A 57,671-nucleotide genomic window follows, 5' to 3' on the forward strand; every position below is an offset into this window, starting at 1 on the left:
CAGCAGTGGTGCGAGGGCCGCCGCCGCGCGCTGCTTGGCCCGGACGATCCGGCGCCGGGGCCGCAGATGGTCCAGCGCGTTGCCGGCGGCCGCGCTGTTGTACACGGCCGCCGCGTGCCGAATCTCGGCGAACTCGGCGACCGCTCCCACCAGCCCCGTCCTGGTCACCGCCGCGATCGCCTCCGCCGCAGCCGCCGCGTCCGCGATCCCGCTGTTCATCCCGCGCGCCCCGAACGGCGGGAACAGATGAGCCGCCTCCCCGACGAGCAGCACCCGCCGGTGCCGGTCGGTGAACGCGTCCGCGACCTTGCGCAGGAAGCGGTACGTCGACACCCACAGGATCTGCGACCCGTACCCGGGTGCCTCCAGGACCGACGGCAGCCAGGCGCGTACGGCCTCCTCCGTGCCGAACGCCTCCTGCGGGTCGTCGTCGCGGCACTGCAGATCGACCTGGAAGCCGCCGGTGAAGGGCACCCGCATCACGCTTCGGCCACCCACGCCCGGGTGTTCGTAGTGGAAGACGCGCTCCAGGGGGAGTTCGGCGCCGGGGATGTCGGCGACGTCCACGACCACGTGGAACCCCTCCGACCGCGTGCCGTCCATGGTGATCCCCAACTCCGCCCGCACCGCCGAGCGGGCGCCGTCGGCGGCCACGACATGCGTGCCGTGCCAGACGCCGCCGTCGGAGTCGGTGAGGGTGACCCCGGTCGGCGAGGACCGGACGCCCGTCACCCGTACGCCCCACGCGAACTCCACGCCGGCGTCCCGGCAGGCGGCGCGCAGCAGGCGCTCGGTGTCCACCTGGCGCAGGCTGGTGAAGGGCGGGGTGGTCGTGGGCGTCTTCGGCTGCTCGGGGAAGGTGCGGGAGTAGACCTCGCGGCCCCGGTACAGCGTGCGCCGGGTGTGCCATGTCCGCCCGTACGACGCGAACTCGGCGGCCAGGCCCGGGCGCATCCCGTCCAGCAGGCGCAGGGTCTCGCGGTGCACGAACAGGGCGCGGCTGCCCGGGCGTTCACGGTCCTCCGGGTCCGCCTCCAGGACGACGACGGGCAGTCCGTGGGCGCGCAGGCCGAGGGCGGCCGAGAGGCCCACGGGACCCGCGCCCACGACCAGTACCTGGCCCGCCACCTGTTCCTGTACCTGGTCCGGTGCCTGTTCCGCTCCCTGCCCCGTGGGGGTCATGCGCGTGCGCCCTCGGCGAGCATGCGGGTGATCTCCACCCGTTTCACCTTCCATGTCGCCGTCATCGGCAGCTCCTCGAACCGCCACTGCCGGGGCTCGGCCATCGTCGGCAGATCGGCGGTCGCCTGACGCCAGCGGTCCGGGTCCAGCGGCATCTCGTCCCGTACGCACACCACGGGCACCGGCTCACGGTCGGCGCCCGGCACGATGACGACCTCGCGCAGCTCCTCCAGCCGGTCCATCAGCGTGTCCTCGACCTCCAGGTTGCTGTGCACGGAGTCGATCTGGTCGATCTCGCGGTCGATGAGATACAGCGCGCCGAGCCTGCTCCGGTACCCCATGTCGCCCATCTGCCACCACCCGCCGCCGTCGAGCTGGCGGTCGTACTGCTCGCGCGCGCCGAGGTAGGTGAGGATGCGCCCGCGCGTACGGGCCTCGATGCGACCCGGCTTTCCGGGTGCCGCGGTCCGGCCGTCGTCGTCCGTGACCCGGACCCGGGTGAAGCCGGGTATCCCGATCCCGACCCGGCGGCCGTCCGCCTTCGCGACGCTGCGCCGGGTGAACCACTGGAAGGCGACAGGCCCGGTCTCGCTCTGCCCGTACAGCTGGATCAGCCAGGCGCTACGGCGTTTCGAGGCGCCCAGCAGCCGCCGTACGGTACGCGGGTGGATCGCGTCGAACGTCGACCCGTACGACCGTACGCGCGACAGCGGTTGGCCCGGTGCGTCCGCCAACTCCTCCCACAGGACGAAGGTGTTGGGGTGGGTCTCCACGATCCCCGGGCGATGGCGGGCGAGCAGCGGGCCCACGGCGGCCGGGGTCGGGTCAGTGATCAGGAGCAACGGACTGCCGAAGTGCAGAAGCACGCCGAGGAGATGGTAGAAGCGCGAGTGCACGAACGACATGTGCAGCGCGGCCGTCTCGCCACGGGTTGGCCAGCCCATCGCCTGCTGCGGTACGAGGCGGTTCCACATGGTGTTCGCGCAGTGCACGGCGAGCTTGGGGATGCCGGTGGTTCCCGAACTGTGGGTGATCAGGGCGGGTTCACGGGGGTGGAGGCGGACGGCGGCGACGGGTTCGGCGCCCGCGTACATCGCCAGCGGCTCGGCACCGGGCGCGTCGGCACCGGCGTCGGCATCGACGGAGAGGGTTCGGCGTACGAGCGGGGCGAGGTCCAACTCCGCGAGCGGGCCGGTGAGTTTGGCGCTGTCGGTGAGCAGCCAGGGGCGTTGCAGCCGGGCCAGCAGCTGACCGACGACCGGTCCGGCGAGGCCGGGGGACAGCAGCACCGGGACCGCGCCGATACGGGAGACCGCACAGGTCAGCAGCACGATGTCGACGTTGTCCGTCTTGTGGACGACCACCTGCTCGGACGGTCGCACTCCGGCCGCCCACAGCCGGGCCGACAACTCCTCGACCAGATCGGCCAGTTGGCTGTAGCTGAGGTCGACCCCGAGGTCGGGGCTCACGTCGAGCGGCCGGTCCAGGGTGACGAAGACGGCTCCGTGGCGGTCGGCGGCCCGCCGGAAGACCGGGCCCAGATAGAAACCGCGGTCGGCGAGCAGGGGCTGCGGCTGTGGCATGCGCCCGTTCCCTTCTGAAGTACGGCAGGCAGCCGTGGAGGCTGCGGTGGCTGCGGGTGTCACCAGGCGCCCTGGCGGACCAGATGGCGGCGGAGCTTCCCGGTCGAGGTGCGGGGCAGCGACGGGACGAAGCTGACGCTCCGGGGGACCTTGAAGGCGGCGAGCCGAGCGCGGGCCAGCTCGATGAGTTCGGTCTCCAGGCCCGCCCGGACCGGCCCGGCGGGGACGACGAAGGCCCGCAGTCTGCTGAAGCCCCGCTCGTCGGTGAGAGCGGCCACGGCGACCTCCTTCACCGCCGGGTGGGTGCGCAGTACGGCCTCCACCTCCAGCGGTGAGACGGTGATGCCGCCGACCATCTCCATGTCGTCGGCGCGGCCCAGGTGCCGGTAGGTGCCGTCCGGTTCACGCACCGCCCGGTCCCGGGTCGCCAGCCAGCCGCCGACCAGTGAACGGGCGGTCTCCTCGGGCCGGTTGAGGTAGCCGCTGGTCAACGTCGGCCCGCGCACCCAGAGTTCACCCTCGGCGCCTTCGTCGGCACCGGGTAACGGAAGCCCGGCGCGGTCGCGCAGCTCGACCTCGAAACCGGGGACCGGGCGGCCGACGGTGCCGGGGTGGTTGTGGTCGAGGCTGTTGGCGCAGAAGGCGTGCCCGGCCTCCGTCGAGCCGATCTGCTCCAGCACCGGCGCGCCGAGCAGCTCGCCGACCTGCTGTCCGAGCCCGTCCGGCAGTCCCTCGCCGGCCGACACGGCGGCCCGTACGGAGGCGAAGCAGGCCTGGTGGCCGTTGCCCCGGTCGGCGACCAGGGCCGCGTAGGCGGACGGCACGGAGTACAGCAGCGTCACCCGGTGCCGGGCGACGAGTTCGTCGACGGCGGCCGGGCTCGGACGCCGGTCGACCAGCACGGCCGACGACCCGGAGAAGAGCGGGAAGACGAGGGCGTTGCCGAAGCCGTAGGCGAAGTACAGCTTCGAGACGGAGAGGGTGACGTCGTCCTGGGTGATCCGCAGCAGTCGGCGCCCGATGAGGTCGTGGTAGGTCTTCGGGTCGCCGTGACAGTGCACAACTCCCTTGGGACGCCCGGTGGTTCCGGAGGTGTACTGCACGTACAGGGGCGTGTGCGCGTCCACCGGGTGGGCGGTGGTGGTCGGTTCGGCGGCGGGCGCGAGGGCGGCGAGCTGATCGGCGCCGAGGAGAGGCCGGCCCGCGAACCGCTTCTCCTCCCCCTCGCCCTCCGCCAGCCAGGGTCCGGTCACACACAGCACGGCGTCGGCGTCCTCGGTCATGAACGCGTGGTCGGCGGGCGGGAGTTCGGGATTGACCAGGACGGCCACGGCGCCGAGACGGGCGGTGGCGAGGAAGACGGTCACCCAGGTGATGCCGTCGGGCAGGGCGAGGAGCACCCGGTCGCCGGGCCCCACCCCGTGCCGGGCGAGCACCGTCGCCGTACGGGCGGCCAGCTCGTGCACCTCGCCGTGCGTCCAGGACCGGTGCCCCTGATGGCTCTGGTGGAAGGCGGCCCGGTCGCTCCAGCCGCGCCGTTCGGCGAGGGCGGCGAGATGGGCGGCGAGGTTGCCGGGGGCGTCGGCATCGGCGGGGGAGGGCGCGGGTGCGGCTGCGGGTGCCGGGGGAGCGGTGGTGGACGGGTGGGTCGTCATCGGGCGGCCTCCTCGGCGGCGGCCGACAGGGACGAGGACCGCGGGTACTCCAGGTACTCCCGCTCGCCGTACTCCCGGTCGCCCTGGTACTGCTCCTGGTACTCCTGGTACTCCTGGTAGGCCCGCATCTGCGCGGCGGTCTTCAGCAGCATCTCGTCGTACTCCGCGACCGGGTCCGAGCCGAGGACGATCGCGCCGCCCGCGCCCAACTGCATCTCGCCGTCGGCGATCACGGCGGTCCGGATGACGATGCTGAGGTCCGCGCCGCCGCTGCACCCCAGGTAGCCGAGGGCCCCGGAGTACACGCCCCGGGCCTCGGTCTCCAGCGTGTCGATGATCTCCATGGTGCGGAGCTTCGGCGCGCCGGTCATGGAGCCGCCGGGGAAGCAGGCGCGGACCGCGTCCACCGAGTCGGTGTCCTCGCGCAGCCGTCCCTCGACGTAGGAGACGAGCTGGTGCACGGTCGCGTACGTCTCGGCGACCATGAGCCGGGAGACACGTACCGTGCCGGTGCGGCAGACCTGGCCCAGGTCGTTGCGGAGCAGGTCGACGATCATCAGGTTCTCGGCGCGCGTCTTGTCGTCGGCGGCCAGCGAGTCCCGGAGACGGTCGTCCTCCTCCGGGGCGTCGCCCCGCGGGGCGGTGCCCTTGATGGGCCTGGCCTCGGCCATGCCGTCCCGGGTGATCCGCAGGAACCGCTCGGGGGAGGAACCGGCCACCTCCAGGTCCCCGAACCGCAGGAAGGCCGCGTACGGCGCCGGGTTGACGCGGCGCAGGACCCGGTAGAAGTCGTACGCGTCGGTCGGGGCGGGCATCCGGGCCGCGTTGGTCAGACAGACCTCGTAGCTCGTGCCGGTCGTCAACTCCCGTCGGCAGGCCGCGATGTCGGCGAGATAGGTGGCCCGGTCGCGCACCAGCCACGGTTCCGCCGAGGCGGGGTCCGGCTCGGCGGCCGGTACGGGCACCGGCGGCTGCTGACCCGACACGAAGGAGAGCTGGGCCAGCGCGCTGTCGAGCCAGTCGGCGGCCTCCAGTGTGGCCTGCGGAGTGTCCTCGGCGACACAGACGGCGTACGTGTAGCCGTCCTGGTGGTCCACCGCGATCAGCCGGTCGGCGAACAGCCAGCAGGCGTCCGGGGTTTGGGCCCGGTGCACGTTGGGCGAGGCTCCGCAGTCGGCCTTCGTCTCGTACCCGAAGTAGCCGACATATCCGCCGGTGAAGTCGAAGGGCAGGCCGGTGGCATCCACATGACGGTTCGTCAACTGCCGCTTCAGATAGTCGAAGACGCTCGCCCTGACCTTGCGCGTCGGCCGTCCGGCCCGCTCGATCTCACAGACGCCGCTCGTGACGTCGTACCGCACGAACTCGGCGAGCGGACCGGAATCGTCCCCGAAGAACGAGAACCGTGACCGGCCCTTCTCGACTTGCGCGCTGTCCAGCCAGAACGCGCGCGGCGAGCCGGCGTACATCCGGCCGAAGGCGGCCTCCGTGTCCACGGCGGTGGCGATCCGCCGGGTGTGCAGACGGTGGGTGGGACGCTGCTGCGACGAACGGCGCTGGGCGGGGATGCGGGGGATGACCGTGGGGGAGGGGGGCTTGGGCATCGCCGCCGCGGTGCGGGTGACGTTGGTGTTCTTCGTACGGAGCTTGCGGGCGCGGTCCGCCGTGAGGTTGCGGAAGTTCATGAGCATGCGGCGCCCGTACTCGGTGAGGACCGACTCCGGGTGGAACTGCACTCCCCACAGGGGGCGCGTGCGGTGCCGCAGCCCCATCAGGACGCCGTCCTCGGCCCAGGCGGTGGCCTCAAGTGTGTCGGGCAGCGGCTCGCGCACGGCGAGGGAGTGGTAGCGCACGGCGGTGAAGTTCTGCGGCAGACCCTTGAAGAGGTCCCGCTCGTCGTGCCGGATCGTGGAGAGATGCCCGTGACGGGGCTCGGGGGCGGGCACGATCCCACCGCTCTCGCCGAGCGCGATGCCCTGGTGACCGAGGCAGACGCCGAGTACGGGTATCCGTGACTCGGCGAGTACACGTGCGCTGATCCCGAAGTCGCGGGGGGCGGCGGGGTGCCCGGGTCCGGGGGAGACGACCACGTTCTCGAACTTGTCGAATTGCAGCAGACTGTCGACTCTGCTGGTCAGCGCGTCGTTGCGGATCACCGTCGGCTCTTCGCCGTTGACCTCCGCGATCAGCTGGAACAGGTTGTACGTGTACGAGTCATAATTGTCGATGAGCAGGGTCTTCACCCGCGCCCACCTCCCTTGCATCGTTCATGCCGCCGTTCATGCGGTCCGCCTTTTGTGCCGTCCACGGAGTGCCTGGAGCGGCGGGTAGAGCCATTTCTTGAAGAAACGCTGAAGGCGCGGCATGAGAATCCAGGTGACGAGTGCCGTCACGGCCAGACACAGCAGTAGAGTGCGAATGAGCGCATTTACGCCACCGAGGAACGGAAGAATGGTCAGATTGAATATGAGCACGGGTGGAAAAACCGCGCTCATATTCACGAACCACAGTTTCCACTTGTCCGGCGGGCGCGGTGGGGCGGCCGGTGCCGGGGCGGCGGCCGGTAAGTCCGTCTGGGATTCGAACCACACCTTGGAGCCCCGGACGGTACGGCGCCCGGTCTCCCGGGCGAGCCCTTCCGCCCGGGTCGCCCACTGCGCCCAACTGGCGGAGTTCTCCCAGGCCAGGGCCGTACTCTCACTGTCGAAGCGGTAGACCACATGCCACTCCGCCTCTCCGTCGACAAGCACACCACCACCCAGAAATCCCGGCTCACGCGCCCTCGCACGCAGCACGGCCCACCCCCAGGAGTGGAACTCGGTCTCGCGGCCCGGGATCACTTGATACGCCACCGTGACGGTGACGGGATTCCTGGTCACGCCGTCGTATACGCAGCGGGAACCGATCACACTCAAATGTTCAACGAAGATTTTCGAAATCTCCTCCAGGATGTCCGGAAGGTTACTTTTTATCGGCTTTTAGGGCTTCTTGCTGTGTTCTTTCGAGTGATACTCGGGGTAACTTTTCCGGAATTCAGGAAAGTGCTTGCCCGGGAGAGCGGGGAAGCTGCACGATCGCCATTCGACCGACGCGAGGGAGATTTCATGTCCAGGTACGACTGGGATATGACCCACGAAGGGATCGAGCGGGCCCGGTCCGTGATCGAACCGGTGCGAAAAGAAGTGACCGCCCACCCGATTTACCAGCGGATAAACACCACGGAACGCATGGCGACGTTCATGGAACACCATGTGTTCGCGGTATGGGATTTCATGTCCCTGCTCAAGTCGCTGCAACGGGAACTGACCTGTGTCGACGTCCCCTGGGTGCCGCGCGGGTCGGAGGTGAGCCGGCGCCTCATCAACGACATCGTGCTCGTGGAGGAGAGCGACGAGCTGAACGGCGGCTTCACCAGCCACTTCGAGCTGTACCGGGCCGGCATGTACGAGGCGGCGGCGGACACGTCCCGTATCGACACGTTCGTCGCCCTGGTGGGAGAGGGGCACGATGTGGGCTCGGCGCTGCGGGTCGCCCAAGTCCCCGGCCCCGCGGCCGAGTTCGTCCGCACCACGTTCGAGATCATCAACGACCGGCCGCTGCACTGCCGGGCCGCGGCCTTCGCCTTCTCCCGCGAGGATCTCATCCCGGACATGTTCGACCAGGTCGTCAAGGAGGAGGGCACCGACCGCTTCCCCCTGTTCCTCGACTACCTGTCCCGCCACATCGAGGTCGACGGCGAGGAGCACACGCCCATGGCGATGCAGATGGTCGCCGACCTGTGCGGGACCAGCGACGAGCGCTGGGCGGAGGCCGCGGAGACGGCCACGGACGCGCTGGAGGCGAGGGTGCGGTTGTGGGACGGGGTGGTCGAGGGGATGGGGTGACCGTCTCCGGCCCGCCAGGGGTACCCCCTCCGTGGAAGTTCGAGGACGAACGCGTTCAGCGCGAAGGGGGCCGGGGCGCAGGGAGTTCGGGGCGCAGCCCCGAGAAGGAACGGGTAGGGACGGATAGGGGCGGCGGCGGGGGCGGGACTCAGTCCGGTGCCTCGCCGAACCGGGCCAACGCCAGCGCCCCCACCACGGCGACCCCGAACCCCGCCACGGCCAGCCACCCCAGCCCCTCCCGGGTACGGTCCCCCAGCCACACCACCCCGATCAGCGCCGGCCCGATCGTCTCCCCGATCACCATCCCCGCCGTCGGCACGGTCACGGCCCCCCGCTGCAGCGCCGACGTCAGCGCCAGGAACGCCGCCCCGCCCCCCACCACCAGCGCGTACACCGCCGCGTTCGTCACCAGCGACCCCACCGACACCTTGTCGATGAGCCGCACCGACACCTCGACCACCCCGAACCCGAACCCGGCCCCCAACCCGAGCACCAGCCCCCGGCCGCGCTCCGGCAACCGCCCGCCCAGCAACCCCAGCACCAGCACACCCACCGCGGTCGCGAGCATCGTGTACCTCAGTGCGTCCGACCCGGCCCGCTCCCCCTCCGTCCCCGACGCCAGCCCCAGCATCCCCAGCCCGGCGCACACCACAGCCACCGCTGCCCACTCCACCCCGCTCAGCCGCACCCGCAGCAGCCGGGCGGCGACCACCGCGGTGACGGCGAGACTCGCGGCCAGCGCCGCGCCGACGGCGTAGATCGGAAGGGACCGCAGCGCGGCGATCTGGAAGAGGAAGCCGAGCCCGTCCAGGGCCAGCCCGGCGATGTACCGCCACTGCCGCAACGCCCGCAACAACAACGCCGCGTCGCCGCCCGGACCACCACCGGGACCGCTGCCCGCACCGGCGACATCGGCCGCCGCCCGCGCCGCCATCGCCTGCAACACCGTCGCCGTACCGAAGCAGACCGCCGCGCCGAGCGCGCACACCATTCCAAAGAGCACAAAGCGACTCTAGGCGGGTGGGAGGCGGGCGGAAGGAACAGGGGGCCAGCCGAGCACAGTCCTGGGACGATCTTTATGCTGACCGAACGCCGAACCGGCCCAAACACCAACGGGGAGCACGAACATGGCTGACACGCGCAGACAACCGGGCAGAAAGCTCCGCTCGGGCACCGTCGTACTCGGCGGCATGGGTCTTCTCGCCGCGGTCCTCACCGCCTGCTCCTCCGACGACCCCGACAAGCGCTGTGTCGACCGCGACAGTTACAAGGCCGCCAAGGGCTACAAGGTCGTCGCCGAGAAGAACTGCAAGAGCACCACAACGGTCAACGCCGCCCACTACTACGGCGGCAAGAAGAAGTCCGGCTGGGTGAAGGGCGGCTCCTTCACCAAGTCCGGCAAGGGCAGCGGCAGTTCGAGCAGCGACGACGACAACGGCAAGACCAGGGTCTCCCGCGGCGGGTTCGGCGGCGGCGACACCGGCTCGGGCGGCTGAGGCCCGGCATGCAGCGCCGTACGATCGAGCCCCGCCCCGGCTGGCAGCAGACCGTCGAGGCACAGGGGCTCGTCTACCCGCTCACCCGTCACCCCGACGACTCCCTGCGCCCCTACTGGGACGAGAGCGCGTACTACGTCTTCTCGCTCCCGGAGGTGGAGGCGCTGGAGGAGACCGTCGAGGAACTCCACGGCATGTGTCTCGCCGCCGCGGACCACATCGTCACCACGAACCGTTTCGCCGACCTCGGCATCACCGACCCGCGCATCGCGGCAGCGGTCGCCGAGGCCTGGCACCGCCGTGCCGAACTCCCTTCCGTCTACGGCCGGTTCGACCTCCGCTACGACGGCACGGGCCCCGCGAAACTCATCGAGTACAACGCCGACACCCCCACCTCCCTGGTGGAGGCGGCCTCGCCCCAGTGGTTCTGGATGGAGGACCGTTTTCCCGGCGCCGACCAGTGGAACTCCCTCCACGAACGCCTGATCGCCGCCTGGCAGAAGCAGGCCGCCCTCCTCCCGCCCGGCAGCCCCCTCCACTTCGCGCACTCCGCCGCCGACGAGATCGGGGAGGACCTGATGACCGTCGCGTATCTGAAGGAGACGGCGGAGCAGGCGGGCCTCGACACCGAGTGGATCTCCATGGAGGAGATCGGCTGGGACCCGCTCTCCGGCCGCTTCGTCGACAACCAACTCCGGTTCATCCGCAGCTGCTTCAAGCTGTACCCGTGGGAGTGGCTCACCACCGACGAGTTCGCGGACCACGTCCTCGACACCCTGGACAACGGCGGCGGCACGGGCAGCACCCTGTGGATCGAACCGGCCTGGAAGATGCTCCTCAGCAACAAGGCCCTCCTCGCCGTCCTCTGGGAGCTCTACCCGGACCACCCCAACCTCCTCCCCGCCCATCTCGACGGGCCACGGGAACTGGCGTACACGACCGGTTACGTCGCCAAGCCGCTCCTCGGCCGGGAGGGCGCCGGCGTGACGGTCCACGAGCCGCACCCCACCCCCGCCGCACATGAGTCCGAAGAGCCTTGCTGTTATCAGGAGTTGGCCCCCCTGCCCGCCTTCGACGGCAACCACGTCGTGCTGGGCGCCTGGGTCGTCGAGAACGAGTCGGCGGGGCTCGGCATCCGTGAGTCGGCCGGTCTGATCACGGACGAGTACGCCCGCTTCCTGCCCCATGTGATCCTCTGAAGCCCGGGCGGGGAACGCCCGGCACCCGTGCGGCGGACGTCGCTCGCATGGTGGACAGGGCGGCCCGGCCCTCCGGCCTGCCCGGTAGGCTGACCGGCGGGCCGTGACTGGCGCGCTGGGATGGGACCGACCATCGGGAAGCGGCCCCAGGACCCGCCGCAACCCGTTGTCGGGGTCCCTGAGTGAGTGCCGTGCGCCTGGGCCGAGCCGTGAACGCCGAACGCCACGTCCGGAGGTCCCCATGTCAGCCGAGCCCCTCTCCACCGAGCCGCTCTCCACCGAATCCACCGCCTTCCGCAGCGCCCTCGACGTGATCCGCGCCGTCGAGCCGCGCGTCGCCGACGCCATCGGCCAGGAGGTAGCCGACCAGCGCGAGATGCTCAAGCTGATCGCCTCCGAGAACTACGCCTCCCCGGCCACCCTCCTCGCGATGGGCAACTGGTTCAGCGACAAGTACGCCGAGGGCACGATCGGCCGCCGCTTCTACGCCGGCTGTCGCAACGTCGACACCGTCGAGTCCCTCGCCGCCGAGCACGCCCGCGAACTCTTCGGCGCCCGGCACGCCTACGTCCAGCCGCACTCCGGCATCGACGCCAACCTCGTCGCCTTCTGGTCCGTCCTCGCCGACCGCGTCGAGGTCCCGTTCCTGGAGAAGACCGGCGCCCGCCAGGTCAACGACCTCTCCGACGCGGACTGGGCCGAGCTGCGCCAGGCTTTCGGCAACCAGCGCATGCTCGGTATGTCCCTGGACGCCGGCGGCCACCTCACCCACGGCTTCCGCCCCAACATCTCCGGCAAGATGTTCGACCAGCGCTCGTACGGCACCGACCCGGCGACCGGCCTGATCGACTACGAGGCGCTGCGCACGTCGGCCCGTGACTTCAAGCCGCTGATCATCGTCGCGGGCTACTCCGCGTACCCCCGTCTGGTGAACTTCCGGATCATGCGCGAGATCGCCGACGAGGTCGGTGCGACGCTCATGGTCGACATGGCGCACTTCGCCGGCCTGGTCGCGGGCAAGGTCCTGACCGGCGACTTCGACCCGGTCCCGCACGCCCAGATCGTGACGACCACCACGCACAAGTCGCTGCGCGGCCCGCGCGGCGGCATGGTCCTGTGCGACGACTCCCTCAAGGACCAGGTCGACCGCGGCTGCCCGATGGTCCTCGGCGGCCCCCTCCCGCACGTCATGGCCGCCAAGGCCGTCGCGCTCGCCGAGGCCAGGCAGCCCGCCTTCCAGGACTACGCCCAGCGCATCGTCGACAACGCCCGCGCCCTCGCCGAGGGCCTGATGAGCCGCGGCGCCACCCTCGTCACCGGCGGCACCGACAACCACCTCAACCTGATCGACGTCGCCTCCTCCTACGGCCTCACCGGCCGCCAGGCCGAGACCGCGCTCCTCGACTCGGGCATCGTCACCAACCGCAACGCCATCCCGGCCGACCCGAACGGCGCCTGGTACACGTCGGGCATCCGTATCGGCACCCCGGCCCTGACCACCCGTGGGCTGGGCACGGCGGAGATGGACGAGGTGGCCGGCCTGATCGACCGGGTCCTCACCGCCGCCGAGCCGGGCACCACGAAGTCGGGTGCCCCCTCGAAGGCCTCCCACGTCCTGGACACGAAGATCTCCGACGAGATCTCGCGGAGGGCGACGGACCTGGTGGCGGGCTTCCCCCTGTACCCGGAGATCGACCTCGGCTGAGGCGGACGCGTCCCAGGATGCGTAGCGGTCCTGGAGTCCCGCCGGGGTGCCCTTTCAAGGGCACCCCTCGGGCAGCGCTACAAGTCAATCAACTCCTGACGAGGCCCCGGTCCGCGTCCCTTGCCCCACCCGGTCGGCTGGATCCGCGAGGCGAACGGTCGAAGGACCAGCGCCAGAACCGCGCCGGCCGCCGCGCCCGGTATCGCCCACCACCACTCCGTGGCGTGGGCCGCGCGGGTCGGGGTGGCCGGTGCCGCGGCCGCGGTCGGTGCGGTGGCGTCCTCGGCCCCCGGCTCCTGCGGTGCCGGGGGAACTACTGCTGACCCTTCGGGGGACGCTTTGCCCAGCACTCCGAGCTGCCTGAACAGCGCGCGCAGCTCGGCCGGTCGATCGGCCTTGTGCCAGTAGCCGGTCAAGGACTCCATGTCGTCCGTCGTGTGGATCCAGACGTCCTTGTCGTTGCCCGGCAGCTTCGGATAGACACGGTCGTAGCGCCACGGCGTTATGTCGTGGGCCATCCATGTGACGTTGATCTGCTGCCCGGCCACCTCTTCGAACTTCTTCGGCTTTTCGAGGACGTTGGCGGTCGAGGCGCCCATCAGGCGGACCAACTCGCCGTACTTCTCGTGCGAGTAGTACAGAGCCGCACTCTCCGCGCTCTGCGGTGAGACCACCAGAACGCTGGTCGGCCCGCCCGCCACCGCGGACGGTGCCGCCAGCAGAACCCCGGCCAGAGCCAGCACCAACGCACTTGTCGCCGCGGCCAGTTCACGAATCCCGCGCATCCCAACCCCCTACCAACCAGCAGTCGAGCCGCGTACGAACCGCCCGCACGCCGCCTGTCACTTCTGGTACACCGCTCAACCCGCCGAGGTTCCCACTCCGCACCCACCGATCGACCTCATCGGCCTAGTCGGCGGACTTCGCGATCTCCAGCGCCCGGGCCTGCGAAGCCACGCCCTCCAGTCGGAGCGTCACCGTCACATCCCTGGCGTCTCCCGGGCCACCGGCGTCTCCGGTGTCGCCCGCCGCCCCCTCGTGGGTCCACAGCAGCGTCGGTCCCGCCGTCCGCCGCGAGCGGGTGAAGTGTTCGCCCGTTTCGTCCACCAGCCAGAGGCTCAGCAGGTGCGGGCGGGGGAACCACAGGGCAAGGTCCCGCGGGTTGCCGTCGGACGACACGTCGCCGCTCAGCGACAGCCACGCCGGTTGCTCCCGCACCGTCTTCGTGAACCCGATGTCCAGCCGCGCCGGATACTCGTCGAGCCGGATCGTGCGTCCGTTCTCGTGCCAGCACAGGCTCATCAGGAACCGCCCTTCGGGCTCGCGGGTGACCTCCACGGTGTCCGGAGCACCGAGAGCGTCCGGCACGAGCGGGGCGAATCCGGCGCGCTCCTCGGCCTGGGCGAGCGACACCGACCGTCCGCATCCGGGCGCCTCGGCTCCCGGCGAGGGCGCCGCCGACGGGTCGTACCGCACCTCGACCCCGCCGAAGCCGAACCAGTCGAAGACGGCGGCCCGGACCGGGGGCGTCAGCACGAGCACCGTCAGCAGACCGCACAGGGCGGCTACCAGCGTTCGCCTGCGCACCCGCGCCCAGCGCCGGACCGTCCGCCAGCGCTCGCCGATCCCGGACAGGTCCGCCCCGGATGCTCTGGTCCTCGGCGGCTCGGCCACCGGCACGGGCAGCTGCTCGGCCAGTATCTGTCCGAGCACCCGCTCGACCATGGTCTCGGAACCGGCCTTGCCCGGCGAGCCCAACGACCGCCCAAGCGCCCGCAGTTCCTCGGGCAGCCGGGACACCTCGCCGCGCGCCTCCCCAGCCCCGATCAGCCCCGTCCCACCGCCGGTCCCTCGGAAGCCGGCCCCCCACCACCCACCACGAGAGTTGCCCCGTACACCGGCACCGCCCGACGCCTTCGGTACGCCCGTACCGAAAGCCGCGCCCGAACGAGACGTGTCTTTGTCGCCCGCCCCCTGGCCGACGCCGCCCGGCAGTTCCCTCGCGCCGGCGCCGCGAGCGCCCCTGGAACCGGCCTCCTCCAGGCCGTCCGCCCCGTCCGCCGTGCCGCCCGACTGCCCGGCCACGCCGATACCGCGAGCCCCACTCGAACCGGAACCGGCCCCGGTACCCCCTGGGCTGTCCGCCCCCGGCCCCGCCGCCTCTCCGGACAGCCCGCCCTCGCCGCCGTACACCTCGCGCTCCTCGTGCCCCATGCTCTCGTCACCCACGCTCGCTACCTCCCTCCCCAGCTCCGTCCCGATCCCGAGGCCGGAAATCCGGCAGCAGTCGGCTCAGCTTCCGCAGGGCCCGGTTGAGGCGGGACTTCACCGTGCCGCGGGGCCAGCCCAGGGCCTGAGCCGTTTCGAGTTCGTCCATTTCCAGCAGGTAGCGGTAGGTGACGACCAGGCGGTGTTCCTCGCTCAGCCGTTCCAGGGCGGACTGGAGGGCCGCGTGGCGCTCCGTTTCCAGTGTTGCCAGCGCCGGGTCCGCCGATTCCGGTATCAGCGGCTCTGCGCCCACCAGGCATGCCTCCCGGCCGGCGAGCGTGCGCTGGCGCGCCGCCGTCCGGACTGTGTTCCTCGTCTCATTGGCGACGATCGACAGCAGCCACGGCCTGAACGCCACGCCGTCTCTGAATCGCCCCAGCGCGCAGTACGCCTTGACGAAGGCCTGCTGCACCACGTCCTCCGCGTCCGCACCGGCGCCCAGAGCTGTGGCCGCCCTGAGTGCGAGAGCCGTGTGAGCGCGGACCAGCTCCGCGTACGCCTCCGGCTCTCCGGCGCGTACGCGTGCGATCACCGCAGCCTCATCGACGATGCGGCCCCCCTCCCGCGTCCTCACATCTTTGGTACACCGCTCGACCCGGATCGGTTCCCACCCGCGTCCAAGCAGTTTCCGATCAGTGGTCGACCCGTGTCCGTACCCGTACCGGAGCGGGCCCCGATACCTGAGAGAATGGGGGCATGGCTTCAGACCGTCCCCGCGTGCTCTCCGGAATCCAGCCCACCGCAGGCTCGTTCCACCTCGGCAACTACCTCGGCGCCGTGCGCCAGTGGGTGGCCCTGCAGGAGTCCCACGACGCGTTCTACATGGTCGTCGACCTCCACGCGATCACGGTCCCGCAGGATCCGAAGGAGCTCACGGCCAACACCCGACTGGCCGCCGCCCAGCTCCTCGCGGCCGGGCTCGACCCCGACCGCTGCACGCTGTTCGTCCAGAGCCACGTCCCCGAGCACGCCCAACTCGCCTGGATCATGAACTGCCTCACCGGTTTCGGCGAGGCGTCCCGGATGACCCAGTTCAAGGACAAGTCCGCCAAGCAGGGTGCCGACCGGGCGAGCGTCGGACTGTTCACGTACCCGATCCTCCAGGTCGCCGACATCCTGCTCTACCAGGCGCACGAGGTGCCGGTCGGTGAGGACCAGCGCCAGCACATCGAGCTGACCCGCGACCTCGCCGAGCGCTTCAACGGCCGCTTCGGCGAGACCTTCACGATCCCGAAGCCGTACATCCTGAAGGAGACGGCGAAGATCTACGACCTTCAGGACCCGTCGATCAAGATGAGCAAGTCGGCGTCCACGCCCAAGGGCCTCATCAACCTCCTCGACGACCCGAAGACCACCGCCAAGAAGGTCAGGAGCGCGGTCACGGACACGGACACCGTGATCCGCTTCGACCCCAAGGAGAAGCCCGGCGTCAGCAACCTGCTGGGCATCTACTCGACCCTCACCGGCACGGATATCGCCGAACTTGAGCGGACATACGACGGCAAGGGCTACGGTGCGCTCAAGGTGGACCTCGCCGACGTCGTGGTCGACTTCGTGACGCCGTTCCGGGAGCGCACCCAGCAGTATCTGGACGACCCGGAGACGCTCGACTCGATCCTGGCCAAGGGCGCGGAGAAGGCACGGGCCGTCGCCGCGGAGACGCTCGCCCAGACGTACGGGCGGGTCGGCTTCCTGCCCGCGAAGCACTGAAACGTCGCCGCACGGGTACCAGTACCACCGCACGGCGCACGACGCGGCATCAGAGCGCTGCACATCACTACGGTTGCGCCTGCCCGCAGACCCGCCGTGGCCGTACAGTCGATAGCCGACCGGTACGAGCAACAGCCCATATGAGCAATACGGGCACGAGAACGACGCACGGGTGACACCGCGCACGCACCACCGCACAGGCACCACCGCACGGCCAAAACCGAGACGACGACAGGAGACGACGTGGGGACCGTAACGATCGGTGTGTCGATCTCGGTCCCGGAGCCACACGGCAGCCTGCTCCAGGAGCGGCGTGCGGGCTTCGGCGACGCCGCCGCACACGGTATCCCCACCCATGTCACCCTGTTGCCGCCCACGGAGATCGACTCCGAGGCGCTGCCCGCCATCGAGGCACACCTCGTCGAGGTGGCCGCCGCGGGCCGCCCGTTCCCGATGCGGCTCTCCGGGACGGGCACCTTCCGGCCGGTGTCGCCCGTCGTGTTCGTCAAGATCGTCGAGGGTGCGGAGGCCTGCACCTGGCTGCAGAAGCAGGTCCGTGACGCCTCCGGGCCGGTGGCGCGCGAGCTGCAGTTCCCGTACCACCCGCATGTGACGGTCGCGCACAGCATCGCCGAGGAGGCGATGGACCGCGCCTTCGCGGAACTCGCCGACTACGAGGCCGACTGGCCCTGCACCGGCTTCGCCCTCTACGAGCAGGGGGCCGACGCGGTGTGGCGCAAGCTGCGCGAGTACACCTTCGGCGCGGCCGTGGTGCCGCCGCAGGCCGCTCATGTTGACCGCGGCACCCTTCCCACCAGGTAGAACCGCCGACAGCCGCCACCAACAGGTGTTTCCGGGGTACAAGGTCATCCATGGACTGGCTGAAGAAGCTCCCCGGCGTCGGACCGATCGTCGTCCGCCTCATGACCACGCACGTATGGCGGTCGTACGAGCGTCTCGACCGGGTGAAGTGGTCGCGGCTCGCGGCGGCGATGACCTTCATCAGCTTCGTGGCGCTGTTCCCGCTGCTCACCGTGGCCGCCGCGATCGCCGCGGCCACGCTCAGCACCGGGCGCCAGAACGAGCTCCAGGAGAAGATCGCCGAGCAGGTGCCCGGCATCTCCGAGCAGCTGGACATCGACGGTCTGGTCCAGAACGCGGGCACGATCGGGGTGATCGCCGGCGCCGTGCTGCTGTTCACCGGGATCGGGTGGGTCGGCTCGATGCGGGAGTGTCTGCGGGCGGTGTGGGAGGTGCCCGAGGACGAGGGGAACCCCGTCCTGCGCAAGGTCAAGGACACCGGTGTGCTGGTCGGGCTCGGCGGCGCCGTCCTCGTCACGATCGCCGCGTCCACCGTCGCCTCGGCGGCGGTCGGCTGGACGGCGCGCGGACTCGGCATCGACGAGGCCGGCTGGGGGGCGGTACTGCTTCGCCTCGCCGCGTTCGCCGTAGCGGTTCTCGCCGACTTCCTCCTGCTCCTGTACGTCCTCACCCTGCTGCCCGGCGTGGAGCCGACCCGGCGCCGGCTGTTCGTCGCCGCGCTGATCGGCGCGGCCGGCTTCGAGCTGCTGAAGCTGCTGCTCAGCAGCTATATGCAGGGGGTGGCGGCGAAGAGCATGTACGGGGCGTTCGGTGTCCCCGTGGCCCTGTTGCTGTGGATCAACTTCACGTCGAAACTCGTCCTGTTCTGCGCCTCCTGGACGGCGACGCCGAGCGAGGAGGCGTCCGGCGAGGAGGGTGCGGAGTGATGGGGCGAGACCGGGTTCTCGCCCCCGCCGCCCCTGCCCGTCCCTGGGGGCTGCCGCCCCCAGACCCCCGCTTTCGGCCCTGAAGGGGCCTCGTCCTCGAACGCCGGACGGGCTGACAATCCAGCCCCTCCGGCGTTCGAGGAGCGGGGTCCGGGGCGGCGGGGGCGCAATCCGCTGTCACCGCCGCCGCAGCGGCCACCGCCGGTTGATAAGAAACGCGCCCCCCGCAAGCAGCACCACCACACCACCGGTGATCCCGAGCGCGACGCCCATCCCGCCGCCGTCCGACCCGGACGTGGCCGCCGCCTTCGCGACCGGCGACGCGGAGGAGTCACCCTTGCCGGCCCCGTCACCCGAGCCGCCCCCCGCCTCTCCGGAGTCGGCGGCGTCCGTCGAGCCCGGCTGGGCGCTCGCCTCCGCGCCCTTGGGCGCGACCAACTCGCCCACCGGCTGCACCTTCCCGGCGGCCCGGAAGCCCCAGTCGAGCAGCCGCGCGGTCTCCTTGTAGACCTCGTTGTGCTCGGCCTTCTCCGGGTTCATGACCGTGACCAGCAGCACCTTGCCACCCCGTTCGGCGACCCCCGTGAAGGTCGCGCCCGCGTTGGTGGTGTTGCCGTTCTTCACCCCCGCGATGCCCTGGTACACCGAGATGTCCGGGGCGCCGGCGAGCAGCCGGTTGGTGTTCTGGATCTCGAAGGACCCGCGGACCAGCTTGCCCTTCTTGTTCTTCTTCGTCTCGCCGGGGAACTTGGCCGAAACCGTCGAGCAGTACTCGCGGAAGTCCTTCTTCTGCAGCCCGGAGCGGGCGAACAGCGTCAGGTCGTACGCCGACGACACCTGCCCCCGCTCGTCGTAGCCGTCGGGGCTCACCACGTTGGTGTCGAGCGCCTGGAGCTCCTCCGCGTGCTCGTTCATCTCCTTGACCGTGGCCGCGACGCCACCGTTCATGTGGGAGAGCACGTGCACCGCGTCGTTGCCGGAGCGCAGGAAGACGCCGAGCCACAGGTCGTGGACGGTGTACGTCTCCTTCTCCTTGATGCCGACCATGCTGGAACCGGCGCCGACGTCCGCCAGCTCGTCGGCCGCGACCTTGTGCTTCAGCGTCCTCGGGAACTTCGGCAGCACGGTGTCGGCGAACAGCATCTTCAGCGTGCTCGCCGGGGGCAGCCGCCAGTGCGCGTTGTGGGCGGCGAGCACATCACCGGACTCGGCGTCCGAGACGATCCACGAGCGGGCGCTGAGGTCCTTGGGGATCACCGGCACCCCGTCGGCGAGGTTCACCTGCGTCCCGGCCTGCCCGAGCCGCTCCCCGCCCACGGTCGACATCTTCGCCGGGGGAGTCACCGAAGGCGAGGCGCTCGGTGTCGGCTTGGGAGCCGCGAACGCCGGTACGGGCGCGGTCAGCGCGGCGGACAACAGGGTGGCGGAGGTGACCAGCAGGGTTCGCTTGGCGGTCTTCTTCGAGGCGGACACGATCGAGAACGTACATGTACCAGCCCGTGAAGTCGCACCGCCCCCGGGCCGAACCCGCACACCCCCTTCCCCACCCCGGCCACGGGTCCCAGCACCAGGCGGCGATACTGGACGCATGCTGTGCTCATCCGGGGGACAACCCCCGGACCCCCGGCCGACCGGGTCGGAGTGAGTTGCCCGGTGTAGTGATGAAAGGCCCGTTTTTGTGAAACTCAGCCGCCCCGTCTCCTGGTTCCTGCTCGCCTTCGGGGTGTGGAGCTGGGTCATCTGGGTCACTTTCATCAAGAATCTGGTCAAGGACGGCAGCGGGCTCGCGTTCGACGACGCGGGCACACCGACGGCGTACTTCTGGGTGCATCTGGTGCTCGCGGTCGTCTCCTTCGTATTGGGGACGATCGTCGGGGGCATCGGGTTGCGCGGACTGCGCGCTTTGCGCCAGACCTCATAACGGGGGACACACCCGCATGGTCATCGTTTTCCTGCTCGTCGCGGTCGCCGCTCTGGTGGGGCTGCACTGGTACGTCTGGCGCCGTCTGGTGCGCGACACCACCGCCGGCCCCGGCCTCGCCCGCCGCGTCGGCACGGTGGTGTTCGTCGCCCTGCCCGTCATGATGGTCGCCGCCCTGGCCGCCGAGCGTGGTGGCGCGCCCTTCTGGCTCCAGCGCACGCTGGCCTGGCCGGGCTTCCTGTGGCTGGCCCTGTTCATGTATCTGGGGCTGGCACTGATCGCGGGCGAGCTCGTACGGCCACTGCTGCGACGGTTCCTTGAGCGGCGCGGGCCGGCCGAGGCGCCCGTACCGCCGCCCGTACCGCTCCGGAAGGCGGAGACCGTCCCGGCGGGGGCACCGGAGACCGCGGAACCGGCAACGGGGACTTCTGACACCCCGAGCGTCCCTGCCTCCCCCCGCCTCCTCGCCGCCCCCTCCCGGCGCCTGTTCGTCTCCCGTGTCGTGGCCGGCGCCGCGGCGGCGACCGCCGCCGGGACCGTCGGATACGGCACGTACGGCGTCGTGCGCGGCCCCCGCGTGAAGCGCGTCACCGTGCCGCTGGCCAAACTCCCGCGCGGCGCCCACGGGTTCAGGATCGCCGTCGTCAGCGACATCCACCTCGGGCCCGTCCTCGGCCGGGGTTTCGCGCAGAAGGTCGTCGACACGATCAACTCGACCCAGCCCGATCTGATCGCGGTCGTCGGCGACCTGGTCGACGGCAGCGTCAAGGACCTCGGTCCGGCTGCCGCCCCGCTCGCCCAACTCCGGGCGCGGCACGGGGCGTTCTTCGTGACCGGGAACCACGAGTACTTCTCCGGCGCCGAACAGTGGGTCGAGGAGGTCCGACGGCTCGGGCTGCGCCCGCTGGAGAACGCGCGCGTCGAACTGCCCGACTTCGACCTCGCCGGTGTCAACGACATCGCCGGTGAGAGTGAGGGCCAGGGCCCGGACTTCACCAAGGCGCTCGGCGACCGCGACACCTCCCGGGCGAGCGTGCTGCTGGCCCACCAGCCGGTGCAGATCCACGACGCCGTCGAGCACGGCGTCGACCTCCAGCTCTCCGGCCACACCCACGGCGGCCAGCTGTGGCCCGGCAACTTCGTCGCCGATCTCGCCAACCCCACCCTCGCGGGCCTGGAGCGGTACGGGGACACGCAGTTGTACGTCTCCCGGGGCGCCGGTGCGTGGGGTCCGCCCACGCGGGTGGGTGCGCCGTCGGACATCACCGTGGTGGAACTGGCGTCCAGGCAGGCTTGATCACTAACGGTGAAGATCACGGGTCGATAAGGGTTTCCGATCGATGGAACCTTCGGGTGCGCCCCGTCGATCCGCCGGGTCGCTGTCGGCGCCAGGCTCGATATGCCCTATTGGCGGAAGTCGTCCCACAGGAGGCGCTCGTCGGAGGGGCGCATTCCGTGTGACTGAAACCTGTTGATCGAATTCAAGTCAAGGCTGTTGGGGAGGATTTGAGGATCACTGTGGGCGACGAGTGGTGATGCCATGGAGAAGCCTTTACACATCCCTGCTTTGATCATGCCCGCTCAGGACGCGGCATGTGTCCTGGCGTGATCACAGGAGTGTGCATGGGATTCAAGGGAAGACGTGTCTTCCCTGCCTCACGGGGGCGGGACAGAACAATGGGCGTATCGCCACGCCGGATCGCGCTTGCGGTCGCGGCCGTACTCGCGGCCGAAGCGGCGCTGGTGTCGCTGGGCACCGGACAGGCCTTCGCGGCCGCCGACGCCGGCAGCGTGAAGGTGGCGGCGGCCACAGCGGTCAAACCAACCGCGTCGACGGCCGGTTCGACTGCGGCGGCGCTGCTGATGGCCCGAGCGCAGGGCCGGAAGATCGAGGTGTTGTCGGAGCGTTCGGCCAGTTCGACGACGTATGCGTTGCCGAACGGGCAGTTGCAGACGTCGACGTATGTGGCGCCGATCCGGCAGCAGGTGGACGGTGTCTGGCGGAACATCGACACGTCGTTGTCGGACGCGGGTGCGGCGCTCGAGCCGGGCGTGGCGGCGGCGGACATCGCGGTCTCCGACGGAGGGGACACCGCGCTGGCGTCGGTGACCAAGGGTGCGCGGTCGTTCGGGATGGGCTGGGAGTCCAAGCTTCCGACGCCGTCCGTGAAGGACGACACCGCCTCCTACGATCTCGGTGACGGCGAGACCCTGACGGTCACCGCGCTGTCGCAGGGCTTCAGTCAGAACGTGGTCCTGGACAAGGCGCCCGAGGGTCCGCTGGAGTACCGGATACCGATGCGGCTCAAGGGACTTGAGCTGTCGGTGGCCGATTCCGGACACCTGCTGCTGAAGGACACGGCCGGAAAGCTGGTCGCCGAGGCGCCCGCGCCGATGATGTGGGACTCCTCCAAGGACCGTAAGTCCGGGGAGTCGAAGCATCAGGCCAGGGTCGCCACGAAGGTCGAGACGGCAGCGGACGGTTCGCAGATCCTGATCCTCACCCCCGACGCCGGCTACTTCACGAAGAACAAGCTGACCTATCCGGTCACGGTCGACCCCACGACCACGCTCGCGGTGACCACGGACACGTGGGTGGCGACGAACTACACCGACTCGCAGATCTCCTCGGAGGAGTTGAAGTCGGGTACGTACGACGCGGGGACCACCAAGGCCCGCGCCTACATGAAGTTCGACGTCTCGCCCTTCAAGGGCAAGCACATCACCGACACCAACCTCGCCCTGTACTCGTACTACTCCTCGACCTGTGACACCAGCGGTGCGGGCACGGAAGTACGCCGGATCACCGGCACCTGGACCTCGGCCGACATCACCTGGGCCGTCCAGCCCGCCACCACGGCCACCGGCGCCGTCACCAACAAGGCCGCGCTCGGCTACAGCACGTCCTGCCCGGCCGGCACGATGAACTTCGACATCGACGCCATCGTGCAGGCATGGGCGGACGGTGCCACCAACCAGGGCGTGCGGATCGCGGGAGCCTCGGAGACCGACTCCACCACCTGGCGCCGCTACCGCTCCGCGAACTACGTCTCCGGCGACGGCTCCACCGAGCCCCACCTGACGGTCACGTACAACTCGTATCCGGCGGTGCCGAGTTCGACCGCCATCGCACCGTCGCAGGTCAACTCCTACAACGGCAAGCGGTACGTCACCTCGCTGACGCCCACACTGTCGTCGAAGGTGACCGACGCGGACGGCGCCAACGCGCAGGCGCAGTACGAGATCACCGCCGACCCCGCCTACGCGGACACCACCTACTCCTACACGGCGTACGGCAAGACGGTGGCCTCGGGCAACACCTCGACCCTGGCGATCCCGTCGGCGTCCGCGTTCCCGGCCGGCAGCCACCTGCGCTACCGGGCACGCGCCTACGACGGCACCGACTTCGGCGCGTGGTCGGGTTACACGACGTTCGTGCTGAACACGGCCAAGCCGGCCGCGCCGACCGTCACCTGCGACACGTACACGCAAAACGGCTGGACCGCCAAAGCCTCCGCCGCCGTGAACTGCACCCTCGCCACCGCCGCCACGGACGGTGCCGGCTTCCAGTGGGGCCTGGACGACTCGTCCCTGCCGAACAAGAAGCTGGACACCACCAACGGCACCGGCGGCGACACGCAGACCGTCAGCATCAACCCGGCGGGCGGCTGGCACACGCTGTACGCGCGGACCATCGACTCCGGCGGCAACCTGTCGACGGCAACCACCGCCTATTCGTTCGGTGTCGGCGCCGACGGGGCGGCGATCCTCTCCCCGGCCGACGGTGACACCACCGCCCGTCGGCTGACCCTGTCCGCCAAGGGCCTCACCTCCTACACCGGGGTGACCTGGCAGTACCGGCGCGGTGAGACCGACTCCTGGCACACCGTGCCGGTCGGTGACGTGACCGCCTCCGGCGCCGCCGTCTCCGCCTGGCCGGTCGCCGTCACCAGCGGCACCGCCACCAAGCTGGTCTGGAACACCGTCTCCACCCTCGCCGAGGACGGTGTGATCCAGCTGCGTGCCGCGTTCACCAACGGCACCACCACCGGCTACTCGCAGACCACCGAGGTCACCCTGGACCGCGACGCGGGCACCGCGCCCACCGCCCAGGTCGGCCCCGGCGAGGTCAACGAGCTCACCGGTGACTTCACCCTGTCCGACATCGACGCCTCCGCCTTCGCCGTTGGCGTGGACCGCACGTACTCCTCCCGTGCCAACAGCACGGACACCGAGGGCCAGGCGGCGATCTTCGGTCCCGGCTGGGCCTCGTCGACCGACGGCGCCGGCAGCGACTACACGCAGCTGCGCAAGACCTCCGACACCTCGGTGGAACTGCTCAGCGCGGACGGCGGCTCGGTCGCCTTCACCCTCACCAGCAGCGGTGCCTGGGAGCCGCAGACCGGTGCCGGGGGTCTGGCCCTGACGGGCTCGCTCACCGGCACCACGTTCACGCTGAAGAACCTCGACGCCGACGTCACGGTGTTCGCCAAGGCGGCCACCGCCGCGGCGACCTGGACGCTCGTGTCCTCGGCGACGGCGGTCGACGACACCACCGTCACCGTCGCCTCGGAGACCGTCACGGTCGGCGGCAAGACGCTGGCCCGCCCGAAGTACGTGATTTCCCCGACCGGCGCGGTCACGGCGGCCACCTGCCAGGCCACCCCGGCCACCAAGGGCTGCCGCGTCCTGGAGTACGTCTACGCGACGGCCACCACCGCCACCTCCAGCGCGCTCGGCGACTACGCCGGCCAGGTCGCGTCGGTCAAGCTCTGGGCCACCACGCCCGGTGCCTCCGCCTCGACCGCCGAGACGATCGCCTCGTACGCCTACAACGCCTCCGGCCAGCTGCGCCAGGTCTGGGACCCCCGGATCAGCCCCGCGCTGAAGACGGAGTACACCTACGACACCGACGGCCGCGTCGCCACCTACACCCAGCCCGGTGAGCTCCCCTGGACCTTCACCTACGGCAAGGCCGGCTCGGCCCTGACGTCGGGCACCGGCATGCTGCTCAAGGCCTCCCGCCCGGCACTCGCCGAGGGCTCCGCGAGCACCACCTCGGGCACGGCGGCCACCTCGGTCGTCTACGACGTACCGCTCTCCGGTACCACCGCCCCGTACCAGATGGACGCCACGACCGTCGCCACCTGGGCGCAGGACGAGGCACCCACCGACGCCACCGCCGTCTTCCCGGCCGACAGCGTCCCCACCTCCAACACCGGCGGCGACCTGACCGCCACCTCCTACGGCCGCGCGAGCATCACCTACATCAACGCGGACGGCGCGGAGACCAACTGGGCCGGACCCGGTGGTGCGATCACCACGACCGAGTACGACGAGTACGGCAACACGGTCGCCGAACTGACCGCCGCCAACCGTGCGTTGGCGCTCAGCAGCGCCGACGACCGGCTGACCGCGCTGGGTCTGGACGATCTGTCCACGGCTGAGCGCGCCCGTCAACTGGCCACCGTCTCGGAGTACTCGGCCGACGGCGAGCGGCTTACGGGCGAGTACGGTCCGCTGCACGAGATCACACTCACCAAGGAGCTGACCGGCACCACCGCCGAGTCCACGCTGGCGGCGGGCTCGGTGACCCCGGCCCGCACCCACACCGCGTACACCTACGACGAGAACCGGACCAGCGGCGCCGCCGTCTCCGGCCTGGTCACCTCCGCCGTCACCGGCGCGGCCATCCCCGGCTACGCCACAGACGCCGAGACGCACACCGCCACCACCACGTACGACTGGTCCACCGGCCAGGAGACGAAGACCGAGGGCGGCGACACCACGGACGTCGTGGCGACGTACGACGGCGCCGGTCGGGTGGCCACCACCCGTACCGCCGGTTCCACCGGTTCCGACGCCTCGACGCTCAACTACACGTACTACAGCGCGAGTTCGACCGGCACCTGCGCGTCCGCCGAGTGGGACGGGCAGCTCTGCAGGACTGCTCCGGCGGCCACGATCACCGGCGGCGGCAGCAACCCGGCCACCGCGGTCACCACGGTCTACACCTACGACCGCTGGGGCCTGCCCGCCGTCAGGACGGAGACCTCGGGCTCCGTGACCCGCACGACCACCAACACCGTGGACACCGCGGGCCGCACGACCAGCACCACGGTCACCGGAGGCATCGGCACGGACACGCCGGCCACCACGTACGCGTACAACGCGTCCAACGGGCAGCCCGCCTCGCTGACCTCCAACGGCCAGACCATCACCTACACCTACGACAGCCTCGGTCGCCGGATCGGTTACAACGACGGCGCGGGCAACACCACCACCACGGCGTACGACGTCCTCGACCGGAAGGTGAAGACCACCGACTCCGCGCCGTCCACCGTCACCTACGCCTACGCCACCACCGGTGACCTCAAGACGGTCACGGACTCGGTCGCGGGCGCCTTCACCGGCACGTACGACGCCGACGGCACCCTCACCTCCGAGACCCTGCCCGGCAGTCACACCCTGACGGTCACCACCGACCCGGCCGGCCAGGAGACCGACCGCGCCTACACGACCGCGAACGGCACCACCCTCCTCGCCGACTCGGCCACGTACACGGTCATGGGCCAGCGGGCCGGACACACCCAGACCGACGGCTCCACCACTCGCTCCGACTACACCTACGACAGTGCCGGCCGCCTCACCCAGGCGAGCGACACCACGTCCACCGGCTGCACGACCCGTGCCTACACCTTCGACGGGAACAGCAACCGCACGGCCCTGACGGCCACTTCGGACGACTGCGACAGCGGCACCACGGACGCCACCACGACCAGTACGTCGTACACGTACGACAGCGCCAACCGGCTGGTGAACTCCGGCTACGCCTACGACGCGTTCGGCCGGACCACCGCCAGGGGCAGTGCGACCCTGGCGTACTACAGCAACGACCTGGTGCGTACCGAGACCGTCGGTACCAGCCGCAACACCTGGGATCTCGACGCGGCCGGCCGCCTCGCCGTCAGGACGTCCCAGACCCAGGCCACCGACGGCACCTGGACCACCGGCACCACCAGCACCAGCCACTACGGCGGGTTCTCGGACAGCCCTGTCTGGACGCGGAACGGTGACACCGTCGGCCGCTATGTCCAGGACCTGACCGGATCACTCGCGGCGACCACCGCGGCCGGCGGGAACACGGTTCTGCAGCTCGCCAACATCCACGGCGACATCTCCGTCCAGCAACCCCTGGACACGAGCGTCGCGAGCACCGTTCAGTCGTACGACGAATACGGCAACGCGTCCGCCGGTACGGCTGCCACCCCCTACGGCGCCCTGGGCGGTTACCAGAGGTTCGCGGGGACGCTCAGCGGAATCACCGTCATGGGAGTCCGCCTCTACGACGCGGCCACCGGCCGCTTCCTGCAGGTCGACCCGGTCTACGGAGGCAACGCCAACACCTACGTCTATCCCTCGGACCCGGTGAACCGGCTCGACCTGGACGGAAGGGCGACGAGGAAGCCCGCGTCTCTCAGCGCCAAGGAGAAGCAGGCGCTGGAGGACAAGGCGAACGGGCGCAGCTATGACCACAAGGCGTTCAAGTCCGCGAAGAAGAAGCTGGAGCAGGCACAGAAGTACGCCGGCAGCCGGAACCAGCAGAAGAACAGGTCGGCCAAGGACAGCCTCAGGGTCGTCCTCAAGGCCATCGGGATCGCGGTGGTCTTCATCGCCGTGATCATTACCCTGGTCTTCTTCTGGGAGGTCGGGATCGTGGCAGCGGTGCTCTGGGCCATCGCCTAGCTCGGCGCGGTTCCAGGAGTGAACAAGCCCGGAAGGGGGCCCTCGGCCCCCTTCCGGGTTCCGGATTGCATCAAGCACGAGAACAGGGTTTTCATGAGTGAGTCGTCGTGGTACGGCGTCCGTTGCGTCTTCCGGCACCGTCCTCTGGGGGTGTACGAGGAACGCGTCACGCTGTGGACCGCCGAGTCGTTCGACCAGGCGATCGAGCGGGCGGAGGAAGAAGCCCTCGAGTACTGCGAGGCGCTGGACGAGGTCGAGTACGTGCGCTTCTCCGAAGCGTTCCGGATGGACGGGGAGCCGGGTGAGGGGGTCGAGGTCTTCTCGGTGATGCGGGAGAACGATCTGTCGCCGGGGGAGTACGTCGAGCGGTTCTACGCGACGGGCAGCGAGCGATCGGCCTGACCGGCGGGCCCGGAGCCCGGCCGGCGCGGGCACCCCGGAACGCCATGCGTGGGCGGCTCTGAACGAGGTGCGAAACCGGCCGGTAACACGGTGTCGGTAACGTCTTTCCCATCTCAGGAGATCTCCCTTCCCCCATGCGAAACACCTGTGATTAGGTGATCGACGCCACAGGGGAGTCGCCTGTGCAGGGGGCCTGGGGAGGGCACACCGATGCGCTCGGTACGCATGCGGATTCTCGCGGCGCTGCTCATTGTGTCGGCCGCGGGCGCGGTCGGCTGGCAGCTGATGCCGACGGGAGGCGACCACGGCAGGACGATCACCGTCGGCACCACCGACGCCGTGACCTCCCTCGACCCGGCCGGTGCCTACGACGCCGGCTCGTGGGCCATGTTCAGCAACGTCTTCCAGTCACTGCTCACCTACCGGCCGGACGGCGCCGCCCCCGTCCCGGACGCGGCGAAGAGCTGTGGCTTCAAGGGCTCCGACCTGCGCACCTACGTCTGCGTCCTGCGCGGCGACCTCCACTTTCCGAGCGGCCGGCAGATGACCGCCGAGGACGTGAAGTTCTCCTTCGAGCGCGTCAAGCGCATCAACTCCAACGTCGGACCCGCGTCCCTGCTCGGCACCCTCACCTCGGTCGACGCCAAGGATCTGACGGTCACCTTCCACCTCAACTCGCCCGATGCCACCTTCCCGTTCAAGGTGGCCACCGGAGCCGGTGCGATCGTCGACCGTGAGCGCTACCCGAAGGACGGCCTGCGCACCGACACCGGCGCCGACGGCACCGGCCCGTACCTCCTGAAGTCGTATACGGAGGAGAAGGAGGCGCTCCTCGAACCCAACGACCACTACAAGGGCGTCGTGAAGAGCACCGGCAGCCCCATCCGCCTGCGCTACTACGCCGATCCGCCGGCCCTCGACAAGGCGTGGAAGGCCAAGCAGATCGACGTCGCCACGCGCCAGCTGCCGCCCGCGGTCCTCGCCGGCCTCTCGCCCAGCGACCCCGGCCAGCAGGTCATCGAGTCCGACAGCGCCGAGACCCGCAACCTCGTCCTCAACGTCCACGCCGGTTCCGCGCTCCACGCCCCGGTCGTCCGCCGCGCCCTGGCCTGGCTGGTCAACCGGGAGGAACTCGCCGCCACGGTGTACCAGGGGACAGCCGAGCCCCTCTACTCGCTGATCCCGGCAGGCCTCACCGGCCACACCACCTCGTTCTTCGACGACTACCCCAAACCCAGCGTCGCGCAGGCCCGCGCCCTGCTCACCGAGGCCGGCGTGGAACTCCCCGTCCGCCTGACCTACGGCTACGCCGAGGGGCGCGGCGCCGCCGCCGAGGAGGCTGCCCTGCTCAAGCGGCAGCTGGAGAAGGGCGGCCTGTTCAAGGTCGCCGTCAAGGGCTACGAGTGGACCGACTACCAGAAGCGGTACGCGGCAGGGAAGCTGGACGCCTACGCCGTCGGCTGGGTCGCCGACTTCCCCGACCCGGACACGTTCACCGGACCGCTCGTCGGCACCGGCAACAGCATGAAGAACGGATACGGCAGCAAGAAGGTGGACCGGCTGATCCTGGACAGCCGCCGGTACGCCGACCGAGCCCGAGCCGCCCAGGACTTCCGCGCGCTCCAGCAACTGATCGCCCTGGACGTGCCCGTCATCCCGCTGTGGCAGCGCAAGGAGTACGTCGTCAGCAGCGAGGACGTCGGCGGCGGCCAGTACCTCTCGGACGGTACCGGGGTCTTCCGGCTCTGGACCCTCGACTGGATCTGACGCGGACCGGCCGACGCGGACTAGGTGACGCTGGGAGGGTACCCAACGCTGTATCAGATGTGCTGATGCTGTGGGCGGGGGGAGGAGCGGACGTGTTGAGGCGCAACTCCTTCCGGCTTCCCCGGCATCCGGCGTCCGTCGAACTCGCCCGGCGCCGGGTGCGCGACCATCTGGCCGACTGGGGGCACAGTACCGACGGCCCGGCGCTCGCGGACACCGTCCTGCTCGTCTCCGAGCTGGCGACCAACGTCGTACGCCACGGCCCCGTCCTGGAGCCGGAGTTCGAGGTCGCCGTCACCGCACTCGCCGACGGCTCCTGCCTCATAGAGGTCTCCGACGAGGGCACGACGGAACCCCGCCTCCACCCGGTGACGGACTGGGCGGAACACGGCCGCGGCCTTCACCTGGTCGAGCACATCGCGGAGGCGTGGGGGGTGTGGAGCAGAGGCCGACACGGAAAGACGGTCTGGGCGCTGGTCACAGCGCCGGGATAGGGGCGTCCCCAGGGGCGCGGGGCCGTGTCCCATGTCGTTCCGCGGGCTTCGCCGCGTGGGCGCGACCAGCCACAACGGGCCCGCAGTCAACCACCCGGCCAACTCACCGCCCCCACCACTCACGGACAGACCACCCGCTCCGGCAGACTGACCGTCACCGCCAACCCCTCGCCGGAGGCGGTCCGCACACTCACCTCCCCGCCGTGCGCCCGCACCACCCCCTGCACGATCGCCAGCCCCAACCCGCTTCCCGCCCCGCCCCCCGCTCGGAAGAACCGGTCGAACATACGCGCAGCGTCCGCAGGTGCCAGCCCGGGCCCCAGATCCGCGACACACAGCCGTACGACACCCTCCGCGCGCTCCACAGCGAGCCGCACCGGCACATCGGGGGACGTATGCGTGCGGACGTTGCCCACCAGGTTGCCCAGCACCTGTCTGAGCCCCGACTCGTCGGCCCGCACCAGGATCGCCCCTTCGGCGGCCACACTGATCGGCCGGCCCGGTTCCTGGACCCGCAGATCCTCCGCCGCGTCCCGCACCAGACGGCTCAGGTCGACGTTCCTCAGAAGCAGTTCGGGCTGCTGGTCGAGACGGGCAAGCGTCAGCAGCTCGTCCACCAGGCGGCCCATGCGGTCCGCCTCGCCGTTCATCCGGTCCCAGGCGCGCCGCCGCTCCTGCGGGTCGGTCAGCATCCCCTTGTCGTAGAGCTGGAGGTAGCCGCGGATCGCGGACAGCGGGGTGCGCAGTTCGTGCGAGGCGTCGGCGACGAACCGGCGCAGCTGGGCCGCGCTGCGCTCGCGGGTGCGGTGCGCCGACTCGACCTGGTGGAGCATGGTGTTGAGGGCGACCCGGAGCTGTTCGACCTCAAGGGTGGCGTCGCGGCTGGAGGGGACACGCCGGGTGAGATCGCCCTCGGCGATGGCCGTAGACGTCTCGACCATGTCCTCCAGGGGCGCCATCCGGCGGCCCACGCTGAACATCGTGAGCACGGCGAGCAGCGCGAGCAGCAGCGTCCCGACGGTGAGATCGAGCTTCAGGGCCTTGCCGAGGACATCGTGCAGGGCGTCCGTCGAGGTGGCGAGGAGTACGGTCGCGCCGTCGGCGAGGTGGGCGGCGGTGACCCGGTAGGGGGCGTCCCGCACCCGGATGTCGTGGGGTTCGTCGTCGCGGGCGAGGGCGGCCGGGTCGGAGACGGCTGCGGCGAGGGCGCGCTGGTCGGCGGTGGCCGCGAACCCGGCGACGGTCATGGCCTGCCCCTGCTCGCCGACGACCACGAAGATGCCGTCGGACATGAAGGAGTCGGCGTTCGCGAGGCCGGGACTCGCCGAGCCGGGGTCGGAGGAGCTGGATCCGGCTGAACTGCCTTTGCTGTCGACGGAGTTGTATCGGTATCTGTCGGTGAGGGCGGCGAACGCGGTCAGCGAGTCGATCTGCTCCAGCGTGATCCGGGAGCCGCCGATCGAGTCCCGGGTGCCCATCAGCTGGGTGTCGACGCTGTCCAGCAGATACAGCCGCATGCCCATCACGCTCACGGCGGTCGCCACGACGATGCCGAGGGCGAGCAGCACCACGTTGGCCAGCGTCAGCTTGACGCGCAGGGAGTGGATGCCGCGCTCGCAGTGGAAGGCGCGTCCCCATCCCGACCCGAAGGCGCGCCACCATCCCGCTCCGATCGCGAGGAGACTCATGCCAGCCCGTATCCGACACCGCGCCGGGTGGTGATCACAGGCGGTCCGAGCTCGTCGAGCTTGCGCCGCAGATAGCTGATGTACGTCTCGACGACGGTCGATTCGGCCGGCGTGTGCTCGTACTGCCAGACATGCCGCAGGAGTTGCTCCTTGGGCACGATCCGGCCGCCGTTGCGCACCAGGAACCGCAGCAGCGCGTACTCCGTGGGAGTCAGCTCGACGGTGCCGCCCGCGCGGTGCACGCTGTACGTCGACTCGTCCAGCTCCAGGTCGCCGTAGCGCAACGGAGGCCGCTGCGGCAGCACGTCGACGGGCCGGGTCCGCCGCAGCACGGCGGTGATCCGGGCGACCACCTCGTCGATGTTGAACGGCTTGGTGATGTAGTCGTCGCCGAACCCGAGGGCGCCGACGATCTCCCCCGGCGCGTCCCGTGCGGTCAGGAAGACAAGGGCCAACTCGGGCCTGCGGTCGCGCAGTTCACGCCCGAGGGCCCGGCCGTCGCCGTCCGGGAGCATGATGTCGAGCAGCGCGACGTCCGGGCGGGTGCGCTCGGCGAGCGTGAGCGCATCGCGAACGGTGCCCGCGACCATCACCTCGAAGCGGTGGTACCGCAGGGCGATGGCGAGGACGTCCGCGATGCTCGGCTCGTCCTCCACAACCAGCACGGTGCCCGCAGCTGTAGCCGTACTTGGGGCTGTGCCCGTCCCTGCGCCCGGAGCCGTCATGCCTCCAGTATCGGCGGGGCCACCGACAGCCGGACCCGGTTCGCGCTTTGGAGTTCCTTGAGAGTCATGGCCGGCCGGTGTCCACGCCCGCGCGTCGCCACCAATCCTGTTGCCCAGGACCTGGGGGACCAACCGAACCGACCAACCTGATGAACAAGGGGTGTTGAGCGTGGCGGCATTGGCGCGGTGGTGCTATCGGCACCGGCTGGTGGTCCTGTTGATATGGGTGGGGGCCGTGTTCGGACTGGGCTTCGCGGGCTCCGCCGCGGGCACGGACTACGCGAACACGTTCTCCCTCCCGAACACGGACTCCACACGTGCGTACGACCTGATGGAGAAGGCCTTCCCGCAGGCCGCGGGCGACACCGACACGGTCGTGTGGAAGGTCGACGAGGGCTCGGTACGCGACGAGTCGGTACGGTCCCGGATCGAGCCGAAGCTGGCGGAGATCGGGAAGATGGCGGGCGTCGGCGAGGTCACCAGCCCGTACGCCGACGGCGCCGCCGGCGCGGCCCGGATCAGCGAGAACGGGCGGATCGCCTACGCCCAGATCACCTTCACCGAGCAGGCGAACGGCGTACCCAAGAAGACGGTCGAGGACGTCGTCGACACGGCCCGGTCCGCCGAACGCGACGGACTCCAGGTCGAGTTGGGCGGCCAGGCGATCACCAGGACCCAGGAACCGCCCACCGGCATCGCCGAGATGGTGGGCATCCTGGCCGCGGCGGTCGTCCTGTTCCTCGCCTTCGGCTCCCTCTTCGCGATGCTGCTGCCGCTGGTCGTCGCGATCGCGGCCCTGGGCACCGGCCTGATGGCCACCTCCCTCCTCAGCCATGTCACCGACGTCCCCGAAGTCGCCCCGCTGCTCGGCTCGTTGATCGGCCTGGGCGTCGGCATCGACTACGCGCTCTTCATCGTCACCCGGCACCGCCGGGGCATCCTGCGCGGCCTGAAGCCCGAGGAGTCGGCGGTGACGGCGCTCAACACCTCTGGCCGGGCCGTGCTGTTCGCGGGCGGCACGGTGTGCATCGCCCTCGCCGGCATGCTGGTGATGAACATGCGTTTCCTGGACGGCGTGGTCATCGCGACCTCCCTCACCGTCGTCCTGAGCGTCCTCGCCGCGACGACCCTCCTCCCGGCGCTCCTCGGCCTCCTCGGCATGCGCGTCCTCAGCCGCAGGCAGCGCCGCCGACTGGCCGCGACGGGACCGGAGTCGGCCGAGGCGAGCGGGCCGGCGGCGCGCTGGTCGTCGTACGTCGAAAGGCGCCCGCGCTCGACAGCGGCGCTGGCCCTGCTGGCGATGCTGATCCTGGCGCTCCCCGTCCTCTCCATCCGCCTCGGCGCGACCGACCAGGGCAACCACCAGGAGTCGACGACCACCCGCCAGGCGTACGACCTGCTGGCGGAGGGCTTCGGCCCCGGCTTCAACGGCCCGCTCCAGGTGGTGGTGGCCGAGGGAGACGCGAACGCGCTGGTCTCGACGATCCGTACGACGGAAGGCGTGGCGCAGGCAGCGGCGGCGCCCCCGTCCCAGGGCATCACGGTGATCCAGGTGGTCCCGACGACGTCCCCCCAGTCGAAGGCCACGGACCAGCTGATCGACCGCCTGCGCGACGAGGTCATCCCGGCCTCCGGGGCCGAGGCCCACGTGGGCGGGGTGACGGCGATCTTCAAGGACTTCGCGGCGGTGACGGGCGACCGCCTGCCGTACTTCGTGGCGGCGATCATCTCGCTGGGCTTCCTGCTCCTGATGGTGGCGTTCCGCTCCCTGATCGTCCCCCTGACCGCCGCGCTGATGAACCTGATAGCGGCGGCGGCCTCCTTCGGCGTCCTGGTCGCGATCTTCCAGTGGGGCTGGGGCACGGAACTGCTCGGCATCGGCAAGGAGGGCCCGATCACGGCGTTCCTCCCTGTCATCATGCTCTCCCTCCTCTTCGGCCTCTCGATGGACTACCAGGTGTTCCTGGTGAGCCGGATGCACGAGGAGTGGGTCCACACGAAGGACAACGCCCGGGCGGTCCGCGTCGGCCTGGCGGAAACGAGCAGGGTCATCAACTGCGCGGCCCTGATCATGATCTGCGTCTTCTCGGCGTTCGTCCTGAGCGGCGACATGGAGGGCGCCATGGCGGGCATCGGCCTCGCGGCGGCGGTGGCGCTGGACGCGTTCATCCTCCGTACGGCCCTGGTGCCGGCCGCGATGCACCTGCTCGGCAACGCCAACTGGTGGCTGCCGGCGGGCCTGGAGAAGCGCCTGCCGCATCTGGCGGTGGAACCGAAGGAGGAGCCGGAGACAGGCCAACCCGGCGGGCCTGCGGGCGGCGCCTCGGCGGTCCACGGTTTCGTACGTGACACGGATGGCACGCCGGTCGAGGGCGCGACGGTCACCCTTCGTTCGAAGGGCGGACGCCAACTGGACCGGGTCACGTCCCTGGCGGACGGCTCGTACATCCTCACCGTCCCGGCCCCGGGCGCCTACCTGCTTGCGGCGACAGCGGTCTCGTACGGCTCGCGGGCCCGACAGGTGACGGTGGAGGACGGCCCGCTGGTGTACGACGTGGAGCTGACGGAGTCGTCGGAGGAGGGAGCGGACGAGGTGGACGCGGTGAACTGACCGCGCCCGGCGCCTACTTGACCTGTTCGCCCTTCCCGGACTCCTCGGACTCCTCGGGAAGGGCGTTGGTCATTCCCGGCAGGAAGTCGCTGAACAGGTCGTGGACCTCACGGACGAGCGGGCGCAGCACCCGGAAGCGGGCCAGGGACACCCCGCGGGCGGTGAGCCGGGCGCCGCGTCCGGCGAGCCGGTAGGTGCGCTCACGGCCCTCCGAACGGTCGTAGATCCAGTACATGACCATGCCCATCTGGGACAGCCACATCAACTCGGGCAGCACGTCCCGGAGTTCCTCCGGAACCTTGGCCTTCGAGCCCGCGAGCACTTCCTTGTGCACGTCGATGGCCTGCACGCGGGCGTGTTCCGACTCGGCGGAGAAAGGGCTGAGCGGGCTGTTCGGGTCGGCGGCGGTCTTGAAGAACTGCACGGCGAACTCGTGGTAGGGAGCGGCCACATCGAGCCAGGCCCGGTGCACCCCGGCCAGCCGGGCCTCCAACTCCGTCTCCCGGTCCAGGACTTCCCGCGCGACCACCTGGTACTCGCGGGCGAGCTGGTCGTAGAAGCCTTGGATCAGGTGCTCCTTGCCGGCGAAGTAGTAGTACGCGTTGCCGACGGAGACCCCGGCCTCCTGAGCGATGGCCCGCATGGTCGTCTTGTCGTACCCGCGCTCCTTGAACAGCCGCATGGCCGTCTCCAGGATCAACGCACGGGTCTGCTCACTCTTGGCGGGAGCAGGAGCGGAGGGCTCGGAGGACTCGGAGGAACCGGAGGACTCAGGGGATTCGGGGCGGTCTTTCGCTGCTGACACGGAAGGAGCCTAACCAGTGGAACAGGTGCCGCTGTCACAGCCGGGCGGGGTGCCGGGCGGGGTGTGGACCCACCCGAAGCGCGGATCGTACGACCATCCGTCGGCCCGCCGGTACAGGGGGCGGCCACTTCCGCCAGTACCCCACTGACTGCCGCGCCACTTGGCGGCGGCGAGAACGGCACCCTTGGCGAGCCGGGCCCCGGCCGGGGTGGCGAACCGATGGGCGAGCGGCCGGTACTCGCGCAACGCCCACAGCACGACGACCCAGGCACCGGCGCCGCGATAGACCTGACCGGAGTCACCGACGACGGTGATGTCGTCGAGGGTGGCGGCGTGATCGAGGCCGGGGAAGAGCGCCCGCGCCTGCCCGGACCCCGCCGGAACCATCTCCAGCGGCACCAGCTGGGGCTGCCGTACGAGCCAGCCGCGCACGAAGGTGCACAGGGCACAGTCGGCGTCGTACAGGACGGTGAGCCGGCGGACCGGAACGCCCCCCGTGGCGTCCCGGTCCGCGCGGGCGGTGGTGTCCCCCGACCCCACCGCGTTCATGTGGCTCATCGTGGTCACGCCCCGGCCGTGGGGGCGACCCAGCCCTGCGGCGCTACGGGCGGTACCTGCTCCCGCTCCATGACACCCCGCCGACGGATCTTGCTGAGGACGAACACGTTGGCGAGGTGCATGACACCGAGCACCAGCAGCACGACACCGAGCTTGGTCGAGAGCGCCTCGAAGACCTCCCGGGTGCTGGCGATGTCCCCGTCACCGCTCAGGTAGAGGGCCACGAACCCGAGGTTGACGAGATAGAACCCGACGACCAGCAGATGGTTGACGGCCTCGGCGAGCTTCTCGTTCCCCCGCAGCACATCGGCGAGGAAAACCTTCCCGTTGCTGCTGAGGGTCCGCGCGACCCAGACGGTCAGCGCGACGCTGACCAGCAGGTATATGACGTATGCGACGACTGTGAGGTCCATGACTTCGTCCTTGTCCCCGAGCTTCCTGAACGACTTGAACGCGTTCAAAAGTTCTTACGGGGGAGACTGTAGGCCTGTTTTTGAACATGTTCAAGTGGCGTTCGAGGTGACCCGAACGATGCGCACCGGTGTTCCGTGAGTGGGTACCTCGATCAGGTGGCGCCCTGGCCGTCCATGCTGGGTACGCTGAGCGGACAGGTGAGACTCCGTCGCATGGGAGCACTGATGAGCGCCGTATCCGAGGACGAGATGGCGGGCGAGCCGCCGTACCGCTGGCCGATCCCGCCCGCCGAGGGCTGGACCGCGGACGACCTCGACCGGATTCCGGGCCTCCCGCCGCACACGGAGTTGATCGACGGGAGTCTTGTCTTCACGAGTGCCCAGACCCGGTTTCACAGTCGCACGATGCGGCTGTTGGACAACGCCTTGCTGGCTCAGACGCCGGCGCATCTGGACGTCGACCGGAAAATGGCGGTCAGGCTGGACCAGAGGAATCGGCCGGAGCCGGACATTGTGGTTTTTTCGGCGGAGGCGGTTACTGGTCCGAATCAGACCTGGTATGAGCCGGAGGACATCGTCCTTGCCGTTGAGGTGGTCTCGGCCGACTCCCGCGAACGCGACCGAGAGGCCAAGCCCCGCAAGTACGCGGCGGCCGGGGTGCTCCACTTCTGGCGGGTCGAGCAGGACGCGGACAAGGGGCTCCCGGTCGTCTACGTCTAAGAACTGGACCCCGCCACCAAGTCCTACGCCCTCACCGGCATCTTCCACGACCGCCTGAAGCTGACCGTCCCCTTCGAGATCGACATCGACCTGACGGCGATCAACCGCCGCCCGGGTTCATGACTCCCCGCGCCTATGACCGCGCGAGTTCCGGCCGCTTCGTGTAGTCCGTGAAGCCGATGACGTTGCCCCAGGGGTCGGCGATCTCGACGGTCCAGCCCGTGGCCACGGAGAGCGGGGCGTCGAGCGGGGTGATGCCGGCCCTGGCGAGGGCGCGGGCCGCCGCCTTGGCGTCCGGCACCTCCAGCCAGATCCGGGGGGAGGCCCACGGCGGCGCCCGGTGCCCGAGCGCCTCCTCGACCCGCAGCAGCAGCCCCGGGGTCTCGGCACCGACCCTCAGCACGGCGATCCCGGCCTCGTCGACCCGAGCGGTGACACGGAACCCGGCACGCTCGTAGAAGGCGACCGCCTCGGCGAGCTCACCGACGGGCAGCAGCACGTTGTCGAAACCGAGCAGTTCGTACGACTCGTCATCTGACATGGCGTCAGGGTAAGGGGATGGTCGGCGGAATCCGGGGAGGCTGGGGCGGGCAGACGGGCGCTGTGACGTGCAGGTTCAGGGAGTCCGCTTCGGCTGGCCGGCGTCGAGGATCTCGGCGACATCGAGGCTGACCTTGGCGCCGATCGAGTCGGGGAGGGTGACGATCTCGCCGGGGGCGTGGATGCGGTGGGTGGTGTAGGCGTTGCCCTCGGGGTTGGTGAGCACATGGAGGCGCTGGTGCTTGCGGTCGACGACCACATAGACGGGCACCTTGGCGGCTGCATAGGCGGTGACCTTGGTCTGCAGGTCGGCCTTCCAGTTGCTGGAGGTGACTTCCAGGACGAGTTGGAACGCCACTGGCTCGTAGCAGTTGTTCTCTACGTAGTGCTCTTCGATGTCGGCGTCGACGACGACGAGATCAGGGATGGCGTAATCCTCGGTGCCACTGGGCAACCACAGCCCGACGCCTTGGAGTACCTCTGTCTCGCTTCCGTCGATGCCGGCTGCGACGAACGGGCGCGTAAGCCTGGCCAGCGCACGTGCGTGGGGGAGGTCCGGGGGCGGGGACACGAGGATCAGGCCTCCGATGATCTCGACGCAGTAGCCCGGATTGCGCTCCATGAGGCGGTTCGCCTCCGCGATCAGCGGACGGTCGCCGTGAGGCTGCTCGGCAGCTGTTGCGGACATCAGGTGCCTCCCGTTGGGCCGGTGTCGAGGCCATCATCGTAGGCCGGGAGGAACCGGCGTGTCCCCTTCACGCCGGGTCACCCGATCGTGTGCCTGGCAGGCGAGAGGGCCCCGTCTCCTGCGGAAACGGGGCCCTCGACGACGTATTCGGGACGCGTCAAGCGGTCATCCGACGGCGATCCGGTTCTTCCAGTAGTCCTTCGCGGGGAGCACCTCCCGCCCGGAGCCCGCGACCACCGCGGCCCTGCCGCCGGCGTAGAAGCGGACGGAGCCGTCGGCGCGGATGGCCCAGAGGTCGGGGACGGTGTCGCCATTGACGTCCGGGGTGCCGAGGACGTGGAGCATGCTGACGTTGTCCTGGTCGGCTCGAACGGGCGCTGCACGACCAGGAGTACGTCTCCAGCACGGTCAGCTTCGCGCTCGTGATCTTCGTCCCCATGAGGGCTTTGGCGAACTCGATGTTGAAGTGTGAGCGCGAGGTGCCCCAGGTATCGGACTCAACGCCGGCACGTGCCTCGTGCGTACCGCCCCCGTTGGAGCCCTTGCCGTTGTAGAACGTGGCGTTGGGGTGGCAGCTGTGGGCGGTGGTCCAGGCCTGGACCACCACAGGGAAAATGGACCACAGTTGGGGGTAATTGCGAATTGCTTCAAGGGGTAATCAAGTACCGTAAGCCCGTTTATTTTCTTTGCCAATAAAAGGGAATACGGCAACGCTTGGAGGGTTGGGTGCCGTATTTTCGTGGGGGATATTCATGGCAGTCACGAGTCGCATTTATAGTGTAATTGTAGATCAATATGGAGTCGAGGCGAGTTCGGTCATCTCGCTCTTGGAGGAGGCGGAGCTGAGGGTGTTTCATAAGGCTGCCAGCGAGAGGATCGCAGCCGCTGTCGTGGTTCTGGCCAACGGGAGTGTCGATAAGCTTCTTGATGCGATTCGACTAATGGAGACCGATTGGCGTGATCTTCTTGTCGATGCGGAACTTGCGGACGTCGGCTGGTCGTCGAGGCTGGATGATATTTTCGGTTCACGCTAGCCGGAGCGGAATCGAGTAAGCGGGAATACGCCAGTGCGGCCAGCACGCATCGACGGAATGTTTCCGAGGAGCAACGCCTTGAGTACTCCGAGTTCGATGCTCTTCCTATGGAAAGGGTGTAAGTCGAGTCTCGGAAGCGGGGATGCAATATGCAGTCGGCAGAGGCCGACGTCAGTCCCACCAGAACTCCCATTCGCGGCGCTTCATGAGCTCCTCCGGGTATGTCTCCCAGTCCATGGACGGTTCCACGTAGAACCAGTCCGGGCAGGCAACGTAGTGCTCGGCCGCCAGAACACGGGCTTGGTCGATGTCCGTCGGCGGAGCGGCGACCGAGACGTGGAGACTGGCGTGCCCGAAACCCACGACACGGACCGCGAACCGGTCCTCCCAGGAGCGGAGCACCGCCGACAGCTCTTGCACGTCTATGTGGTTGGCCGGTCCGGCCCAGTTGAGGGCGGCGGGCGCGTCGGCGCCCCGGGAGACCTCTACAAGTGCCAGACACTGGGCCCGACTGCTACGGACCAGCGCGGTGGCGAGTTCTGCGGCGGGCAGGGCGACGTCCGTCACCGATGCGGCAGGCGCTGCTAGGCCCGGCCACTCCTTGAAGGGCGGCCAGGCATCCTCCGTCCATGCACGCCGTAGGTAGGAAGCAGCATCGATACCCGACCCCGCCCCGTAGTCGCCCTCCACGGGCTCGAACGAGTCGTCCGGGTATTCGAGCAGCAGCGGGTACAGACCGGTCTCGGAATGTCTGGAGTACAGCCGCTCCCACCAGTCGGCCGCGCCCCGGACCGGCCCGTCGCTCAGCCACACCACAGGGTGCGGATCCTGGGATGGGCCCACCAGGTGGCCGGGCGGCAGCTCGTTCAGCAGCCGTTCGCGATCTTCATGGAGTGGTTTGGACACGACGGGACTCTATGAGGCAACACTGACAATGGCCCAAGGCCTACACCCCGTCGACCCCGTCCCTGACAACCTCCCGAGCCACAGTCCCCCGCGCCCCCGCCAACTCGCCGGCGATACGGGCGCTCCGCTCCTCATCCGCGACAACCACCCCCGCCACAGGCCCCACGTCGAGCAGCCGCCGCCGTCGCAAGTGGGTGGGCGGATGGGTCGCGTCGACACTGTGGCCGCGCAACGCGCCCACGCGGCGCTGACGTTCGTACTCGGACTCCGGGATGGAGGCGATATGCGCCGCCAACTCCTCCCACAGACCCTCCCCTTCGGTACCTCGGGGCTGACCGCTCCGCCGCAGCTGCCGGCTGTTCACCTCGCGGCGCAGAGTGATGTCGATGGAGTCGACGACGAGGAGCCGGTCCATCAGGCCGACCGCTGCCTCTGTCGAACCCGCCCGCGCCGCAGCCGAGTCGGCGAGGTACTCGCTGCGCTGCGTGGAGCGCAGGGTGAGAGTGTCGAGCAGCATCAGTACGCCCTGGACGAGCAGGCGGGGCCCGATGTATGCCAGGTTGGTGATCATCTGGACGGCGGTCGGGTTGGGTATCGGCGAGAGGTAGAAGAGCCAGAGGCCCAGTGAGCGGAACGCTGTCCCCAGCACCAGCCCACGCCGCGTGTCCCCGTTGCTGTAGTGGCCCAACTCGTGCCCCAGCAGGGCGATTCGATGCTCGGGAGTCAGGGACTCCCACAACGGGAGGCCCAGAGTGAGGAGGCGGCCACGGAGGCCGTACGTCTGTACACTCGCGTTCGTGTCGGCGTTGACCGCCACGGCGTCCACGCCTCTGGTCCCCGACACCTCGGCGACCTCGTCGATCAGCGCGAACAGTTCGGGCGCGTCGGGTCGGCGCAGGACTGCACCGTTGTCCTCGTCCTTGGGGAGCCGGTTCAGCCTGGGGCGCAGCCCCCAGCCCAGCAGCAACAGGAACAGCCCGGGCACCATGAGGAGTCCGCCCCAGCCGCTCACCACGCACCAGATCCCGGTCGTGGCGAGCACTGCCGTCACCCCGTGGATCAGCAGAGCGACGACATACGCCAGCACCCCGTACGCGTCACGACGAGCCCGCTGCTCCCCGGGCGCGTCCGTACTCATCGTCGCCAGCAGCTTCTCGCCGTGCCGCCGCGCCAGCGTGCGGCGCAGCGCCTCCAGCCTGCCCTTTGCCGGTTCGGGACCACCCGGATCCACGTTCCAGTCGCAGGCCGGACACCACTTGGTGAAACGGCTGTCCGCCTGGATCCCCGTATCGCACTCAGGGCACCGGCTGGACTCCAGCACGCCTTCTGTGATGGTGCGCATCGCTGCGGACCTCCCCCTCGACCTCTCCCCAGAGGTCGCTCTGTTCATGACACGTCGGGCCGATCATGTCAGTTCCGCTGAACCTCGAACCGTTCGGGTAACCCGTACCAACCGTCCGGGTACGAGAACCGACCCGCCCGAATACGCTTGTCCGCCGTTCAGGTTCGCCACTACGGTCCCGGACCGTGGACCTCTTCTCACACTCCTGGACAGCGCTGCTCACCACCATCGCCGAACTCCCCGACGAGGACTTCGACCGCCCCTCCGGATGCACCGGCTGGCTGGTACGTGACCTGGTCTGTCACCTGGTCATCGACGCCCAGGACGTCCTGATCACCCTTGTCACGCCCGCCCCCGACGCCGAACCGACCGTTGACGCCGTCACCTACTGGGACGTCCTCACCGAACCCCCGACCGGCGACGATCCCCTCGACGCTCTGATCCCCCGACTGGCCGCCGCCTACGGCGACCCGGCGCTCCTCAAGTTCCACCTCGACGACGTCGGTTCCGCCGCCGGCCGAGCTGCCCGACTCGCCGATCCCGCCGCCCGCGTCAGCACCCGCGACGAGGTCCTGACCGTCGAGGACTACCTCTCCGCGTACGTCCTCGAATGGACCCTGCATCACCTGGACCTGATCGCGCGTCTGCCGCACCCCGCGCGGCTGCCGCCCGCCGAGACACTCGCGGCGGCCCGCGCCCTGCTGGAGGCGATCGCCGGGACCCCGTTCCCCGCCGCGTTCTCCGACACCGACGCCCTGCTGGTCGGCACCGGACGCCGTACACCCACGGAGGCGGAGACGGCCGCCCTCGGCGACGAGCTTGCTGCCACGATCCCGCTCGTCCTCGGCTGAAGCCGGAGTGAGGCGAAGGGGGGTGAGGCAGGGCGCCCGCCCGCCTCACCCCCCTTCACCGGGTCACGCCACTCTCAATGGCTCTCTCAGCACCCGCCCGCGCGACCCGGACTCACCACCACGTCGTCCATCCGCACGTCGTACGACGACGGAGTCGGGTCGCCCTGGTACAACTGCCAGCCCAGCTTCAGCTTGTCGAACGTCGGGAAGACGAAGTCCGAGTCCTGGGCGCCGCCGTGATGGGTGGCGTCGACCGTCAGGTCCGACTGCTCGACCCCGTCGAAGTACACCGTGACCCGGCTGTCCGCGGCGTCCAGATGGAACTCCACGCACTGCCACTTGTCCGCCTCCGCCGGTGCCGTCGTCTTCCACGACGTCCAGTCGCCCGTCGGGCCCAGATCGGAGCCGACACCCCAGAAGTTGCCCTTGTCCGTCGGGGCGTACTGGCCGCCCAACGGGCGTACGAGGGTGGGGGAGTCGGTGCCGGAGGCCTCCGCGATCGTCCAGTGGGCCCAGTCGGGCGCCGTGGGGAACGCGTCCACGCGCAGGCGCAGGCGGGCCCAGTAACTGTTGCCGGGCGCCGAGAGGTTGGGGATGACGACGAACGCGCGGCCGTTGCCCTGCGTCCGGATGCGGAGTTCGCGGCCCTTGCCGGTCGAACTCGGGGCGACGGTCAGGGTGCCGTTGGAGGTGTCCGTCGTCCAGCCGCGGCCGGCGGTCACCGGGCCGAGGGGAAGGTGGTCGAAGTTCTCCCGTACGAGGGGACGTTGGCCATATGCCGTGTCGTGGACGGGAGTTGCCGAGGCGGTGGGGGGTATCGCGAGCAGCGTGGCCGCCGTGGCCGCGGCCGCCGACAGTGCTGCGATCGATTTCCTCAGGATGGTCATGTGCCCAGTCTGTAACGGGAGTTGACCAAGTTCCTAGTGGTACTGGTGGGTATCGAAGGGCGTGTGGCCGTGATCACCGCAAGGCCGAAGTGCTCGGCGGCCAAACGCCCGATGGCCGTGCTTCCGTCGAAACAGAAGCACGGCCACCGGAGGTCGTCGAGTAGACCCGGGAGATCAGAACCGCCGAGTGATCAGCGCCCTCTTCACTTCCTGAATGGCCTTCGTGACCTCGATCCCGCGAGGGCACGCGTCCGTGCAGTTGAACGTGGTCCGGCAGCGCCAGACGCCGTCCCGGTCGTTCAGGATCTCCAGGCGCTGCTCGCCCGCCTCGTCACGGCTGTCGAAGATGAACCGGTGGGCGTTCACGATCGCGGCCGGGCCGAAGTACTGGCCGTCGTTCCAGAAGACCGGGCACGACGACGTGCACGCCGCGCACAGGATGCACTTCGTGGTGTCGTCGAACCGTTCCCGGTCCTCGGCCGTCTGGAAGCGCTCGCGCGTCGGCTCGTTGGTGTCCTTCGTGATGAGGAAGGGCATCACGTCGCGGTACGCCTGGAAGAACGGCTCCATGTCGACGATCAGGTCCTTCAGGACCGTCAGGCCCTTGATGGGCTCGACCGTGATCGGCTTGGCGGGGTTGATGTCCTTGATCAGGGTCTTGCAGGCAAGGCGGTTCTTGCCGTTGATCCGCATGGCGTCCGAGCCGCAGATGCCGTGCGCGCAGGAACGACGGAACGTCAGCGAACCGTCCTGGTCCCACTTGATCTTGTGGAGGGCGTCGAGGACGCGCTCCTTCGGGTCGATCTCCAGCTGGAAGTCTTCCCAGACCGCCTCGGCCGCCAGCTCCGGGTTGAAGCGGCGGATGCGGAAGGTGACCGTGATGTACGGGGAGTCGGCGAAGCCGGGCTCGGGCTCGCCGGCCGCGTCCGCCTTGTCCAGAACAGGGGTTGCCATCAGTACTTACGCTCCATCGGCTGGTAGCGGGTCTGGACGACCGGCTTGTAGTCGAGACGGATGGACTCGGTGCCGTCGTCGCCCACCTCGCGGTACGCCATGGTGTGGCGCATGAAGTTGACGTCGTCGCGGTTCGGGTAGTCCTCGCGGTAGTGACCGCCGCGCGACTCCTTGCGGGCCAGGGCCGACACCGCCATGACCTCGGCGAGGTCCAGGAGGTTGCCGAGCTCGATTGCTTCCAGGAGGTCGGTGTTGAACCGCTTGCCCTTGTCCTGGATCGAGACGTTCAGGTAGCGCTCGCGGAGTTCCGCGATCTTCTCCACCGCCGTCTTGATCGTCTGCTCCGTACGGAACACCATGACGTTCGCGTCCATGGTCTCCTGGAGCTCCAGGCGCAGTGCGGCGACCCGCTCCGTGCCCGTGGACTCGCGCAGGCGCTCCACCTGGGAGACCACCAACTCGGCCGGGTTCTCGGGGAGTTCGACGAAGTCGGCCTTCTGGCTGTACTCCGCCGCCGCGATACCGGCCCGCTTCCCGAACACGTTGATGTCGAGGAGGCTGTTCGTGCCGAGGCGGTTGGCGCCGTGCACCGACACACACGCGACCTCGCCGGCCGCGTACAGCCCGGGTACGACGGTCGTGTTGTCCCGCAGCACCTCACCCTCGACGTTCGTCGGGATGCCGCCCATCGCGTAGTGCGCGGTGGGCTGGATCGGGATCGGGTCCGTGTACGGCTCGATACCGAGGTAGGTGCGCGCGAACTCGGTGATGTCCGGGAGCTTCGCGTCGAGCTGCTCCGGCGGAAGGTGCGTCAGGTCGAGGTAGACGTGGTCGCCCTCGGGGCCGCAGCCACGCCCTTCGCGGATCTCCGTGTAGATGGAGCGGGACACGACGTCACGCGACGCCAGGTCCTTCATCACCGGCGCGTACTTCTCCATGAAGCGCTCGCCGTCCTTGTTGCGGAGGATGCCGCCCTCACCGCGGGCGCCCTCCGTCAGCAGGATGCCCATGCGCCAGATGCCGGTCGGGTGGAACTGGAAGAACTCCATGTCCTCCAGCGGCAGCCCCCGACGGTAGACCGCCGCCTGGCCGTCACCCGTCAGCGTGTGCGCGTTCGACGTCACCTTGAAGAACTTGCCGCAGCCGCCGGACGCGTAGATCACGGCCTTCGCCTGGAAGACGTGGATCTCACCGGTCGCCAGTTCGTAGGCGATGACGCCGGCCGACCGCTTCACACCGTCGACCTCGACGATCAGCTGGTCCAGGACGTAGAACTCGTTGAAGAACTCCACGCCCTCCTTCACGCAGTTCTGGTACAGCGTCTGGAGGATCATGTGACCGGTGCGGTCGGCCGCGTAGCAGGAGCGGCGGACGGGCGCCTCACCGTGGTTACGGGAGTGGCCACCAAATCGCCGCTGGTCGATCGTCCCGTCGGGCGTGCGGTTGAACGGCAGGCCCATCTTCTCCAGGTCGAGGACCGAGTCGATGGCCTCCTTCGCCAGGATCTCGGCGGCGTCCTGGTCGACCAGGTAGTCACCGCCCTTGATCGTGTCGAAGGTGTGCCACTCCCAGTTGTCCTCTTCCACGTTGGCGAGCGCGGCGGCCATGCCGCCCTGCGCGGCGCCCGTGTGGGACCTGGTCGGGTAGAGCTTCGTCAGTACGGCGGTACGGCTGCGCTTCGTCGACTCGATGGCCGCGCGCATACCGGCGCCGCCCGCGCCGACGATGACGGTGTCGTACTTGTGGATCTTCATCAGAATTACCTCAGCCCCTTGTGACCCGGTGGCCTAGCGGATGTTCGGGTCGAAGGTGAAGATCACCAGCGTGCCCAGCAGGATCGTGAACACCGTGGCGGTGTAGAGCAGGCCCTTGAGCCACAGTCGGGTGTTCGCGCGCTCCGCGTAGTCGTTGATGACGGTACGCAGGCCGTTGGCGCCGTGCAGCATCGCCAGCCACAGCATCAGCAGGTCCCAGACCTGCCAGAACGGCGAGGCCCAGCGGCCGGCCACGAAGGCGAAGCCGATCTTGGAGACACCGCCGTCCAGCACCAGCTGGATGAGGAGGTGGCCCAGGACCAGCACGACCAGGACGATGCCGGACAGCCGCATGAACAGCCAGCCGTACATCTCGAAGTTGCCCCGGGTGGACTTGGGGGTCTTCTTCGTGCGCTTGCGCGGGGCCTCGATCAGGGGCGCCGGGTTGTCGGCGTCGTACCCCGCGAACGTGCCCGCGCCCTCGACGGGGCCGATGCCCGAGGCGGTGGATTCAGTCGTCGCCATGTGCGTCAGCTCCCGAACAGTTCACGAGCGGCGTGGCCGAGGACGGGGTAGATCGCCCCGATCATCAGCACGACCCACAGGCCGACGACGGTCCACAGCATCTGCTTCTGGTAGCGCGGGCCCTTCGACCAGAAGTCGACGGCGATGACGCGCAGGCCGTTCAGCGCGTGGAAGAGGATGGCGGCGACGAGGCCGTACTCCAGCACGGCGACGATCGGCGTCTTGTACGTGGCCACAACCTTGTCGTAGGCCTCGGGAGAGACACGGACGAGAGCGGTGTCCAGGACGTGTACGAACAGGAAGAAGAAGATGAGGACGCCGGTGACTCGATGAGCCACCCAGGACCACATTCCTTCCCGGCCGCGGTACAGCGTTCCAGCCGGCACGGAAAACCCTCCGGGAGCGGGGATTGGGGCCGCGCCGGCTTCGGTGTCGGACGGGCCCGGCCGGGTACGGTCCACCGGCCCTCGCCATCGTAGCGACGTGTTGTCGGAACGCTTACAGCGGGCCTACCGATGTGATCAAACAGGCTCGTACGGGCTACTGGGTGCGGCCACGGGGGGAGGGGTTCGCGGGTTGTCCGCCGGGTGCGGGTCAGATGTGGCTGGTCGCGCCCCGCGGCGGAGCCGCAATATGTTGCAGCCCCGCGCCCCTTAGGCAATTCCCCAGCCGTTCTCTTGCCAGGCGCCGGAGTTCCTCTGCTGCCACGACCCGCTCTTCCTCCGGATCGTTGGTCAGACGTGACCGGATGGCAGCCAGGATCGTGTTCAGGACCTCTGTCGGAGGCGTGGCGTCCAGACAGATGACGAAGACGTGCCCGAACCTGGCCTCGTACGCCGCATGCGCCGCCCCCAGGGCCGTGTGGGCCGCCGCGTACACCCCGTCGGGCAGTGCGGGCAGCGCCTCGGCGGCCAGGGCCTCGGAGAGGTCGCCCGGGGTCAGGTCGTACGCCGCCTCGTCCGCTGCCGCGAGCAGGGAGTCCAGGTCCGGATAGGGACGGTGGTCGGTGAGTCGGTGGGCCCAGCGGAGACTGCGCAGGCAGGCGAGGAGTGCGCGCTCGATGTCCTCGGCGGGGTCGGTGTTGAACCGTGCCAGGCTCTGCGGCGTAGGAGAGGGGGACTCGGTGCGCGTCTGTGCCGGCATGGCGAGCGGGCCGGAGAATTGGGGAAGACGGTGCGCGGGCAGCGTGAGTCCTCGGAGATTCGGGTCGGAGTGTGAGACGCGGGTGGAGAGGTGCCGCTCACATTATCGAGAAGTGGTCAGGAGCTGTCCGGCGGAGGTCTGAATTTCACCCGAACGGGATAGTTTCGGAACGTACGGTGGACGATCCCGGTGAGGTGGGGTCGAAGGTGCAGAGGTGGAGGCGATCCAGGAGGTGCGTGGCATGCGGGCGATACGTGAGGCACTGGCAGGTGGGAACCGGTGACCGGCCGGAGGCGACGGGCTCCTGAGCGGAAACGGGGTCCGAGGAGGAAGACGTACGGGCAGGGTTCCGGGTTGCTTCTCGGGGCCGGTGTTCTCGTCGCGGCCGGTGCGGTGGGCGTCTCCGTCGCCCTCTGGCCGGTCGGCAGCACTGGCACCGGCTCCGACACCGGCAGCGACATCGCGTCCACCGGCGCGGTGCGCACCTCGGACGAGGCCGGAGCGGACAGCTCCGCGTCCACCGCGTCCCGCGCCTCTTCCCCCGCCTCGCCCTCGCCGTCTCCCGCCCGTGTCTACCCGCTCTCCAAGACCCCCCGCACCATCCCCGCCGTACGCGAGCACGTACCTGCCCGGGGTCCGGGCTGGCGCCCCGCCTCGACCGCCCGGGTGGTCGTCACCGCCGGTGGCCTCGCCGACGAGGGGAAGCTGCTCGCCGGTGAGCTGCGGATGACGTACGGCGGGACTGCCGCCCCCCGTGCCGGGGACGTCCAGCTCAAGCTCGACCCGGGTCAGGCGGCGAAGGGCCCCGAGTCCTATACCCTCACCGTCAGGAGCGGCCGGGTCACCGTGGCCGGCCCCGCCGAAGCCGGCGTCTTCTACGGCACCCGCACCCTCAAGCAGGAGGTGGCCGCCGGGAGCACCGCCTCCGAGGGCGTCGTGCGTGACCGGCCCGCCAAGCCCCAGCGCGGGTTCATGCTGGACATCGCCCGCAAGCACTTCACGGCGGCCTGGATCGAGGACCGCGTCCGCGAGCTGGGCGACCTCAAGTTCAACGAGCTGGGCCTGCACTTCTCCGACGACCAGGGCTTCCGGATCGCCTCCGACACGCACCCGGAGGTCGTCTCCAGGGACCACCTCACCAAGGCCGAGGTCCGCAGCATCCTCGCCCTCGCCGCGAGCCGTCACATCACCGTCGTGCCCGAGATCGACTCCCCGGGACACCTGGGCGCGGTCCTCGCCGCCCACCCCGACCTCCAGCTGAAGAACGCGCAGGGCACGGCGGCACGCGGGGCGATCGACATCTCCCGGCCGGGGGCCGCGAAGATCGTCGACGACCTGCTGGGCGAGTACGCCGATCTCTTCCCGGGCGCGTCCTGGCACCTCGGCGGCGACGAGTACCGGGCCCTGGCGGTGTCCAACCCGGCAGCCTCCTACCCCCAGCTCGCCGCCGCGGCCACCGAGAAGTACGGCGCCGGCGCCGGCGTCTCCGACCTCGCGACGGGCTGGCTCAACGACCGCGCCGCCACCGTCCGCGCCCACAACCGGACGAACGTACGCGCCTGGAACGACGGCTTCTACAAGTCGAGTTCGGTCCAGCCGGGCAAGAACATCCAGGTCGCCTACTGGACCGGAAAGGAGATCGGCGCCCGGCAGCCGACCGCCTATCTGAGCGCGGGCCGCAAGGTCGTCAACTACAACGACGAGTACCTCTACTACGTGCTCGGGCAGCCGAACACCTTCGTCTATCCGACCGGCGAGCGGATCTACAAGCAGTGGACCCCGCGGGTGCTGCGCGGCAGTACGGCCGTCTCCGCCTCGTACGACGGGCAGATACTCGGCGGGGTCTTCGCCGTCTGGTGCGACCTCGCCGGATCGCAGACCCAGAACCAGGTGGCCGCCGGAATACGGCTGCCGCTGCGGGCGACCGTGCAGAAGCTGTGGGATCCCCGGGCCCGGGCGCCGCTGTCCTGGACCGACTTCAAGAAGCTGGCGGGCAGGCTGGGCTGAAACGGCTGGACGTACGGGCCCGGAGAACCGTAGGTTCCGCACGAGTAGCACGCGTATTCGTATGTCGGGCGTGGTCCTGGGGAGGGACGGCGCCCGGCTTCTTGTTTCCGGGGGATCCACATGTTCTGCAAGCACTGCAAGCTGTCCACGGCCGCCACTCCCGAGGGTCTGTGCTGGGACTGCGCCGACGCCGCCGACGAGCCCACCTCCGGGCGCGCGTTCGCGTCGCGGCCCGTGGCCTCGGCGCCGCCCGCACCCACCGGCCCCGTCGTCCAGCCGCACGGACCGGCCTGGCTGCGTTCGCCGGTCGGACTCGGCAAGGCCGTCGCCGCACTGCTCGGCCTGGTCATCGCCGTCGACCTCTTCGCCGTCTACGCCGACTTCACCATGTACGACGTGACGGGCTCCCTCGCGGACGACGGTCTCGCCTACGACGGTTACGACGACCTCCAGGACGACGCCGAGCAGGCGGACTCGCTCTACGCCGCCGCCGGAGTCGCACAGGCGGTGTCCTTCGTCGCGGCCATCGTGGTCTACCTCGTCTGGTTCCTGCGGGTGCGGGTCAACGCCGAGGTGTTCAACCCGTTCGGGCACAGCAAGAAGCGCGGCTGGGCGGGCTGGGGCTGGTTCGTACCGGTCGTGAGCCTGTGGTTCCCGCGCCGGATCATGCTGGACATCTGGGACGCGAGCAGCCCCGTCGGCACCCGCGCCTCGCACGCGCTCGTCAATGCCTGGTGGACGCTGTGGCTTGCCACGCTCGTCACCAGCCGGCTCGCGTTCAGCGCGTCCAGCCGCGCAGAGACGGTCGAGGAGATCCAGGACGCCGCCGGCCAGATGCTGCTCTCGGACGTCGTCGACATCGTGGCCGCCGTGCTCGCGATCCTCGTCGTGCTCCGGCTGACCCGTATGCAGAACGAGAAGGCGCTGCACGGCCCCGTCGCCGCGGGCGTCTGAACGCTCGATTGTCGGATCCCTGGCCAACTCGCGGGTGTCTGTGGTGTATTCGGCGCGGGGACAGCGAGCAGAGCCGAAACGCCAGGGGGATGGCATTGGGTTACTGGGGCTACTTGATCGTGGGCAGGAGCGAGCAGCCGCTCGCGGAGACCGACGCCCTGCGCGCGGTGCGCGACGGACTGACCTCGCGCGAACGGCGCGACGACGGCTGGCAGGTGTGGGAGTACCCGAGCGGCGACGGTGACGTCGGCAGCATGAACGCGCTCGCCATGGAGACCGGGGCTCCCGCGCTCTTCGGGTACGTCATGGACAGCCACTGTGTGGTGCTGGAGGCGGCGGCGCCCGCGAGCGGGGCGTGGACCACCTGTCTGGCGCGCGGCGCCATGGCCGGCTACCTGGGTGCCGGGCAGGGCGACGGCGAGGGTGAGCACGAGGGTGAGGACGGGGGCGGGCTCACGATCGACGACTACTTCCTGGAACCCGGCGACGCCGCCGAACGCGCGGTCGACTGGGCCGCCGAGGCCGGCCACACGGTGAACGCCGGGCCGCTCCTCGACGTACTGACTTCGGAACCCGACCCGTTGGCCGAAAACCTGTTCTTCCGGTTCCTCGACCGACTTGGTGTTCTCCCGCTGTGACGCTCCGGGTACGTTGCACGCAGTAGGGGAAAGTACGGGCTCCGTAAGGGATGGCGCCCTCGGAGGGAGGCGTGCATGAGCCTGGTGGAACTGATCGCCGATGCCGACGAGCGTGGTCTGACGGCCAGTGGACTGGCTTGTTTGGATCGGTGCGTGTCTCTTCTGGGAGGCGACGACGAGATCCTGCGCCCCCTCTGGGCCAGCCTCGCCGACGGCACCGACACGGAGGAATGGGCGACCCGCCTGGAACAGGTCCGGCTCAAGCTCGGCCCCGAGGATCCCGCCGTCGCCGACGCGGACCGTCCGGGCGCCCCTCCGGCGACTCCCGCGGCCTCCGCCGAGGGCGAGGCCACCCTCCTCGCCCGGCGGATGCTTGCCACCGCCCCCGCCACCCGGTCCGCCGCCGGCATGCGCGCGTGGGCCGACGACTGCTCCGTCGCCGCCCTCCGCATCCACCGGCTGCTGGACGCCTCCGCCGCCGGCCCGTCCTCGGTCGACTCCCACCGCGCAGGCGATACGGAGGGCATCTCGCCCCTCGTCGCGGCCGAACTGCGGCGCCAGACCGCCGTCCTGGAACTGCTCGCCGGGCATGGCGGCGGCGGACTGCGGCAGGCGCTGGCGGTGTCGACGGAGGGACGGCGCGTCCTGCGCGCGGTGGTGTCGCGACGGGCACGCGGACGGGCCTGATCCCCGAAAGCGGGGACCCTGTGGCTTTCCTGTGGTCGTCCTGGGGTGGACCTGGGGTGGTCCCGCGCCGATCCCTGTCAGGCACCGGAATGGGGTGACGCGCGCCGCCGCCCGCACGCTTTCCTGGAATGTGACAGCACACCGAGCACCAGAACGAGCAGCCCGAGCGACCCGTCCGCAGGCCGCCGCGAAACCCGTGCGCTGGGCCGCCGACACCGTCGCGACAATGCGCGAGGGCGCCCGGCTGCGCCTCGACTACTCGACCCAGAGTCTGTGGCGCGCCGACCGGATGATCGAGGAACTCCGCCGCGAGCAGACGCCGTACGCCGCCGTGGAATCAGTGCTGCGCGGCTTCGGGGCATACGCGGGCGAGGTGATCGTGCGCCGGACCGAAGGCGGCGCGGAGTGGCTGGAGTCGGGCGGCGGGCACTGGGTCCGTACGGCCGACGGACGGTTGTGGGACCCGGTCGACGAGGCCCGCCGCTGTTTCGCCGGACACGGCTCGCTGCGGCTGCTGTGCCGGGACGCGACGGCGGTCTGAACCGGCGCGAGCAGTGACGTTTCCGTGCCGGGCGGCGCAGATGCCCATGGGGACGGGGAGTCGAACCCGTACTCGCACTCGGTGTGCCGGTACGGACGAGGACAGCGCTTGGGCCAGGGACGACGGGAACCCCGCCGGACACAGATGCGCGACGCGGAGCTGGGCGACGTCGTCGCGCGGGCCCAGGACGGGGACGAGGCGGCCTTCGCGGTCGCGTACCGGCTCGTACAGCCCGGACTCCTCGGCTATCTGCGCGGGCTCGTCGGCGACGAGGCGGAGGACGTGGCGTCCGAGGCCTGGCTGGAGATCTCCCGCGACCTGGGCCGCTTCAAGGGCGACGGCGCCGGTTTCCGCGGCTGGACGGCGACCATCGCCCGCAACCGCGCCCTCGACCTGCTGCGCCGCAGACGGACACGGCCCCAGGGGACGGCGCTCGAACAGGACGTACTGGACCTGCCCGGCCCGCACAGCACCCCCGACCAGGCCCTGGAGACCCTCTCCACGGAGTACGCCCTCGGGCTCATCGCCGGACTCCCGCGCGACCAGGCCGAGGCGGTCCTGCTCCGCGTGGTCGTCGGACTCGACGCCCCGGCCGCCGCCCGCGTCCTCGGCAAACGCCCCGGCGCGGTACGCACGGCCGCACACCGGGGCCTGAAACGCCTCGCCCGGCAACTGGGGGAATCGATGGGGGAACCGACGTGAACACCGACGACACGACAGGTCGCCGATCGCAGAGGCGCCTGGCAGGACTGCTCGCCGCCGCCCTGCGCGAAGGCCCGGGCCCACGGGAGGACGACACCACCGGCGACGGGGAGCGGAAGGCGATCGCCGCTTTCCTCCTGGCCCGGGACTCCGGCGCGCACAAGGTGGCGCGCACCCGGCGGCGGGACGACTGGCGATGAGGGAGGGTCCCGCGACAACGGGGGGTTCTGTCGGCCGCCGATGGCAACGACCGGGGCCGCCACCCCCCACAGGAGAGGCCCCGGCCGTCGCGCGGCACGGGCCGCGCGGCGGCCCGTATCTCCTACAGCGCCGCGCGTGCGTTTTCTGTCACACCGTCACCGCGTCACGAGTTAGTTGCACGTTGTACGGACATGGACGAGGACCGCTTTCACGCCGTAACGTGCTTTTCGCTACAGGCTGCGGACGACAGGCAACTGCATCCACTGAGGTCTTGAGGTGTGCGCGGTGCAGGGGGACGACGCGGAGCTGACCACCGCGGTGCTTGCGGCACAGACCGGGGACGAGACCGCGTTCCGGACTGTGTACCGCGCGGTGCACCCACGGCTGCTCGGGTACGTGCGGACGCTGGTCGGCGATCCGGACGCGGAGGACGTGACGTCCGAGGCCTGGCTCCAGATCGCCCGTGACCTGGACAGGTTCAACGGGGACGCGGACCGGTTCCGGGGCTGGGCCGCGCGCATAGCCCGCAACCGCGCCCTCGACCACATACGGATGCGCGGACGCCGCCCGGCCATAGGCGGCGACGAGACCGAACTGTCGGGCCGGGCCGCCGACTCCGACACGGCCGGCGAGGCCATGGAGTCGCTGGCCACCGACAGCACCCTCTCCCTCATCGCCCAGCTGCCCCAGGACCAGGCCGAGGCGGTCGTCCTGCGGGTGGTCGTCGGCCTCGATGCCAAGACCGCCGCCGAGACCCTCGGAAAACGCCCCGGAGCCGTCCGCACGGCGGCGCACCGCGGTCTGAGACGGCTCGCGGAGTTGCTCGGGGCGGACCCGGACGCGACCGCCGCGCTCGACGCGCTGCCGCCCCCACGGGAACCGCACGGACGTGCGGTGTCGTCGGCCGGTGTGACGCATATGCGTTCGCGGACGCAGAAGGACATGTGATGGCCGACGACGACCCGTACAGGTGGCTGGACCGCGCTGCGGCGGAGCGTTTGCTGAGCGGGGAGCCGCTGGAGGCTTCACTGGAGTCGGCGGGCCCCGAGGCCCGCGACCAGGCCGAGCTGCTCGCCAAGACCCTGGGCGCGCTCTCCGTGGACATTCCGCCGGGCAGTGCCGAACTCCCCGGCGAGGCCGCCGCGTTGGCCGCGTTCCGCAAGGCCCGCCCGGTCCCGGACCTCACCACCGGCGCCCCCGCGACCACCGAGCTGCCCGCGCCGGACCTTGGCTCGGACATGGGCCTCGTACGGGTGGGCGGGTTCGGGCGTTCCGGTGCCTCCCCCCGGAGGGGCGCCCGTGCGGCCCGCTGGGGCCGTCCCCTGCGGCTGGGGCTCGGGGCCGCGCTGGCCGCGGGCATGGTCGGCTCGGTCGCGATGGCCGCCGGTGCCGGTGTCCTGCCGAACCCGTTCAGCGGGGACGAGCCCGGCCGCCCGGCCGCCACCGTGTCGGCCGGCGAGTCACGCGACCCCATGCTGGCCTCGCCGTCGCCGGACGCGACCCGGGGCAAGGGCGTCCCGTCCCTCAGGCCCGACAGCACGGCCGGTGGCTCCTTCGGCAAGGGCACCACCGGGCGCGCCGAGCCCCAGGAGAGCCCGACCGGCGGGGGCCAGGGGTCCCGCTCCGACCTGGGCCTGCCCGGCGACTGGCGCAGCGGGCTCGCCCTGTCCTGCCGCGACATCCGCAGCGGCAAGAAACTGGAGGCGGAGCGCAGACGGGCCCTGGAAAGGGCGGCCAAGGGCTCCAGGAAGGTGCCGCAGTACTGCGAGGACGCCCTGCGGGACGAACCGGCCGTCCGCTCGAACGCCGACACGGGCACCGGCACCGGCACCGGTGCGGGCGGGGGAGACACCGGCCCCGAGGACGGCCAGAACGGCGCCGGTGACACCGGCGGCGGGGGCAACGGCGTGAGCGGCGGCAACGGCGGCGGTGGAAACGGCCACGGCAGCGGAAGCGGAGGCGGCGGGGGACACGGCGGCCGGGCCGCGGCGAAGCCGACCCCCACACCGACGTCCTTCGCCGCGCTCAGGGCGGACGAGCGCCAGAGCGATCCGGCACCGGAAGCCGACCCGTCGTACGGCGTCCTGCCGCTGCCGAAGGGCACCTGAGCCCCGTACGCCCCGGGGCGCACCTCTCCACACGCGTCGCACGGCACCGCGCCGGTATTGACCGCAGCGCACCGCTCCGACCTGCGCGGACATGTGCCGGCGAAGTTCTCACGTGCCGGGTGTGACACTTTCGGCGACGCCGACGCAGTAGAAGGTGAGCCGACTGGTCATCGGTTCCTCGCACAGAGCCGGGGGTTCCCCCCGTACCTTCGGCTCGTGCACCTGGCGCGGGCGGGACACGTTCCCCCGGTCCCGTCCGCGCCCCAGATCCCCTCGCCACCGCGGGCTCACCAGTAGACGACGACCTTGTCGCCGTTGCTCACCTCGGCGAAGATCGCGGCGATCGCCGTCTCGTCCCGGATGTTCACACAGCCGTGCGAGGCGCCGCCGTAGCCGCGGGCGGCGAAGTCGGCGGAGTAGTGGACCGCCTGGCCGCCGCTGAAGAACATCGCGTAGGGCATCGGGGAGTCGTAGAGCGTCGACACGTGGTAACGGGACTTCCAGTAGACGTGGAAGACGCCTTCCCTGGTCGGCGTGTACTGGCTGCCGAACCGCACGGCCACCGTCGAGACGGTCCGGCCGTCGATCATCCAGCGCAGTGTCCGGCTCGTCTTGCTGATGCACAGCACCCGGCCCTTGAGACAGCGCGGGTCGGGGTAGGCGGCCGGCTGCCCGCCCATCAGATACAGCTCCCACTGTCCGGGCTCGTGCGTCATCCGCAGCAGGCGCTGCCAGGTGACCGTGTCGGTCCTCCCGGTGCGCGGCAGCCCGCGCTTGCCCTGGAAGCCCTTGACGGCGCTCTCCGTCAGATCGTCGTACGACCCGGTCGGCCCGTCGTAGAGCCAGGCGACCTGACGCAGCCGCGCCTGGAGTTCGCGCACGTCCCGCCCGCTGTCACCGCGCGACCAGAGAACAGGGGCGGGCGGTGA

At 70.0% G+C, this 57,671-nt stretch carries 52 protein-coding genes and 2 pseudogenes (2 of these 54 only partly in view); 26 read left to right on the top strand and 28 right to left on the bottom strand.

The window, feature by feature from the left end:
* The 5 genes in view from OHN74_RS27330 to OHN74_RS27350 are tightly spaced (at most 59 nt apart) and all read right to left on the bottom strand, a layout consistent with a single transcriptional unit that may run on beyond the window.
* On the bottom strand, positions 1-1,182 hold the 5' portion of the coding sequence (locus tag OHN74_RS27330) for an FAD-dependent monooxygenase (protein ID WP_327697235.1). It extends 81 nt beyond the left edge of the window; 1,182 of the gene's 1,263 nt are visible here — the first part of the coding sequence; its start codon is at positions 1,180-1,182; its stop codon lies beyond the left edge, outside the window.
* The gene (locus OHN74_RS27335; RefSeq protein ID WP_327697236.1) at positions 1,179-2,765 is read right to left on the bottom strand and encodes a class I adenylate-forming enzyme family protein; all 1,587 of its coding nucleotides are present in this window, start codon (positions 2,763-2,765) and stop codon (positions 1,179-1,181) included. The genes OHN74_RS27330 and OHN74_RS27335 overlap by 4 nt, the downstream gene beginning before the upstream one ends.
* 59 nt (positions 2,766-2,824) lie before the next feature.
* Complete coding sequence (locus OHN74_RS27340) at positions 2,825-4,420, bottom strand: benzoate-CoA ligase family protein (RefSeq protein ID WP_327697237.1); 1,596 nt, start codon at positions 4,418-4,420, stop codon at positions 2,825-2,827.
* On the bottom strand, positions 4,417-6,663 hold the full coding sequence (gene pabB / locus OHN74_RS27345; protein WP_327697238.1) for an aminodeoxychorismate synthase component I: 2,247 nt from the start codon (positions 6,661-6,663) through the stop codon (positions 4,417-4,419). The genes OHN74_RS27340 and pabB overlap by 4 nt, the downstream gene beginning before the upstream one ends.
* A 36-nt stretch (positions 6,664-6,699) precedes the next feature.
* Positions 6,700-7,299 carry an antibiotic biosynthesis monooxygenase gene (locus tag OHN74_RS27350; protein ID WP_327697239.1) on the bottom strand — a complete coding sequence of 200 codons (600 nt, stop codon included), beginning with the start codon at positions 7,297-7,299 and terminating at the stop codon, positions 6,700-6,702.
* 225 nt (positions 7,300-7,524) lie between these two features.
* Between OHN74_RS27350 and OHN74_RS27355 the strand changes: the two genes are divergently transcribed.
* On the top strand, positions 7,525-8,304 hold the full coding sequence (locus OHN74_RS27355; RefSeq protein ID WP_327697240.1) for a DUF3050 domain-containing protein: 780 nt from the start codon (positions 7,525-7,527) through the stop codon (positions 8,302-8,304).
* 148 nt (positions 8,305-8,452) lie between these two features.
* On the opposite strand, the gene OHN74_RS27360 is transcribed toward OHN74_RS27355, so the two are convergent.
* Positions 8,453-9,295, bottom strand: a complete 843-nt coding sequence (locus OHN74_RS27360) for a hypothetical protein (RefSeq protein ID WP_327700296.1) — start codon at positions 9,293-9,295, stop codon at positions 8,453-8,455.
* A 136-nt stretch (positions 9,296-9,431) separates the two neighbouring features.
* Here OHN74_RS27360 and OHN74_RS27365 point away from each other — a divergent pair, with 136 nt between their 5' ends.
* The 3 genes from OHN74_RS27365 to OHN74_RS27375 all read left to right on the top strand — a co-directional run bounded on the left by OHN74_RS27365 (position 9,432) and on the right by OHN74_RS27375 (position 12,704).
* Positions 9,432-9,800 carry a hypothetical protein gene (locus OHN74_RS27365; RefSeq protein WP_327697241.1) on the top strand — a complete coding sequence of 123 codons (369 nt, stop codon included), beginning with the start codon at positions 9,432-9,434 and terminating at the stop codon, positions 9,798-9,800.
* A gap of 8 nt (positions 9,801-9,808) precedes the next feature.
* Positions 9,809-10,999, top strand: a complete 1,191-nt coding sequence (locus tag OHN74_RS27370; protein WP_327697242.1) for a glutathionylspermidine synthase family protein — start codon at positions 9,809-9,811, stop codon at positions 10,997-10,999.
* Between the two features lie 241 nt (positions 11,000-11,240).
* Positions 11,241-12,704 (top strand): glycine hydroxymethyltransferase, encoded by a 1,464-nt coding sequence (locus tag OHN74_RS27375; protein ID WP_327697243.1) that lies wholly within the window; start codon positions 11,241-11,243, stop codon positions 12,702-12,704.
* A 77-nt stretch (positions 12,705-12,781) separates the two neighbouring features.
* Here OHN74_RS27375 and OHN74_RS27380 read toward each other — a convergent pair whose 3' ends face one another.
* The 3 genes from OHN74_RS27380 to OHN74_RS27390 all read right to left on the bottom strand — a co-directional run bounded on the left by OHN74_RS27380 (position 12,782) and on the right by OHN74_RS27390 (position 15,504).
* The gene (locus OHN74_RS27380) at positions 12,782-13,489 is read right to left on the bottom strand and encodes a hypothetical protein (protein ID WP_327697244.1); all 708 of its coding nucleotides are present in this window, start codon (positions 13,487-13,489) and stop codon (positions 12,782-12,784) included.
* Between the two features lie 124 nt (positions 13,490-13,613).
* Positions 13,614-14,534: a hypothetical protein gene (locus tag OHN74_RS27385; RefSeq protein ID WP_327700297.1), complete on the bottom strand. Its 921-nt coding sequence runs from the start codon at positions 14,532-14,534 to the stop codon at positions 13,614-13,616.
* Between the two features lie 391 nt (positions 14,535-14,925).
* Positions 14,926-15,504 (bottom strand): RNA polymerase sigma factor, encoded by a 579-nt coding sequence (locus OHN74_RS27390; RefSeq protein ID WP_327697245.1) that lies wholly within the window; start codon positions 15,502-15,504, stop codon positions 14,926-14,928.
* Between the two features lie 164 nt (positions 15,505-15,668).
* Here OHN74_RS27390 and trpS point away from each other — a divergent pair, with 164 nt between their 5' ends.
* The 3 genes from trpS (at position 15,669) to OHN74_RS27405 (ending at position 18,430) form a co-directional block, all read left to right on the top strand.
* Positions 15,669-16,682 carry a tryptophan--tRNA ligase gene (gene trpS, locus OHN74_RS27395; RefSeq protein WP_327697246.1) on the top strand — a complete coding sequence of 338 codons (1,014 nt, stop codon included), beginning with the start codon at positions 15,669-15,671 and terminating at the stop codon, positions 16,680-16,682.
* A 243-nt stretch (positions 16,683-16,925) separates the two neighbouring features.
* A complete protein-coding gene (locus tag OHN74_RS27400; RefSeq protein ID WP_327697247.1) occupies positions 16,926-17,504 on the top strand; it encodes a 2'-5' RNA ligase family protein in 579 nt (192 codons plus the stop codon).
* 50 nt (positions 17,505-17,554) lie between these two features.
* Positions 17,555-18,430, top strand: coding sequence for a YihY/virulence factor BrkB family protein (locus OHN74_RS27405; RefSeq protein ID WP_327697248.1), 876 nt, complete (start codon positions 17,555-17,557; stop codon positions 18,428-18,430).
* 177 nt (positions 18,431-18,607) lie between these two features.
* On the opposite strand, the gene OHN74_RS27410 is transcribed toward OHN74_RS27405, so the two are convergent.
* Positions 18,608-19,903: a D-alanyl-D-alanine carboxypeptidase family protein gene (locus tag OHN74_RS27410; RefSeq protein WP_327697249.1), complete on the bottom strand. Its 1,296-nt coding sequence runs from the start codon at positions 19,901-19,903 to the stop codon at positions 18,608-18,610.
* Positions 19,904-20,108: 205 nt separating this feature from the next.
* Here OHN74_RS27410 and OHN74_RS27415 point away from each other — a divergent pair, with 205 nt between their 5' ends.
* From OHN74_RS27415 to OHN74_RS27440, 6 genes are all read left to right on the top strand, one after another.
* Positions 20,109-20,351 carry an SCO4848 family membrane protein gene (locus tag OHN74_RS27415; protein ID WP_239149644.1) on the top strand — a complete coding sequence of 81 codons (243 nt, stop codon included), beginning with the start codon at positions 20,109-20,111 and terminating at the stop codon, positions 20,349-20,351.
* A gap of 16 nt (positions 20,352-20,367) precedes the next feature.
* Positions 20,368-21,648, top strand: coding sequence for a metallophosphoesterase (locus tag OHN74_RS27420; RefSeq protein WP_327697250.1), 1,281 nt, complete (start codon positions 20,368-20,370; stop codon positions 21,646-21,648).
* Positions 21,649-22,028: 380 nt separating this feature from the next.
* Positions 22,029-28,097, top strand: a complete 6,069-nt coding sequence (locus OHN74_RS27425; RefSeq protein WP_327697251.1) for a DNRLRE domain-containing protein — start codon at positions 22,029-22,031, stop codon at positions 28,095-28,097.
* Between the two features lie 93 nt (positions 28,098-28,190).
* A complete protein-coding gene (locus tag OHN74_RS27430) occupies positions 28,191-28,499 on the top strand; it encodes a hypothetical protein (RefSeq protein ID WP_327697252.1) in 309 nt (102 codons plus the stop codon).
* A 210-nt stretch (positions 28,500-28,709) separates the two neighbouring features.
* On the top strand, positions 28,710-30,266 hold the full coding sequence (locus OHN74_RS27435; protein ID WP_327697253.1) for an ABC transporter substrate-binding protein: 1,557 nt from the start codon (positions 28,710-28,712) through the stop codon (positions 30,264-30,266).
* Positions 30,267-30,358: 92 nt separating this feature from the next.
* Positions 30,359-30,760: an ATP-binding protein gene (locus OHN74_RS27440; RefSeq protein WP_327697254.1), complete on the top strand. Its 402-nt coding sequence runs from the start codon at positions 30,359-30,361 to the stop codon at positions 30,758-30,760.
* A 119-nt stretch (positions 30,761-30,879) separates the two neighbouring features.
* Here the strand turns inward: OHN74_RS27440 and OHN74_RS27445 are convergent, their stop codons facing one another.
* Complete coding sequence (locus OHN74_RS27445) at positions 30,880-32,448, bottom strand: sensor histidine kinase (RefSeq protein ID WP_327697255.1); 1,569 nt, start codon at positions 32,446-32,448, stop codon at positions 30,880-30,882.
* On the bottom strand, positions 32,445-33,113 hold the full coding sequence (locus OHN74_RS27450) for a response regulator transcription factor (RefSeq protein WP_327697256.1): 669 nt from the start codon (positions 33,111-33,113) through the stop codon (positions 32,445-32,447). Before OHN74_RS27450 ends, OHN74_RS27445 begins: the two co-directional genes overlap by 4 nt.
* 238 nt (positions 33,114-33,351) lie before the next feature.
* Between OHN74_RS27450 and OHN74_RS27455 the strand changes: the two genes are divergently transcribed.
* The gene (locus OHN74_RS27455) at positions 33,352-35,784 is read left to right on the top strand and encodes an MMPL family transporter (protein WP_327700298.1); all 2,433 of its coding nucleotides are present in this window, start codon (positions 33,352-33,354) and stop codon (positions 35,782-35,784) included.
* 13 nt (positions 35,785-35,797) lie between these two features.
* Here the strand turns inward: OHN74_RS27455 and OHN74_RS27460 are convergent, their stop codons facing one another.
* From OHN74_RS27460 to OHN74_RS27470, 3 genes are read right to left on the bottom strand one after another with little or no spacing between them, the layout of a single operon-like run.
* Complete coding sequence (locus OHN74_RS27460) at positions 35,798-36,589, bottom strand: TetR/AcrR family transcriptional regulator (RefSeq protein ID WP_327697257.1); 792 nt, start codon at positions 36,587-36,589, stop codon at positions 35,798-35,800.
* Positions 36,590-36,598: 9 nt separating this feature from the next.
* Positions 36,599-37,138 carry a thiol-disulfide oxidoreductase DCC family protein gene (locus OHN74_RS27465; RefSeq protein WP_327700299.1) on the bottom strand — a complete coding sequence of 180 codons (540 nt, stop codon included), beginning with the start codon at positions 37,136-37,138 and terminating at the stop codon, positions 36,599-36,601.
* Positions 37,139-37,152: 14 nt separating this feature from the next.
* Positions 37,153-37,560 carry a hypothetical protein gene (locus tag OHN74_RS27470; protein WP_327697258.1) on the bottom strand — a complete coding sequence of 136 codons (408 nt, stop codon included), beginning with the start codon at positions 37,558-37,560 and terminating at the stop codon, positions 37,153-37,155.
* 225 nt (positions 37,561-37,785) lie between these two features.
* Here OHN74_RS27470 and OHN74_RS27475 point away from each other — a divergent pair.
* Positions 37,786-38,403: pseudogene (locus tag OHN74_RS27475) on the top strand (Uma2 family endonuclease).
* Between the two features lie 10 nt (positions 38,404-38,413).
* Here OHN74_RS27475 and OHN74_RS27480 read toward each other — a convergent pair.
* The 4 genes and pseudogenes from OHN74_RS27480 to OHN74_RS27495 all read right to left on the bottom strand — a co-directional run.
* A complete protein-coding gene (locus OHN74_RS27480; RefSeq protein ID WP_327697259.1) occupies positions 38,414-38,821 on the bottom strand; it encodes a VOC family protein in 408 nt (135 codons plus the stop codon).
* 75 nt (positions 38,822-38,896) lie between these two features.
* Entirely contained in the window at positions 38,897-39,508 is a 612-nt protein-coding gene (locus OHN74_RS27485) for a Uma2 family endonuclease (protein ID WP_327697260.1), read from the bottom strand.
* Positions 39,509-39,673: 165 nt separating this feature from the next.
* Positions 39,674-39,853, bottom strand: coding sequence for a hypothetical protein (locus tag OHN74_RS27490; RefSeq protein WP_327700475.1), 180 nt, complete (start codon positions 39,851-39,853; stop codon positions 39,674-39,676).
* A gap of 22 nt (positions 39,854-39,875) precedes the next feature.
* Positions 39,876-40,106: pseudogene (locus OHN74_RS27495) on the bottom strand (hypothetical protein); the annotation flags it as partial.
* Positions 40,107-40,260: 154 nt separating this feature from the next.
* Here OHN74_RS27495 and OHN74_RS27500 point away from each other — a divergent pair.
* Positions 40,261-40,542 (top strand): hypothetical protein, encoded by a 282-nt coding sequence (locus tag OHN74_RS27500; protein ID WP_327697261.1) that lies wholly within the window; start codon positions 40,261-40,263, stop codon positions 40,540-40,542.
* 171 nt (positions 40,543-40,713) lie between these two features.
* Here the strand turns inward: OHN74_RS27500 and OHN74_RS27505 are convergent, their stop codons facing one another.
* Positions 40,714-41,448 carry a DUF4253 domain-containing protein gene (locus OHN74_RS27505; protein WP_327697262.1) on the bottom strand — a complete coding sequence of 245 codons (735 nt, stop codon included), beginning with the start codon at positions 41,446-41,448 and terminating at the stop codon, positions 40,714-40,716.
* Between the two features lie 40 nt (positions 41,449-41,488).
* Complete coding sequence (locus OHN74_RS27510) at positions 41,489-42,790, bottom strand: M48 family metallopeptidase (protein WP_327697263.1); 1,302 nt, start codon at positions 42,788-42,790, stop codon at positions 41,489-41,491.
* Positions 42,791-42,975: 185 nt separating this feature from the next.
* On the opposite strand from OHN74_RS27510, the gene OHN74_RS27515 reads away from it, so the two are divergent.
* Complete coding sequence (locus OHN74_RS27515) at positions 42,976-43,641, top strand: maleylpyruvate isomerase N-terminal domain-containing protein (RefSeq protein ID WP_327697264.1); 666 nt, start codon at positions 42,976-42,978, stop codon at positions 43,639-43,641.
* 86 nt (positions 43,642-43,727) lie between these two features.
* Here OHN74_RS27515 and OHN74_RS27520 read toward each other — a convergent pair whose 3' ends face one another.
* The 6 genes from OHN74_RS27520 to OHN74_RS27545 form a co-directional block, all read right to left on the bottom strand.
* The gene (locus tag OHN74_RS27520; protein ID WP_327697265.1) at positions 43,728-44,528 is read right to left on the bottom strand and encodes a hypothetical protein; all 801 of its coding nucleotides are present in this window, start codon (positions 44,526-44,528) and stop codon (positions 43,728-43,730) included.
* A gap of 174 nt (positions 44,529-44,702) precedes the next feature.
* Positions 44,703-45,482: a succinate dehydrogenase iron-sulfur subunit gene (locus OHN74_RS27525; protein WP_327697266.1), complete on the bottom strand. Its 780-nt coding sequence runs from the start codon at positions 45,480-45,482 to the stop codon at positions 44,703-44,705.
* Positions 45,482-47,236, bottom strand: a complete 1,755-nt coding sequence (gene sdhA, locus OHN74_RS27530; RefSeq protein ID WP_327697267.1) for a succinate dehydrogenase flavoprotein subunit — start codon at positions 47,234-47,236, stop codon at positions 45,482-45,484. Before sdhA ends, OHN74_RS27525 begins: the two co-directional genes overlap by 1 nt.
* A 33-nt stretch (positions 47,237-47,269) precedes the next feature.
* Complete coding sequence (locus OHN74_RS27535) at positions 47,270-47,761, bottom strand: succinate dehydrogenase hydrophobic membrane anchor subunit (protein ID WP_164322300.1); 492 nt, start codon at positions 47,759-47,761, stop codon at positions 47,270-47,272.
* 5 nt (positions 47,762-47,766) lie between these two features.
* Positions 47,767-48,147 (bottom strand): succinate dehydrogenase, cytochrome b556 subunit, encoded by a 381-nt coding sequence (gene sdhC / locus OHN74_RS27540; protein WP_105973587.1) that lies wholly within the window; start codon positions 48,145-48,147, stop codon positions 47,767-47,769.
* Positions 48,148-48,355: 208 nt separating this feature from the next.
* Complete coding sequence (locus OHN74_RS27545) at positions 48,356-48,904, bottom strand: 2-oxo-4-hydroxy-4-carboxy-5-ureidoimidazoline decarboxylase (RefSeq protein ID WP_327697268.1); 549 nt, start codon at positions 48,902-48,904, stop codon at positions 48,356-48,358.
* Positions 48,905-49,183: 279 nt separating this feature from the next.
* Between OHN74_RS27545 and OHN74_RS27550 the strand changes: the two genes are divergently transcribed.
* From OHN74_RS27550 to OHN74_RS27590, 9 genes are all read left to right on the top strand, one after another.
* Positions 49,184-50,911, top strand: coding sequence for a beta-N-acetylhexosaminidase (locus tag OHN74_RS27550; protein ID WP_443060456.1), 1,728 nt, complete (start codon positions 49,184-49,186; stop codon positions 50,909-50,911).
* A gap of 120 nt (positions 50,912-51,031) precedes the next feature.
* Positions 51,032-51,865, top strand: a complete 834-nt coding sequence (locus OHN74_RS27555) for a DUF4328 domain-containing protein (RefSeq protein WP_327697270.1) — start codon at positions 51,032-51,034, stop codon at positions 51,863-51,865.
* Between the two features lie 95 nt (positions 51,866-51,960).
* The gene (locus OHN74_RS27560) at positions 51,961-52,503 is read left to right on the top strand and encodes a hypothetical protein (protein WP_327700300.1); all 543 of its coding nucleotides are present in this window, start codon (positions 51,961-51,963) and stop codon (positions 52,501-52,503) included.
* 75 nt (positions 52,504-52,578) lie between these two features.
* Positions 52,579-53,190: a hypothetical protein gene (locus OHN74_RS27565; protein ID WP_327697271.1), complete on the top strand. Its 612-nt coding sequence runs from the start codon at positions 52,579-52,581 to the stop codon at positions 53,188-53,190.
* Positions 53,191-53,320: 130 nt separating this feature from the next.
* Complete coding sequence (locus tag OHN74_RS27570) at positions 53,321-53,731, top strand: hypothetical protein (RefSeq protein ID WP_327697272.1); 411 nt, start codon at positions 53,321-53,323, stop codon at positions 53,729-53,731.
* A gap of 108 nt (positions 53,732-53,839) precedes the next feature.
* A complete protein-coding gene (locus OHN74_RS27575) occupies positions 53,840-54,433 on the top strand; it encodes an RNA polymerase sigma factor (RefSeq protein ID WP_327697273.1) in 594 nt (197 codons plus the stop codon).
* On the top strand, positions 54,430-54,633 hold the full coding sequence (locus OHN74_RS27580; protein WP_327697274.1) for a hypothetical protein: 204 nt from the start codon (positions 54,430-54,432) through the stop codon (positions 54,631-54,633). The genes OHN74_RS27575 and OHN74_RS27580 overlap by 4 nt, the downstream gene beginning before the upstream one ends.
* A 286-nt stretch (positions 54,634-54,919) precedes the next feature.
* Positions 54,920-55,582, top strand: coding sequence for an RNA polymerase sigma factor (locus tag OHN74_RS27585; protein WP_327697275.1), 663 nt, complete (start codon positions 54,920-54,922; stop codon positions 55,580-55,582).
* Positions 55,582-56,742, top strand: a complete 1,161-nt coding sequence (locus tag OHN74_RS27590) for a hypothetical protein (protein WP_327697276.1) — start codon at positions 55,582-55,584, stop codon at positions 56,740-56,742. The genes OHN74_RS27585 and OHN74_RS27590 overlap by 1 nt, the downstream gene beginning before the upstream one ends.
* Positions 56,743-57,029: 287 nt before the next feature.
* On the opposite strand, the gene OHN74_RS27595 is transcribed toward OHN74_RS27590, so the two are convergent.
* Positions 57,030-57,671, bottom strand: the 3' portion of a protein-coding gene (locus OHN74_RS27595) for a L,D-transpeptidase family protein (RefSeq protein ID WP_327697277.1). It continues 204 nt past the right edge of the window; the window shows 642 of its 846 coding nt (coding positions 205-846); its start codon lies beyond the right edge, outside the window; the stop codon is at positions 57,030-57,032.

This window comes from Streptomyces sp. NBC_00459 (assembly GCF_036013955.1).
In the GTDB taxonomy this organism is placed as follows: domain Bacteria; phylum Actinomycetota; class Actinomycetes; order Streptomycetales; family Streptomycetaceae; genus Streptomyces.

Excerpts from the sequence above, each read along its gene's own strand:
- OHN74_RS27500 (WP_327697261.1), top strand. The coding sequence starts at position 40,261 with ATGGCAGTCACGAGTCGCATTTATAGTGTAATTGTAGATCAATATGGA.
- OHN74_RS27555 (WP_327697270.1), top strand. The coding sequence starts at position 51,032 with ATGTTCTGCAAGCACTGCAAGCTGTCCACGGCCGCCACTCCCGAGGGT.
- OHN74_RS27465 (WP_327700299.1), bottom strand. The coding sequence starts at position 37,138 with ATGAACGCGGTGGGGTCGGGGGACACCACCGCCCGCGCGGACCGGGAC.
- OHN74_RS27365 (WP_327697241.1), top strand. The coding sequence starts at position 9,432 with ATGGCTGACACGCGCAGACAACCGGGCAGAAAGCTCCGCTCGGGCACC.
- OHN74_RS27335 (WP_327697236.1), bottom strand. The coding sequence starts at position 2,765 with ATGCCACAGCCGCAGCCCCTGCTCGCCGACCGCGGTTTCTATCTGGGC.
- sdhA (WP_327697267.1), bottom strand. The coding sequence starts at position 47,236 with ATGAAGATCCACAAGTACGACACCGTCATCGTCGGCGCGGGCGGCGCC.
- OHN74_RS27430 (WP_327697252.1), top strand. The coding sequence starts at position 28,191 with ATGAGTGAGTCGTCGTGGTACGGCGTCCGTTGCGTCTTCCGGCACCGT.
- OHN74_RS27435 (WP_327697253.1), top strand. The coding sequence starts at position 28,710 with ATGCGCTCGGTACGCATGCGGATTCTCGCGGCGCTGCTCATTGTGTCG.
- OHN74_RS27565 (WP_327697271.1), top strand. The coding sequence starts at position 52,579 with ATGAGCCTGGTGGAACTGATCGCCGATGCCGACGAGCGTGGTCTGACG.
- OHN74_RS27535 (WP_164322300.1), bottom strand. The coding sequence starts at position 47,761 with ATGGCGACGACTGAATCCACCGCCTCGGGCATCGGCCCCGTCGAGGGC.
- OHN74_RS27425 (WP_327697251.1), top strand. The coding sequence starts at position 22,029 with ATGGGCGTATCGCCACGCCGGATCGCGCTTGCGGTCGCGGCCGTACTC.
- OHN74_RS27470 (WP_327697258.1), bottom strand. The coding sequence starts at position 37,560 with ATGGACCTCACAGTCGTCGCATACGTCATATACCTGCTGGTCAGCGTC.
- OHN74_RS27490 (WP_327700475.1), bottom strand. The coding sequence starts at position 39,853 with ATGCTCCACGTCCTCGGCACCCCGGACGTCAATGGCGACACCGTCCCC.
- OHN74_RS27480 (WP_327697259.1), bottom strand. The coding sequence starts at position 38,821 with ATGTCAGATGACGAGTCGTACGAACTGCTCGGTTTCGACAACGTGCTG.
- OHN74_RS27545 (WP_327697268.1), bottom strand. The coding sequence starts at position 48,904 with ATGCCGGCACAGACGCGCACCGAGTCCCCCTCTCCTACGCCGCAGAGC.
- OHN74_RS27485 (WP_327697260.1), bottom strand. The coding sequence starts at position 39,508 with ATGTCCGCAACAGCTGCCGAGCAGCCTCACGGCGACCGTCCGCTGATC.
- OHN74_RS27520 (WP_327697265.1), bottom strand. The coding sequence starts at position 44,528 with ATGACCATCCTGAGGAAATCGATCGCAGCACTGTCGGCGGCCGCGGCC.
- OHN74_RS27340 (WP_327697237.1), bottom strand. The coding sequence starts at position 4,420 with ATGACGACCCACCCGTCCACCACCGCTCCCCCGGCACCCGCAGCCGCA.
- OHN74_RS27590 (WP_327697276.1), top strand. The coding sequence starts at position 55,582 with ATGGCCGACGACGACCCGTACAGGTGGCTGGACCGCGCTGCGGCGGAG.
- OHN74_RS27510 (WP_327697263.1), bottom strand. The coding sequence starts at position 42,790 with ATGCGCACCATCACAGAAGGCGTGCTGGAGTCCAGCCGGTGCCCTGAG.
- OHN74_RS27360 (WP_327700296.1), bottom strand. The coding sequence starts at position 9,295 with ATGGTGTGCGCGCTCGGCGCGGCGGTCTGCTTCGGTACGGCGACGGTG.
- OHN74_RS27355 (WP_327697240.1), top strand. The coding sequence starts at position 7,525 with ATGTCCAGGTACGACTGGGATATGACCCACGAAGGGATCGAGCGGGCC.
- OHN74_RS27445 (WP_327697255.1), bottom strand. The coding sequence starts at position 32,448 with ATGAGTCTCCTCGCGATCGGAGCGGGATGGTGGCGCGCCTTCGGGTCG.
- OHN74_RS27380 (WP_327697244.1), bottom strand. The coding sequence starts at position 13,489 with ATGCGCGGGATTCGTGAACTGGCCGCGGCGACAAGTGCGTTGGTGCTG.
- OHN74_RS27420 (WP_327697250.1), top strand. The coding sequence starts at position 20,368 with ATGGTCATCGTTTTCCTGCTCGTCGCGGTCGCCGCTCTGGTGGGGCTG.
- OHN74_RS27375 (WP_327697243.1), top strand. The coding sequence starts at position 11,241 with ATGTCAGCCGAGCCCCTCTCCACCGAGCCGCTCTCCACCGAATCCACC.
- trpS (WP_327697246.1), top strand. The coding sequence starts at position 15,669 with ATGGCTTCAGACCGTCCCCGCGTGCTCTCCGGAATCCAGCCCACCGCA.
- OHN74_RS27525 (WP_327697266.1), bottom strand. The coding sequence starts at position 45,482 with ATGGCAACCCCTGTTCTGGACAAGGCGGACGCGGCCGGCGAGCCCGAG.
- OHN74_RS27405 (WP_327697248.1), top strand. The coding sequence starts at position 17,555 with ATGGACTGGCTGAAGAAGCTCCCCGGCGTCGGACCGATCGTCGTCCGC.
- OHN74_RS27370 (WP_327697242.1), top strand. The coding sequence starts at position 9,809 with ATGCAGCGCCGTACGATCGAGCCCCGCCCCGGCTGGCAGCAGACCGTC.